50 protein-coding genes and 1 pseudogene (1 of these 51 only partly in view) are annotated in these 55,956 nt (G+C 73.6%); 29 read left to right on the plus strand and 22 right to left on the minus strand.

Annotated elements, in window-relative coordinates; all coding sequences use genetic code 11:
• Positions 1-45: 45 nt before the first annotated feature.
• Positions 46-879: a CbtA family protein gene (locus ABZ873_RS18045; protein ID WP_360872406.1), complete on the minus strand. Its 834-nt coding sequence runs from the start codon at positions 877-879 to the stop codon at positions 46-48.
• A 12-nt stretch (positions 880-891) separates the two neighbouring features.
• Positions 892-1,119, minus strand: coding sequence for a CbtB-domain containing protein (locus tag ABZ873_RS18050; RefSeq protein ID WP_360872409.1), 228 nt, complete (start codon positions 1,117-1,119; stop codon positions 892-894).
• 388 nt (positions 1,120-1,507) lie between these two features.
• Between ABZ873_RS18050 and ABZ873_RS18055 the strand changes: the two genes are divergently transcribed.
• On the plus strand, positions 1,508-2,143 hold the full coding sequence (locus tag ABZ873_RS18055; RefSeq protein ID WP_360872412.1) for an alpha-ketoglutarate-dependent dioxygenase AlkB: 636 nt from the start codon (positions 1,508-1,510) through the stop codon (positions 2,141-2,143).
• 86 nt (positions 2,144-2,229) lie between these two features.
• Positions 2,230-2,601: a VOC family protein gene (locus tag ABZ873_RS18060; RefSeq protein WP_360872415.1), complete on the plus strand. Its 372-nt coding sequence runs from the start codon at positions 2,230-2,232 to the stop codon at positions 2,599-2,601.
• An 18-nt stretch (positions 2,602-2,619) separates the two neighbouring features.
• Here ABZ873_RS18060 and ABZ873_RS18065 read toward each other — a convergent pair whose 3' ends face one another.
• Both ABZ873_RS18065 and ABZ873_RS18070 read right to left on the minus strand, forming a co-directional pair.
• Positions 2,620-2,916: a YkvA family protein gene (locus ABZ873_RS18065; RefSeq protein ID WP_360872417.1), complete on the minus strand. Its 297-nt coding sequence runs from the start codon at positions 2,914-2,916 to the stop codon at positions 2,620-2,622.
• Positions 2,917-2,971: 55 nt separating this feature from the next.
• Positions 2,972-3,439 carry a MarR family transcriptional regulator gene (locus tag ABZ873_RS18070; RefSeq protein WP_360872419.1) on the minus strand — a complete coding sequence of 156 codons (468 nt, stop codon included), beginning with the start codon at positions 3,437-3,439 and terminating at the stop codon, positions 2,972-2,974.
• A gap of 116 nt (positions 3,440-3,555) precedes the next feature.
• Here ABZ873_RS18070 and ABZ873_RS18075 point away from each other — a divergent pair, with 116 nt between their 5' ends.
• Together ABZ873_RS18075 and ABZ873_RS18080 are read left to right on the plus strand one after the other, a co-directional pair.
• Entirely contained in the window at positions 3,556-4,122 is a 567-nt protein-coding gene (locus ABZ873_RS18075; RefSeq protein ID WP_360872422.1) for a DoxX family membrane protein, read from the plus strand.
• A gap of 135 nt (positions 4,123-4,257) precedes the next feature.
• Complete coding sequence (locus ABZ873_RS18080) at positions 4,258-6,063, plus strand: glycoside hydrolase family 15 protein (protein WP_360872425.1); 1,806 nt, start codon at positions 4,258-4,260, stop codon at positions 6,061-6,063.
• 3 nt (positions 6,064-6,066) lie between these two features.
• Here ABZ873_RS18080 and ABZ873_RS18085 read toward each other — a convergent pair whose 3' ends face one another.
• Positions 6,067-8,238: a SpoIIE family protein phosphatase gene (locus ABZ873_RS18085; RefSeq protein ID WP_360872575.1), complete on the minus strand. Its 2,172-nt coding sequence runs from the start codon at positions 8,236-8,238 to the stop codon at positions 6,067-6,069.
• A 201-nt stretch (positions 8,239-8,439) separates the two neighbouring features.
• Between ABZ873_RS18085 and ABZ873_RS18090 the strand changes: the two genes are divergently transcribed.
• Complete coding sequence (locus ABZ873_RS18090; RefSeq protein ID WP_360872428.1) at positions 8,440-9,177, plus strand: class I SAM-dependent methyltransferase; 738 nt, start codon at positions 8,440-8,442, stop codon at positions 9,175-9,177.
• Positions 9,178-9,230: 53 nt separating this feature from the next.
• Here the strand turns inward: ABZ873_RS18090 and ABZ873_RS18095 are convergent, their stop codons facing one another.
• The gene (locus ABZ873_RS18095; RefSeq protein ID WP_360872431.1) at positions 9,231-10,139 is read right to left on the minus strand and encodes an alpha/beta hydrolase; all 909 of its coding nucleotides are present in this window, start codon (positions 10,137-10,139) and stop codon (positions 9,231-9,233) included.
• Positions 10,140-10,327: 188 nt separating this feature from the next.
• On the opposite strand from ABZ873_RS18095, the gene tdh reads away from it, so the two are divergent.
• From tdh to ABZ873_RS18110, 3 genes are all read left to right on the plus strand, one after another.
• Positions 10,328-11,356 (plus strand): L-threonine 3-dehydrogenase, encoded by a 1,029-nt coding sequence (tdh, locus tag ABZ873_RS18100; RefSeq protein ID WP_360872434.1) that lies wholly within the window; start codon positions 10,328-10,330, stop codon positions 11,354-11,356.
• Positions 11,357-11,474: 118 nt separating this feature from the next.
• On the plus strand, positions 11,475-12,683 hold the full coding sequence (locus ABZ873_RS18105) for a glycine C-acetyltransferase (protein ID WP_360872436.1): 1,209 nt from the start codon (positions 11,475-11,477) through the stop codon (positions 12,681-12,683).
• A 12-nt stretch (positions 12,684-12,695) separates the two neighbouring features.
• Complete coding sequence (locus tag ABZ873_RS18110; protein WP_360872439.1) at positions 12,696-13,610, plus strand: LysR family transcriptional regulator; 915 nt, start codon at positions 12,696-12,698, stop codon at positions 13,608-13,610.
• A gap of 31 nt (positions 13,611-13,641) precedes the next feature.
• Here the strand turns inward: ABZ873_RS18110 and ABZ873_RS18115 are convergent, their stop codons facing one another.
• Entirely contained in the window at positions 13,642-14,421 is a 780-nt protein-coding gene (locus ABZ873_RS18115) for a DeoR/GlpR family DNA-binding transcription regulator (protein WP_360872441.1), read from the minus strand.
• A gap of 208 nt (positions 14,422-14,629) precedes the next feature.
• Between ABZ873_RS18115 and ABZ873_RS18120 the strand changes: the two genes are divergently transcribed.
• From ABZ873_RS18120 to ABZ873_RS18145, 6 genes are all read left to right on the plus strand, one after another.
• Positions 14,630-15,532: an SIS domain-containing protein gene (locus ABZ873_RS18120; protein ID WP_360872444.1), complete on the plus strand. Its 903-nt coding sequence runs from the start codon at positions 14,630-14,632 to the stop codon at positions 15,530-15,532.
• Positions 15,529-16,365 (plus strand): class II fructose-bisphosphate aldolase, encoded by an 837-nt coding sequence (locus ABZ873_RS18125; protein WP_360872447.1) that lies wholly within the window; start codon positions 15,529-15,531, stop codon positions 16,363-16,365. The genes ABZ873_RS18120 and ABZ873_RS18125 overlap by 4 nt, the downstream gene beginning before the upstream one ends.
• A 29-nt stretch (positions 16,366-16,394) precedes the next feature.
• Positions 16,395-16,928, plus strand: coding sequence for a hypothetical protein (locus ABZ873_RS18130; RefSeq protein WP_360872450.1), 534 nt, complete (start codon positions 16,395-16,397; stop codon positions 16,926-16,928).
• Between the two features lie 108 nt (positions 16,929-17,036).
• Positions 17,037-18,227 (plus strand): acyl-CoA dehydrogenase family protein, encoded by a 1,191-nt coding sequence (locus ABZ873_RS18135; protein WP_360872453.1) that lies wholly within the window; start codon positions 17,037-17,039, stop codon positions 18,225-18,227.
• A 38-nt stretch (positions 18,228-18,265) separates the two neighbouring features.
• Entirely contained in the window at positions 18,266-21,508 is a 3,243-nt protein-coding gene (locus tag ABZ873_RS18140) for a hypothetical protein (protein WP_360872456.1), read from the plus strand.
• Positions 21,509-21,806: 298 nt separating this feature from the next.
• Positions 21,807-22,154 carry a DUF5958 family protein gene (locus tag ABZ873_RS18145; RefSeq protein WP_360872459.1) on the plus strand — a complete coding sequence of 116 codons (348 nt, stop codon included), beginning with the start codon at positions 21,807-21,809 and terminating at the stop codon, positions 22,152-22,154.
• Positions 22,155-22,196: 42 nt separating this feature from the next.
• Here ABZ873_RS18145 and ABZ873_RS18150 read toward each other — a convergent pair whose 3' ends face one another.
• The 4 genes from ABZ873_RS18150 to ABZ873_RS18165 form a co-directional block, all read right to left on the minus strand.
• Positions 22,197-22,922, minus strand: coding sequence for a methyltransferase domain-containing protein (locus tag ABZ873_RS18150; protein WP_360872462.1), 726 nt, complete (start codon positions 22,920-22,922; stop codon positions 22,197-22,199).
• A gap of 737 nt (positions 22,923-23,659) precedes the next feature.
• Positions 23,660-24,298, minus strand: a complete 639-nt coding sequence (locus ABZ873_RS18155) for a CatB-related O-acetyltransferase (protein ID WP_360872577.1) — start codon at positions 24,296-24,298, stop codon at positions 23,660-23,662.
• A gap of 2,177 nt (positions 24,299-26,475) precedes the next feature.
• Positions 26,476-27,243: an SDR family oxidoreductase gene (locus ABZ873_RS18160; RefSeq protein ID WP_360872465.1), complete on the minus strand. Its 768-nt coding sequence runs from the start codon at positions 27,241-27,243 to the stop codon at positions 26,476-26,478.
• A gap of 108 nt (positions 27,244-27,351) precedes the next feature.
• Positions 27,352-27,813 carry a DUF1398 family protein gene (locus tag ABZ873_RS18165; protein WP_360872468.1) on the minus strand — a complete coding sequence of 154 codons (462 nt, stop codon included), beginning with the start codon at positions 27,811-27,813 and terminating at the stop codon, positions 27,352-27,354.
• A 139-nt stretch (positions 27,814-27,952) separates the two neighbouring features.
• On the opposite strand from ABZ873_RS18165, the gene ABZ873_RS18170 reads away from it, so the two are divergent.
• The gene (locus ABZ873_RS18170) at positions 27,953-28,408 is read left to right on the plus strand and encodes a helix-turn-helix domain-containing protein (protein WP_360872471.1); all 456 of its coding nucleotides are present in this window, start codon (positions 27,953-27,955) and stop codon (positions 28,406-28,408) included.
• A gap of 41 nt (positions 28,409-28,449) precedes the next feature.
• Here the strand turns inward: ABZ873_RS18170 and ABZ873_RS18175 are convergent, their stop codons facing one another.
• Both ABZ873_RS18175 and ABZ873_RS18180 read right to left on the minus strand, forming a co-directional pair.
• Positions 28,450-28,914: a cyclic nucleotide-binding domain-containing protein gene (locus ABZ873_RS18175; RefSeq protein WP_360872474.1), complete on the minus strand. Its 465-nt coding sequence runs from the start codon at positions 28,912-28,914 to the stop codon at positions 28,450-28,452.
• A gap of 462 nt (positions 28,915-29,376) precedes the next feature.
• On the minus strand, positions 29,377-29,769 hold the full coding sequence (locus ABZ873_RS18180; protein ID WP_360872477.1) for a TOBE domain-containing protein: 393 nt from the start codon (positions 29,767-29,769) through the stop codon (positions 29,377-29,379).
• A 700-nt stretch (positions 29,770-30,469) separates the two neighbouring features.
• Between ABZ873_RS18180 and ABZ873_RS18185 the strand changes: the two are divergent.
• The 3 genes and pseudogenes from ABZ873_RS18185 to ABZ873_RS18195 all read left to right on the plus strand — a co-directional run.
• A pseudogene (locus ABZ873_RS18185) lies at positions 30,470-31,339 on the plus strand (oxygenase MpaB family protein); the annotation flags it as partial.
• A gap of 26 nt (positions 31,340-31,365) precedes the next feature.
• A complete protein-coding gene (locus ABZ873_RS18190; RefSeq protein ID WP_360872480.1) occupies positions 31,366-33,468 on the plus strand; it encodes a tetratricopeptide repeat protein in 2,103 nt (700 codons plus the stop codon).
• Positions 33,465-35,051, plus strand: a complete 1,587-nt coding sequence (locus ABZ873_RS18195; RefSeq protein WP_360872483.1) for an NAD(P)/FAD-dependent oxidoreductase — start codon at positions 33,465-33,467, stop codon at positions 35,049-35,051. The genes ABZ873_RS18190 and ABZ873_RS18195 overlap by 4 nt, the downstream gene beginning before the upstream one ends.
• A 69-nt stretch (positions 35,052-35,120) precedes the next feature.
• Here ABZ873_RS18195 and ABZ873_RS18200 read toward each other — a convergent pair whose 3' ends face one another.
• Positions 35,121-35,570, minus strand: a complete 450-nt coding sequence (locus tag ABZ873_RS18200) for a nitroreductase family deazaflavin-dependent oxidoreductase (protein ID WP_360872486.1) — start codon at positions 35,568-35,570, stop codon at positions 35,121-35,123.
• Between the two features lie 122 nt (positions 35,571-35,692).
• Here ABZ873_RS18200 and ABZ873_RS18205 point away from each other — a divergent pair, with 122 nt between their 5' ends.
• Positions 35,693-36,094: a VOC family protein gene (locus ABZ873_RS18205; RefSeq protein WP_360872488.1), complete on the plus strand. Its 402-nt coding sequence runs from the start codon at positions 35,693-35,695 to the stop codon at positions 36,092-36,094.
• A 22-nt stretch (positions 36,095-36,116) separates the two neighbouring features.
• On the opposite strand, the gene ABZ873_RS18210 is transcribed toward ABZ873_RS18205, so the two are convergent.
• Entirely contained in the window at positions 36,117-37,967 is a 1,851-nt protein-coding gene (locus tag ABZ873_RS18210; RefSeq protein ID WP_360872491.1) for a serine hydrolase, read from the minus strand.
• 229 nt (positions 37,968-38,196) lie between these two features.
• Here ABZ873_RS18210 and ABZ873_RS18215 point away from each other — a divergent pair, with 229 nt between their 5' ends.
• The 3 genes from ABZ873_RS18215 to ABZ873_RS18225 all read left to right on the plus strand — a co-directional run bounded on the left by ABZ873_RS18215 (position 38,197) and on the right by ABZ873_RS18225 (position 42,234).
• Positions 38,197-39,312, plus strand: a complete 1,116-nt coding sequence (locus ABZ873_RS18215; RefSeq protein WP_360872496.1) for a nitronate monooxygenase — start codon at positions 38,197-38,199, stop codon at positions 39,310-39,312.
• A 7-nt stretch (positions 39,313-39,319) separates the two neighbouring features.
• Complete coding sequence (locus ABZ873_RS18220) at positions 39,320-40,906, plus strand: acyl-CoA synthetase (protein WP_360872499.1); 1,587 nt, start codon at positions 39,320-39,322, stop codon at positions 40,904-40,906.
• A gap of 227 nt (positions 40,907-41,133) precedes the next feature.
• Positions 41,134-42,234: an ionic transporter y4hA gene (locus tag ABZ873_RS18225; protein WP_360872502.1), complete on the plus strand. Its 1,101-nt coding sequence runs from the start codon at positions 41,134-41,136 to the stop codon at positions 42,232-42,234.
• A 37-nt stretch (positions 42,235-42,271) separates the two neighbouring features.
• Here the strand turns inward: ABZ873_RS18225 and ABZ873_RS18230 are convergent, their stop codons facing one another.
• Positions 42,272-44,770: a penicillin acylase family protein gene (locus ABZ873_RS18230; RefSeq protein WP_360872505.1), complete on the minus strand. Its 2,499-nt coding sequence runs from the start codon at positions 44,768-44,770 to the stop codon at positions 42,272-42,274.
• Positions 44,771-44,923: 153 nt separating this feature from the next.
• On the opposite strand from ABZ873_RS18230, the gene ABZ873_RS18235 reads away from it, so the two are divergent.
• Together ABZ873_RS18235 and ABZ873_RS18240 are read left to right on the plus strand one after the other, a co-directional pair.
• Positions 44,924-46,465 (plus strand): fatty acyl-CoA synthetase, encoded by a 1,542-nt coding sequence (locus ABZ873_RS18235; RefSeq protein WP_360872508.1) that lies wholly within the window; start codon positions 44,924-44,926, stop codon positions 46,463-46,465.
• Positions 46,466-46,503: 38 nt separating this feature from the next.
• Positions 46,504-46,971 (plus strand): hypothetical protein, encoded by a 468-nt coding sequence (locus tag ABZ873_RS18240; RefSeq protein WP_360872511.1) that lies wholly within the window; start codon positions 46,504-46,506, stop codon positions 46,969-46,971.
• 31 nt (positions 46,972-47,002) lie between these two features.
• On the opposite strand, the gene ABZ873_RS18245 is transcribed toward ABZ873_RS18240, so the two are convergent.
• Both ABZ873_RS18245 and ABZ873_RS18250 read right to left on the minus strand, forming a co-directional pair.
• Positions 47,003-47,854: a YhjD/YihY/BrkB family envelope integrity protein gene (locus ABZ873_RS18245; RefSeq protein ID WP_360872515.1), complete on the minus strand. Its 852-nt coding sequence runs from the start codon at positions 47,852-47,854 to the stop codon at positions 47,003-47,005.
• A 137-nt stretch (positions 47,855-47,991) separates the two neighbouring features.
• Positions 47,992-48,264, minus strand: a complete 273-nt coding sequence (locus ABZ873_RS18250; RefSeq protein WP_360872517.1) for a TerD family protein — start codon at positions 48,262-48,264, stop codon at positions 47,992-47,994.
• A gap of 9 nt (positions 48,265-48,273) precedes the next feature.
• On the opposite strand from ABZ873_RS18250, the gene ABZ873_RS18255 reads away from it, so the two are divergent.
• Positions 48,274-48,405 (plus strand): hypothetical protein, encoded by a 132-nt coding sequence (locus ABZ873_RS18255; protein WP_360872520.1) that lies wholly within the window; start codon positions 48,274-48,276, stop codon positions 48,403-48,405.
• A 207-nt stretch (positions 48,406-48,612) separates the two neighbouring features.
• Here ABZ873_RS18255 and ABZ873_RS18260 read toward each other — a convergent pair whose 3' ends face one another.
• The 3 genes from ABZ873_RS18260 to paaK all read right to left on the minus strand — a co-directional run bounded on the left by ABZ873_RS18260 (position 48,613) and on the right by paaK (position 51,076).
• Entirely contained in the window at positions 48,613-49,155 is a 543-nt protein-coding gene (locus ABZ873_RS18260; RefSeq protein WP_360872522.1) for a DUF3291 domain-containing protein, read from the minus strand.
• A 188-nt stretch (positions 49,156-49,343) separates the two neighbouring features.
• Positions 49,344-49,700, minus strand: coding sequence for a hypothetical protein (locus ABZ873_RS18265; RefSeq protein WP_360872525.1), 357 nt, complete (start codon positions 49,698-49,700; stop codon positions 49,344-49,346).
• 59 nt (positions 49,701-49,759) lie between these two features.
• The gene (gene paaK, locus ABZ873_RS18270; protein WP_360872528.1) at positions 49,760-51,076 is read right to left on the minus strand and encodes a phenylacetate--CoA ligase PaaK; all 1,317 of its coding nucleotides are present in this window, start codon (positions 51,074-51,076) and stop codon (positions 49,760-49,762) included.
• Between the two features lie 115 nt (positions 51,077-51,191).
• Between paaK and ABZ873_RS18275 the strand changes: the two genes are divergently transcribed.
• Entirely contained in the window at positions 51,192-52,040 is an 849-nt protein-coding gene (locus ABZ873_RS18275; protein WP_360872531.1) for an alpha/beta hydrolase, read from the plus strand.
• A 49-nt stretch (positions 52,041-52,089) separates the two neighbouring features.
• Here the strand turns inward: ABZ873_RS18275 and ABZ873_RS18280 are convergent, their stop codons facing one another.
• Positions 52,090-53,769: an acyl-CoA synthetase gene (locus ABZ873_RS18280; RefSeq protein WP_360872533.1), complete on the minus strand. Its 1,680-nt coding sequence runs from the start codon at positions 53,767-53,769 to the stop codon at positions 52,090-52,092.
• Between the two features lie 188 nt (positions 53,770-53,957).
• Here ABZ873_RS18280 and ABZ873_RS18285 point away from each other — a divergent pair, with 188 nt between their 5' ends.
• The 3 genes from ABZ873_RS18285 to ABZ873_RS18295 all read left to right on the plus strand — a co-directional run.
• A complete protein-coding gene (locus ABZ873_RS18285; RefSeq protein ID WP_360872536.1) occupies positions 53,958-54,758 on the plus strand; it encodes a crotonase/enoyl-CoA hydratase family protein in 801 nt (266 codons plus the stop codon).
• A 150-nt stretch (positions 54,759-54,908) separates the two neighbouring features.
• On the plus strand, positions 54,909-55,877 hold the full coding sequence (locus ABZ873_RS18290) for an OB-fold domain-containing protein (RefSeq protein WP_360872539.1): 969 nt from the start codon (positions 54,909-54,911) through the stop codon (positions 55,875-55,877).
• On the plus strand, positions 55,877-55,956 hold the beginning of the coding sequence (locus ABZ873_RS18295) for a thiolase domain-containing protein (RefSeq protein WP_360872542.1). It continues 979 nt past the right edge of the window; 80 of the gene's 1,059 nt are visible here — the first part of the coding sequence; its start codon is at positions 55,877-55,879; the stop codon falls past the right edge of the window. Before ABZ873_RS18290 ends, ABZ873_RS18295 begins: the two co-directional genes overlap by 1 nt.

A 55,956-nucleotide genomic window follows, 5' to 3' on the forward strand; every position in this document is an offset into this window, starting at 1 on the left:
AAGTCCAGCTGGCGCGGGTAGGCGGACCAGCCGGCGGTCCGGCGGTCAGCCGAGCGCCGGGGACTCCTGCGCGGGCGTCGCCGCCGCGGCCGGATCCGTGCGCGTGGCCAGCAGCCGCTGCGCGAGGACGCCGAAGACGACCGCGAACACCACCCACAGCACCAGCTGTACGGCCAGCGACGCGACCCGGAACTCCCACAGCAACGCCGCGGGGAACTCCGGCTTCACCGCGTCGTCGTTCGCCGGCAGCACCGCGAACGCGAGACCCGTCGCCACGACGAAGCCGGCACCCGCCGCCAGCGTCGCGTTCCAGTTGCCCAGGCGCGGCGCGAGCCGGCGCCCGAGGATGACCGCGCCCACACCGAGCAGCACGCTGAGCAGGATCATCAGGAAGAACAGCGTGGTGCGCTGCCCGATCGTGTCCGGGTTGCCGACCGCCGGCGGGGTCGCCGGGTACTTGAGGAACGGCACCAGGTACACGGTGGCGAAGGCGCCTCCCGCGGTGAGCGCCGCCGTCGCGCGCGGGCTGAAACGGCCCACGCGGCCGAGGGCGAACGAGAACGCGAGCGAGGCGATGCCGCCCAGCGCGACCCCGTAGACGAGGACGCCCGTCGCCAGACCGGCGGTGGACTGCACCGGCCGGCTGACGAGTTCTTCCTCCTCCTCGGCCGCCGCCTCGCCCGGCGCGGCGTCGCCGTGCCCGGCGTGGCCGCTCGGCGCGGCCGCGGCGTCCTTCGCCGCCGCGGCCTCCTCCACGGCGATGGAACCCCGTACCGGCGGCTCACCCACCACGTAGGCGACGGCGAACGCGAACAGCCCTGCGATCAGGCCCGCGAGCATGCCGCGGACCAGGAGACCTCTGACAGTAGAGGCGTACATGTGCGTGGCCTCTCAGTGGCAGGGGAAGCCGAGCAGGTGACGTCCGTCGTGCACCCACTCGTGGACGCCCTCGCCGGAGAACAGGGCGGTCGCGCCCTGCTCCGCGCCGACGAAGTACAGGGCGACGAGCATCAGGAGACCGACGAACAGCGCCCAGGGCAGGACGGCGCGCACAGGCAGCGGGGCCGACGGGGAGACGGCGGGGGTGGATATGGCAGCGGAAGCGACGGCCTCGGCCATGATGGAACCTCCTCGGGGAACAACGCGTCCCATACGGTGGTGCAGGACGACGGTCCTCGGGTCTGACTCGCCTTGGCCGCCCCCGGGGAGGCGACCGCAGCACACAGTGGCGCGACCATGCCGGATTCTCACCGGACTTCCGTCTCGCCGTCGTCGCTATGTCTTTATGTCGCCGCGACCGTACCGTGCGGCGGGCTTTCGGCCAAGACCGTGAGTTGCTGATCACATGCCCGCGCCCCGGTACAAGCCCTCCCACCTGCGCCGAAAGCCTTGCGGAGTCCGGCAGTTGGACAGCTCGCACCCTCGTCCGTATCCCCGCGCGCTCGCGGGTGCCGTGGGAGCCCGCGTAAATCGCGCAGGTGTTCGGTTCTGGGGCTAGGCTGGAAGCATGTACGCGGTCCAGGCACTCCAGGGTTCCCTCTTCGACCAGGGCGACGAGATCGGCCTCGGCCCCCTCGGCGGGCTGCGCCGCACCGTGCTCGGGTCCGGCGCCTGGGTGGACCACCTGCCCGGCTGGCTGACCGGCGCCGACGCGCTCTTCGAGCGGCTGGCCGCCGAGGTGCCCTGGCGGGCCGAACGGCGCCAGATGTACGAGCGCGAGGTGGACGTCCCCCGGCTGCTCGCCTTCTACGGGGAGGGCGAGGAGCTGCCGCACCCCTCGCTGACCGCCGCCCGGGAGGCCCTGAGCGGCCACTACGCCGCCGAGCTGGGCGAGCCCTTCACCACCGCCGGCCTGTGCCTCTACCGGGACGGCCGCGACAGCGTCGCCTGGCACGGGGACCGCACCGGGCGCTCCGCGACGCAGGACACCATGGTCGCCATCGTCTCCGTGGGGGATCCGCGCGACCTCGCCCTCCGGCCCCGCGACGGCGGGCCCACCCTGCTGCGGCTGCCCCTGGGGCACGGGGACCTCGTCGTCATGGGCGGGTCCTGCCAGCGGACGATGGAGCACGCGATACCGAAGTCGGCGCGGGCCGTCGGACCGCGGATCAGCATCCAGTTCCGGCCGCACGGGGTCCGCTGATCCCGGAGCCCCGGTCCGCTCCCCGGTGCGCCCTCCGGTCCGCCGCCGATTTGCGGGCCCGGCGGCGGGCGGCCAGGCTGGTGCGCATGGATCTGGGCGCGTTCTCCGTCAGTCTGTCCGTGCGGGACATCGAGGTCTCCAGGGCCTTCTACGAGAAGCTCGGCTTCACCGCCTTCGGCGGGGACCCGGCGCAGAACTGGCTGATCCTCAAGAACGGCGATCACGTGATCGGGCTGTTCCAGGACATGTTCGAGAAGAACATGCTGACCTTCAACCCGGGCTGGGACTCCTCCGCGCAGCCCGTGGGCGAGTTCACCGACGTCCGGGAGCTCCAGCGGGAGCTGAGGGAGAGCGGGGTGACCTTCCTGATGCAGACGGACGAGGAGGGCTCGGGCCCGGGCAGCTTCCTCGTCGTGGACCCCGACGGCAATCCGGTGCTCGTCGACCAGCACGTCTGACCAGCCGCGAGACCGCCCTCAGAGCGCCGCGTCCGGCTCCTTCGGCGACCGCGCCGCCCCCGCCGCCGCGTGCAGCGAACGCAGGGCCAGCAGCAGGACGCCGATGTCGTCCAGATAGACCGGGTCCGGGATGAGGTCCACGGGCGAGACCGTGTAGATCACCGCGACCCAGAACAGCGCCTTGTCGCGCAGCGGGATACCCGCGTCGAGCAGCAGGCGGCGCGCCGCGAAGACCCGTACGAGCAGCACTGCCGCGGCGATCGCGAGCCCGACGGCGACGATCACACCCAGGGTCAGCCAGACCTTTCCGTCCATGGCGCCCCTATACCCCGAAAGGGCGGCCCGCTATCGCCGCCCGGCCGGAACGGGCTCAGCCCGCGCCCTGCTCGCGCAGCCGCCGGCCCACCTCGCCCAGCCCGTCGGCGAGCGCGTCGAGCTGCTCGGGGGTCAGGACGTCGACCAGGATCTCCCGGACCGTCGCGACATGCCCCGGAGCGGCCTCCTCCAGCTTGGCGGTCCCCGCGTCCGTGAGGACGGCGTACACCCCGCGCACGTCGGAGGGGCAGCTGCGGCGGCGGACCAGGCCCGCCTTCTCCAGCTGGGTGACCTGGTAGGTCAGGCCGCTCTTGGAATTGATCAGGCCATTCGCCAGCTCGGTCATCCGCAGCTCGCGGTCCGGCGCGGCGGCCAGCCGGACCAGGATCTCGTACTGCGGGTGCGAGAGCCCGGCCTCGTCCTTGAGCTGCTGGTCGAGGCGCCGGTTCACCAGGGCCGAGGCGGCCAGGAAGCCGCTCCAGGCCCGCATCTCGCGTTCGTCCAGCCATCTCGGTTCAGCCATGGCCCCAGCCTACACAGGTTGTTCCAATTTGAATCAATGGTTAGGGTCCTCCGGTAGCGGTTCGAATTTGAACAACTCTTTCTGCCTCCCCGGGCCGCTCGACCGGAAGGATCCCCATGACCAGCCCCTCCGTCTCCACGACGAAGCCGCAGGCCCCCGCACCGGCCGGCCAGTCCCACCCCGCCACCACCCTCTCCACCCCCGCCCACGACACCGGCCTGCTGCTCCTGCGCCTGGTCCTCGGCCTGACCATCGCCGCGCACGGCACGCAGAAGCTCTTCGGCTGGTTCGGCGGCGGGGGCATCAGCGGCACCGGCCAGTTCTTCACCGCCAGCGGCTACCCGGCGGGCGATGCCATGGCCGTCGTCGCCGGCCTGACCGAGACCCTGGGCGGGCTCGGCCTCGCCCTCGGCCTGCTCACCCCGCTCGCGGGCGCCGCCGTCGTCGGCACGATGATCAACGCCATCGCCGTCCACGGCACCGGCGCCTTCTTCGCCCCCGAGGGCATCGAGTACGAGCTCCTCCTCACCGCCGGAGCCGCGGCCCTCGCCCTCACCGGCCCCGGCCGCTACGCCGTCGACCGCCACCTGCCCGTGCTGCGCGGCCACCGCCTCGCCCACGGCGCCCTGGCCCTCGCCCTCGCCGTGGTCCTCGCCGCCCTGACCCTCCTCATCCGCGACTAGCGACCAGTGATCAGCCGCGACTAGAACCCCTTTTCCGGGTCAGGTTCCAGGAACGGCTGACGCGGAACGGCAGCGCCCGGGGGTGTCCGGGGCCCGAGCGGATTGGCCCCGGACATTCAGGGGAAGAGCGCACAAATGACACAACCCATCGAAGACTACGCACTCATCGGCGACCTCATGACCAGCGGACTGGTCGGCCGCGACGGGTCCATCGACTGGCTGTGCCTGCCGCGCTTCGACTCGGCGGCCTGCTTCGCCAAACTCCTCGGCGAGGAGGAGAACGGCCACTGGCGCCTGGCCCCCCTCGACGCCGCCGACGGCGAGCGCTGCACCCGCCGCTCCTACATCGACGGCTCCCTGGTCCTGGAGTCGTACTGGGAGACCGAGACGGGCACCGTCAAGGTCATCGACTTCATGCCCCAGCGCGACGTCGCCCCCGACGTGGTCCGCATCGTCGAGGGCGTCAGCGGCACCGTGCGGATGCTCAGCACCCTGCGCCTGCGCTTCGACTACGGACACGTCGTGCCCTGGGTGCGCCGCAGCAACGGCGAACGCGTCGCCGTCGGCGGCCCCGACTCGGCCTGGTTCCGCAGCGAACCGGCCGTCCGCACCTGGGGCGAGGCCAACAGCACCCGCTCCCAGTTCCCCGTCAGCGCCGGCCAGCGCGTGGCCTTCGTCCTCACCTGGCACCCCTCCCACGAGCCGCGCCCCGACCCCTGCGACCCCTTCGAGGCCCTGGACCAGTCCCTCGCCGACTGGCACGACTGGGCCTCCCAGTGCCGCTACGAGGGCCCCTACCAGGAAGCCGTCACCCGCTCCCTGATCACCCTCAAGGCCCTCACCTACGCCCCCACCGGCGGCATCGCCGCGGCCGCCACCACCTCCCTCCCCGAGGAACTGGGCGGCGTCCGCAACTGGGACTACCGCTACTGCTGGCTCCGCGACTCCACCCTCACCCTCGGCTCCCTCCTGAACACCGGCTTCCTCGACGAGGCCCGCGCCTGGCGCGAGTGGCTGCTGCGCGCCGTCGCCGGAGACCCCGCCGACCTCCAGATCATGTACGGCATCGCCGGCGAGCGCCGGATCCCCGAGAGCGAACTGCCCTGGCTGCGCGGCTACGCGGGCTCCGCCCCCGTACGCATCGGCAACGCGGCCGTGGACCAGCTCCAACTGGACGTCTACGGCGAGGTCATCGACTCCCTGCACCTCGCCCGCGCCGCCGGACTGCCCGCCGAGAAGCACGCCTGGCGCATCCAGCTCGCCCTCCTCGACTTCCTCGAACGCAACTGGCGGCGCCCCGACGAGGGCCTGTGGGAGGTCCGCGGCCCGCGCCGCCACTTCGTCCACTCCAAGGTCATGGCCTGGGTCGCCGCCGACCGCGCCGTCCGCACCATGGAGGCCGACCCCTCCCTCCCCGGCGAACTCGACCGCTGGCGCACCATGCGCGACGAGGTGCACCGCGACGTCTGCGAGCGGGGCTTCGACCCCGAACGGAACACCTTCACCCAGTACTACGGCTCCCAGGAGCTCGACGCGGCCACCCTGCTCATCCCCCGCGTCGGCTTCCTGCCCCCCGACGACCCCCGCGTCGTCGGCACGGTCGACGCCGTCCGCGCCGAACTCGGCCGCAGCGGGCTCGTCCGCCGCTACAGCACCGCCGACTCCACCGTCGACGGCCTGCCCGGCGACGAAGGCGCCTTCCTGGCCTGCTCGTTCTGGCTTGCCGACGCCCTGCACATGACCGGCCGCGAGAAGGAGGCCCGCGAACTCTTCGAACGCCTGCTGTCCGTACGCAACGACGTCGGACTGCTCGCCGAGGAGTACGACGCCGTCGCCGGACGCCAGCTCGGCAACTTCCCGCAGGCGTTCAGCCACGTCGGCCTGGTCAACACCGCCCTCACCCTGGCCGGCGCCGAGGCCCCCACCACCCTGACCCCCTGAGTCCTACGCCGCCCCGCCCGTGCGGGAGGCCAGCAGCAGGGCGATGTCGTCCGGCCGGTCCGCGTCCTGGCCCGCCTCCCCGACCAGCCGGTCCGCGGTCTCCGTCAGCGGCACCGGCGAGGCCGCCCCCAGGGCCCGCCGTAGCCGCTCCACCCCGACGTCGATGTCCACCCCCGGCCGCTCCACCAGCCCGTCCGTGTACAGCGCCAGCACCGCGCCCCGCTCCAGCCGCAGCTCCGTCACCGGGTACACCGCCTCCGGGTCGATGCCCAGCACCACCCCGCCCGCCAGGTCCAGCACCTCGGTCCGGCCGTCCGGATGGCGCAGCAGCGGCTGGGGGTGCCCGGCCCGGACAGCCTGCACCGCGCCCGACGCCGGGTCGAGCAGGACGTAGCAGCAGCTCGCGAACTGGCCCGGATCCAGGTCGATGAGCAGCTGGTTGGTGCCGCTCACCACCTTCTCCGGGGAGCTGCCGCTGAGCGCGAAGGCCCGTACGGCGCTGCGCAGCTGGCCCATGGTCGCGGCGGCGGCCACGCCGTGGCCCTGGACGTCCCCGATGACCAGCGCCAGCAGGCCCGAGCCGGTCTCCACCACGTCGTACCAGTCGCCGCCCACGTCCATGCCCACCGAGCCGGGCAGATAGCGGCCCACCGTGTCCACGAACGGCCGCACCGGCAGCCGGTGCGGCAGCAGCGCGGACTGCAGCCCGTGGGCGAGCGCCGCCTCGCTGTCGTAGCGCCGGGCCCGGGCCAGGGCCTGCGCGATCAGGCCGGCCAGCGCGGTCAGCACCGTACGCTCCTCCGGACTGAAACCGCGGGGCGCGTCGAAGCCGAGGATGCAGGAGCCCACCGGCCGGCCCGAGGCGATCAGCGGCAGGAAGGCCCGCGCCCCGACGTCCGCGTCGAGCGGGATGCCCGGATAGGCCGCCGCCAGATGCTGCATCGACTCGAAGAACATCGGCCGGCCCGTGGTCAGCGTCTCCACACCCGGCAGCCGTACGTCGAGCGCGACCCCGTCGAAGCGGTTCAGGAAGCCCTGCGGGAACCCCGTCTCCCAGGCCAGGTGCAGATGCCGCTCGTCGAGCAGGTAGATCGCCAGCTGGCGGCCCCCGAAGGCGGGCAGCAGCTCGTCGGTCACCACCGCCGACACCTGCCGGGCGGTGACCGCCTCCGTCAGCGCGATCGCGAGCGCGACCGGCCGGTACAGCGTCGAGGCCCGGTCGGCGGGGGAGCCCACGCCCGTGCCGCTGCCCGCGTCGGCGAGCTCGTCCCGGCCGGCGAGTGCCGGGGCCGCGTACGCGGAGGCGGCCCCGGCCGTCAGGGTCAGGGTCACGCCGTCGGGTGCGGGGTACAGGTCCACCGCGAACCACTCCCCGGGCGGATGCCGCCCCCGCCGGGCCTCGAAGCGCACCGGCTTCGCCGCCATGAACACCGCGCGGAAGTGGTCGTCGTACGCCGGATGCCCGAGCCAGGGCAGCGCCTCCCACAGCAGCCGTCCGCGCAGCTCCGCCGCACCGGCGCCGAGCAGCCGCTCGCCGGGGACGTTGACGAAGCCGATCCTGCCCTGCCGGTCCAGCGACAGCACCGCCTGCGCGAGCCGGTCCACGGCCGCCCGCGCCCCCTCCGCCCCCGCCGACGGGCCGGCGCCCGGCCCCGGCACGTCCAGCGGGTCCCCCTCCCACATCAGCGGTTCCCCGGCCGGCGCGAGCCCGGCCAGCTCCCGGGCCAGCCCGTCCGCCGCCTCCCGGAGCCGCCGCCGGTCCCCGGCCCCGACGGGGACGCCCGGGGTGGCGGGCCGCAGCACCAGCAGGACGCCGAACCGCTCGGTCCCGGCGGTCACCGGCTCGTACAGGGAGCCGAAGGGGAAGGGCAGCCCGGCCATCAGCTGCGGGAAGCGGCTCATCGCCGACTCCGCGTCGGGCAGGTGCACCGCCTGCCCCGAGCGGAACACCTCCGCCACCGGGTACGGGCGGTTCACGTGCATCCGCCACCACGGCCGGAACAGGGGCAGCGGCAGCCCGGTGAAGGTGGCCAGCAGCAGCAGCCCGGAGGTGGGGGAGCGCAGGTAGATCCCGCCCGCGAACCCCCCGACGGCCTCCACGGCACCGACGACGGCCCGCGCGAGCGCCTGGGCGGTGGCGTCCGTGGCGCGGTCGGCGCTCTCCGCTCTCGCCATCACACAGTCAGCATGCCCCCAGGGCCGCGGCCCCTGCATCCCGGCCGGGACCCGCTCCGGCCCCCGCCGACCCCGGTCCGCGCTAGGCCGACCGCTTCCCTCGTCCGGGGGACGCACGGCTGTGCGGGCCGCCGACCGCCCGTACCGCGGGGCACGATACGCACGCGTCAGCACCCCCGGCGGGCCACCGGAAGGCACAGCATGCGGTTCCACTACGACACCATCGGCGAGCGGTACGCGGAATCCAGCGGCGCCGCCGCCTACTCCGCCGCCGACACCTACACCCTGCACGGCGCCCTCGACGCCCTCGGCGGGCTGCGCGGCCTCGACGCCCTCGACCTGGCCTGCGGATACGGCTACAACACCCGCCTGCTCGCCCGCGGCGGAGCCCGCCGCACCGTCGGCGTCGACGTCTCCGAGGAGATGATCCGGCAGGCCCGCGCCCACGAGGACACCAAGGACCGCACCGACGTCGAATACCTCGTCGCGGACGCCGCCGGGCTGCCCGCCCTCGGCCCCTTCCACCTGGCCACCGCCGCCTACGTCTTCAGCTACGCGCCCGACCGCCGGACCCTGCACGCCATGTTCCGCTCCGTCCGCGCCAACCTGCGCCCCGGTGGCCGGCTGCTCGCGATCGTCCCGAACGCCGGGGCGTTCCCGCGCGTGGACTGGTCCCCGTACGGGGTGCGGATCCTCGACCGGGTCCGCGAGGGCGACGCCCCGCTGCTCAAGGCGCACTTCCTGACCGAGCCGCCCGTGCCCTTCGAATTCCGCGAATGGGCCCACTCCGACCTCGCCGAGGCGGCCGTCGAAGCGGGCTTCGTCACCGTCGGCTGGCAGCCGAACCGGACCCCGCCCGCCGACCCCGTCCGCGACGACGCCTACTGGACCGCCTACCGCGCCTGGCCCATCAGCTCACTGATGACCTGCACGGCCTGACCGGCCCGCCCGGGATGCCGCCCCTGAGCCCCGCGCCCGCCGCGCCGCCGCCCTCACAGCTGCGCCGCCGCGCGGACCAGCGCCACGATCCGCTCGCGCGCCGCACGCCCCTCCGGCAGCGGCATCAGCGGGTAGGCGTGCGGCAGCCCCGCCTCCTCGTGGAACTCCACCTCGGCCCCGTCCTCGCGCGCCCGCCGCACCAGCTCCCGGCTGTCCGTGGTCAGCAGGTCCCGGGTGCCCGTGAACACCGTCATCGGCGCCAGCCCGGCGAAGCTCCCGTGCAGCGGGCTCACCCGCGGATCCTCCGGCGCCAGGGTCCCCGCGTACAGCCGGCCCGCCTCCCGCAGCCCCGCGCGGGCCAGCATCGGATCCGCCGCTTCCAGGGCCGCCTGGTCCGGATGGCTCATCGTCACGTCCAGCCAGGGGGAGATCAGTACGATCCGCGAGGGCTGCTCCCCGTCCCGGTCCCGGAGCCGCTGCGCGGCCGCCAGCGCCAGCCCGGCCCCCGCCGAGTCCCCGATCAGCACCGTGCCGCCGTCCCCGCCGCCCGCGATCAGGCCGCTCAGCAGATCCGTCGCCACCGGAACCGTCCGGTCCGCGGTACCCCGGGGCGCCAGGATGTACGCCGGTACGACGACCCGCGCCCGCGCCCGCGTCACCAGCGTCCGGACCAGCTCCCAGTGCGGGCGCACCAGCTCGTGCACGTACCCGCCGCCGTGCACGTACAGCACCTGCGCCGCGGGCTCCGCCCCCAGCGGGCACACGTCGTACACCGGCCACGCCCCCACGAAGGTCCGCGAGACCTCCGCGACCCGCCCCAGCCGCCGCGGCGGCAGATGCGAGGCGGGCCTGCGGGCGGCCCGCGCCACGCCGTCCCGCACCGCCTCGGCGGACGCGAACCGTCTTCGCCGCCCCGCCGCCACCAGCGCCGCCGAAAGCACCCTGCTGCTCACACTCGGCACGCGCCCCACCTCCCCTTTTCCCTGCCCCGTCACCGGAGGAGCATAGGCGTGAAGCTGCACTGTCGGCCCGCTTAAGAAAGTCTCGATGGACTGATCACCATGGTGATCGGCAGATTGGTGCCCGTCACCGACGCCGGCCGGACCCACCCCGCCCCCGGCGCCCCCTTCCGCATGCCTGGAGCCACCCCATGAAGGCACTCGTCAAGCACAAGGCCGAGCCGGGCCTGTGGCTCATGGACGTCCCCGAGCCGGAGTACGGCGCCGGAGACGTGCTGATCAAGGTGCTGCGCACCGGCATCTGCGGAACCGACCTGCACATCCGCTCCTGGGACGGCTGGGCGCAGGGCGCGGTCAAGACCCCGCTGGTCCTCGGCCACGAGTTCGTCGGAGAGGTCGCCGCCGTCGGCGCGGACGTCCGTGACATCGAGCTGGGCGCGCTCGTCAGCGGCGAGGGCCACCTGGTGTGCGGCAAGTGCCGCAACTGCCTCGCCGGCCGCCGCCACCTGTGCCGCAGCACCGTCGGCCTCGGCGTGGGCCGGGACGGCGCCTTCGCGGAGTACGTGGTCCTGCCCGCGCAGAACGTGTGGGTCCACCGCACCGCCGTGGACCTGGACGTCGCCGCGATCTTCGACCCCTTCGGCAACGCCGTGCACACCGCCCTGTCCTTCCCGCTCGTCGGCGAGGACGTACTGATCACCGGCGCCGGCCCCATCGGCATCATGGCCGCCGCCGTCGCCAAGCACGCCGGCGCGCGCAACGTCGTCATCACCGACGTCAGCCCCGAGCGGCTGGAGATCGCCCGCAAGGCCGGAGCCACCCTCGCCGTGAACGTCGCGGAGTCCTCCATCGCCGCCGCGCAGACGCAGCTGGGCCTGCGCGAGGGCTTCGACATCGGCCTGGAGATGTCCGGACGCGCCGAGGCCATGCGCGACATGATCGACAACATGACCCACGGCGGCCGGATCGCCATGCTGGGCCTGCCCGCGACGGAGTTCCCCGTCGACTGGGCGAAGGTCGTCACCTCGATGATCACGATCAAGGGCATCTACGGACGCGAGATGTTCGAGACCTGGTACGCGATGACCGTGCTGCTGGAGGGCGGGCTCGACCTCAGCCCCGTCATCACCGGCCGCTACTCGCACCGCGACTTCGAGGCCGCCTTCGACGAGGCGGCGACCGCCCGCAGCGGCAAGATCATCCTGGACTGGACGGCGTAACCGCACGCCCCCTTCCCCCACGCACCATCTCCCTCCGGCCGGGCCCCGCACACCCTCCCCCCTCCGCGGGGCCCGGCCCCCCTCCGCCGCATCCGGCCGCACAAGGAGAAGACCCCGCATGTTCGAGACCGTCCGCGACGACCTCCGCAGCACCCTCGACGAGATCCGCGCCGCGGGCCTGCACAAGCCCGAGCGGGTCATCGGCACCCCGCAGAGCGCGGCCGTCGCCGTCACCGCGGGCGGCGCCGCCGGCGAGGTGCTCAACTTCTGCGCCAACAACTACCTCGGGCTGGCCGACCACCCCGAGGTCGTCGCCGCCGCGAAGGACGCCCTGGACCGCTGGGGCTACGGCATGGCCTCCGTACGCTTCATCTGCGGCACCCAGGAGGTCCACAAGGAGCTGGAGGCCCGCCTCTCGGCCTTCCTCGGCCAGGAGGACACGATCCTCTACTCCTCCTGCTTCGACGCCAACGGCGGTGTCTTCGAGACTCTGCTCGGCGCCGAGGACGCGGTGATCTCCGACGCCCTCAACCACGCCTCCATCATCGACGGCATCCGCCTGTCCAAGGCCCGCCGCTTCCGCTACGCCAACCGCGACATGGCCGAGCTGGAAGCCCGCCTCAAGGAGGCCACCGAGGGCGGCGCCCGCCGCAAGCTCGTCGTCACCGACGGCGTGTTCTCCATGGACGGCTACGTGGCCCCGCTCCAGGAGATCTGCGACCTCGCCGACCGCTACGACGCCATGGTCATGGTCGACGACTCCCACGCCGTCGGCTTCGTCGGCCCCGGCGGCCGCGGCACCCCCGAGCTGCACGGCGTCATGGACCGCGTCGACATCATCACCGGCACCCTCGGCAAGGCCCTCGGCGGCGCCTCCGGCGGCTATGTCGCCGCCCGCGCCGAGATCGTGGAGCTGCTGCGCCAGCGCTCGCGCCCGTACCTCTTCTCCAACTCCCTCGCCCCCGTCATCGCCGCCGCCTCCCTCAAGGTCCTCGACCTGCTGGAGTCCGCCGGTGACCTGCGCGAACGCCTCGCCGCGAACACCGCGCTCTTCCGCGAGCGGATGACCGAGGCCGGCTTCGAGATCCTGCCCGGCGACCACGCCATCGCCCCCGTCATGATCGGCGACGCGGCCGAGGCGGGCCGGATGGCCGAGCTGCTGCTGGAGCGCGGCGTGTACGTGATCGGCTTCTCCTACCCGGTCGTGCCGATGGGCGCCGCGCGTATCCGCGTACAGCTCTCGGCGGCCCACTCGACGGCCGACGTCGAGCGCGCCGTGGCCGCCTTCATCGACGCCCGAGCGGCGCTTTCCGCTGCTCAGGGCTGACATCATGGAGGGGTGATCGACCCCCGCCGGCTGCGCATCCTGCGGGCCGTGGCGGACCACCGTACGGTGACCGCCGCGGCCGCAGCCCTCTACCTCACCCCCTCCGCCGTCTCCCAGCAGCTCGCGGCGCTGGAACAGGAGACGGGCCACACGCTGCTCGTCCGCAGCGGGCGCGGGGTACGGCTCACCGCCGCCGGGGAGATCCTGCTCGGCCACGCCCACGAGGTGTTCGCGCAGCTGGAACGGGCCGAGGCGGAGCTCGCCGCCTACGCGGAGGGCGCGGGCGGCGAGGTCACGGTGGCCGCCTTCGCGACGGGCATCGCGGAGGTCCTGGCCCCGGCCATCGCCCGGCTCGCGCGGGAGCATCCGGGGATCCGGCTGCGGGTCCGGGACGCCGAGGGCGACCAGAGCCTGCCGCTGCTGCTGGACGGCGAGGCGGATCTCGCCCTCGCGGTGGAGTACCGGGGCGCGCCGGGGGCCGACGACGGCAGGCTCTCCGTGCTCCCGCTGTACGCGGAGCCCTTCGACGCCGTACTGCCCGCCGGGCATCCGCTGGCCGACCTGCCCGCGGTGGCCCTCGCGGACCTCGCGGACTCCGACTGGGTGGGGCAGTACCCGGGCAACCCCTGCCATGACGTGACCCTGCTGGCCTGCGAACTCGCGGGCTTCCAGCCGCGGTTCGCCCACTCCTCCGACGACTTCCGCGCCGTGACGGCCCTGGTCGGAGCCGGGGCGGGCGTGGCCCTCGTACCCCGCTCGGCCCTGCGGGGCATGGACCTCAAGGAGGTCCAGGTCCGCCCGGTGACCGGCCCGGCGGCCACCCGACGCGTCTTCGCCGCCACCCGGCGCGGCGGGGAGACCCATCCGCTGATCGCCCCGGTGCTGGCCGCCTTGGCCCGGGAAGCGGAACGGCTGCCCACGCACTGAGGGCCGGGTCCCCGGGGCGGTTCCGGCTCGCTCAGACGCGGACCACCCGCACCCCGGACCGCTCGAAGCGGCCGGCCACCTGCTGGGGCAGGTCCGTGTCCGTCACCAGGACGTCCACCTCCGACGGGGCGCAGATCCGGGCGAAGGCGCGCACGCCCAGCTTGCTGGAGTCGGCCGCCACCACCACCCGGCGGGCCCGCTCGCACAGCAGGCGGTTGACCGAAGCCTCGTCCTCGTGGCGGGTGGCCGCGCCGTCCCGGGGGTCGAAACCGTCCACGCCGAGCACCGCCGTGTCCACGGTGAGCTGCCCGAGGACCTGTTCGGCCAGCGGGCCCGTCAGCTCGTACGACTGGGGGCGGGCGACGCCACCGGTGAGCACGATCTTGAACTGCGGGCGGATCACCAGCTCCCCCGCGATGTTGAGGGCGTTCGTCACCACCGTGAGCGCCGGGGAGCCCTGCGCGAGATCCGGGCGGGCGGCCAGCGCCCGGGCCACCTCGGTGGTCGTGGTGCCGCCCGTCAGGCCGATCACCTCGCCGGGGCTGATCAGCGCGGCGACCGCCGCGCTGATACGGCCCTTCTCGGCGGCGCGCCGTGACGTCCGGTAGCGCAGGGGGAGTTCGTAGGAGACGCCGTGCGGGACCGCGCCGCCGCGGGTGCGGACCAGCAGCTGCTGCTCGGCGAGCTGGTCGAGGTCGCGGCGGATGGTCGCGGCGGAGACGCCGAGCGCCTCGGCGGCCGGTTCCACCTCCAGGCCGCCCCGCTCCACGAGCAGGTCCAGCAGCGTCTGCCAGCGCTCCTTGCGGGTCATCGGCGGCTCCTCGGGGTGTGCTGCTGGGTGTGCTGCTCGGTGTTCTGCGGCGACATTAGCCCAGGGGAAGTCTCCTGCCGCCGCTCGTGGTTGCTTGAAGTTGCGCGAAACTGCCCGCTACCGTGCAGGAAAACGCATCACGTCGCTTTGCATAGCACCGCACTGCACCGCATCGCACCGCAGAGGTCCGTCGCACGAGGGAGCCTGTATGAGTCACGTCGCGTACGAGCTGGGCACGCAGCCCGCATGCTGGGAGCGGGCCGCCGAACTGGCCCCCGGCCGGCGGGCGGTGCTCCCGCTGCCGGGGGAGCGCACCGCGATCGTCGGGTGCGGGACCTCGTACTACATGGCCCAGGCGGCCGCCGCGCTCCGCGAGGAGGCCGGACAGGGCGAGACCGACGCCTTCCCCGCCTCCGAGTTCCCGCTCCACCGCCGCTACGACCGCGTCCTCGCCCTGACCCGGTCCGGCACCACCACCGAGGTGCTGGACCTGCTGGCCGCCCTGCGGGACGTGGGCGTGCCGACGACCGCCGTGGTCGGGGACCCCGCCACCCCGGTGATGACCCTCGCGGACGAGCTCGTCGTCCTCGACTTCGCCGACGAGCGGTCCGTCGTGCAGACCCGCTTCGCCACCACCGCCCTCACCCTGCTGCGCGCCCACCTCGGGCTGCACACCCCCGCCGCGGTGGCCGACGCCCGCACCGCCCTCGACGAACCGCTGCCCGTCGGGCTGGACCAGCTCGGGCAGTTCACCTTCCTCGGGCGCGGCTGGAGCGTAGGGCTCGCCCACGAGGCGGCGTTGAAGATGCGCGAGGCGTCGCTGTCCTGGGCCGAGTCCTATCCGGCCATGGAGTACCGGCACGGGCCGATCAGCGTCTCCGGCCCCGGTACGGTCACCTGGTCGCTCGGCACCACCCCCGACGGGCTCCCCGAGCAGGTCCGCGCCACCGGCGGGCAGTGGGTGGGAGGCAGGCTCGACCCGCTCGCCGAACTGGTCCGCGTACACCGCCTCGCGCTCGCCGTCGCCGCCCACCGCGGCCTCGATCCGGACCAGCCGCGCCATCTCACGCGCTCGGTGATCCTCACCACCGGCGAGGAGGCGGTCCGATGAGCCTCATGTCCGCCGGTGAGCTGGTCCGGGAGGCGGCCGCCTCGGGCCGGGCCGTGGCCGCGTTCAACATCATCACCCTGGAGCACGCCGAGGCGGTCGTCGCCGGGGCCGAGGCCGCGGGACTGCCCGTGATCCTCCAACTGAGCGAGAACGCCGTGAAGTTCCGCGCCGGCCGGCTGCTGCCGATCTCCCGGGCGGCCGCGGCCTGCGCCGAGGCCGCCGGAGTCCCCGTCGGCCTGCACCTGGACCACGTCAAGAGCCCCGACCTGCTCCGGCAGGCGTGCGACGCCGGGTACAGCTCCGTGATGTACGACGCGGCGCAGCTCCCGTACGCCGAGAACCTGGAGGCCACCCGCTCCGCGGCCGACTGGGCGCACGCCAACGGGCTGTGGATCGAGGCCGAGCTGGGCGAGGTCGGCGGGAAGAACGGGGCCGCGCCGCTGGATCCGCACGCGCCCGGCGCCCGTACCGATCCCGACGAGGCACGGCGCTTCGTCGCGGACTCCGGGGTCGACGCGCTGGCCGTCGCCGTCGGCAGCAGCCACGCCATGACCAGCCGGACGGCGGCCCTGGACCACGCGTTGCTCGCGCGGCTGGCGAAGAGCGTGGACGTACCGCTGGTCCTGCACGGCTCCTCCGGGCTGCCGGACGCCGAGCTGGCGGCGGCCGTCGCGGGCGGTATCCGCAAGGTCAACATCGGCACCGCGCTCAACCTGGCCATGACCGAGGCCATCCGCGCCCATCTGACCCCGGCGGACCCGCGCCCGTACCTGACGGCGGCCCGTACGGCGATGACGGCGACGGCGACGGCTATGATCAGCGCCCTGAACTGACGGGCGGGCGGGGCGGAGGCGGTGCGGACGTGGAAGCGCAGCGGGGCGGGACGAACCGGCGCAGGTTCCTGCTGATCGCCGGGATCCCGCTGCTGGCCGTGGCGGGCGGCACGGCGTATGCGCTCAAGCCGTCGCCTCCGTACCGCCACCAGGTGCGCACGGACCTGGAGCCGCTGAACTCGCGGCTGCGGCCGTACCTCGGGGAGCTGGCCGAGGCGCACTGGGTGGGCTACAACATCGACGCGCCGGGCGGGGACCGCACCATCCCGGGCCCGGACGCGCGGGTCCGGCTGGTGGGGGTGGCGCGGATGGCGGCGGGGGGCGCGGACGCGATCGTACGCAACCCGGAGTACGACTTCGGGCCCGGCGCGCAGCCGTCGGACCTGCCCGAGCCTCTGGTGCCGCACGTACCCGGGGACGCGGCGTGGCAGCACAGCCCGCGGTTCGACGCGCACGCGAACCGGGCGGGGGCGGAGGGGGCGTCGCCGCACGTGTCGGGGCCGTACCTCTTCGACACGGGCCGCAACCTGGTCTGCTTCGACCTGGTCTACCTCTACATGTGAGGGCCACATGCAACGGTTCCGTGTGGCGGCTCCGTGTGACGGCCCTTCCGAATTCCTGTAACGGGTTCTACCCTGACGGCCGCCGTCAGGGAGACCCCGGGAGGGCCAGTGCACCTCGAATACACGCCTGAGCAGCAGCGGTTGCGCGCCGAACTGCGCGCCTACTTCGCCGAGCTGGTACCGGAGGACGTCTACGCCCGCTACGAGGACCCGGCCGCGCAGAAACGCTTCTACCGGGAGACCATCCGCCGGCTCGGCGCCGACGGCTGGCTCGGGGTCGGCTGGCCGGAGCGGTACGGCGGGCGCGGTATGACCCCGATGGACCAGTTCATCTTCTTCGACGAGGCCGCGCAGGCGGTGGTGCCGCTGCCGCTGATGGCGCTGAACACGGTCGGGCCGACCCTGATGCAGTTCGGCACGGAGGAGCAGAAGGCGTACTTCCTGCCCCGGATCCTCTCCGGCGAGATCGACTTCGCCATCGGCTACAGCGAGCCCGACGCGGGCACCGACCTCGCCGCCCTCAAGTGCAAGGCGGTGCGCGAGGGCGACGAGGAGACCGGCACGTACGTCGTCAACGGCCAGAAGATCTGGACCACGAACGGCGACACCGCCGACTGGGTCTGGCTCGCGGTCCGCACCGACCCGGAGGCCCCGGCGCACAAGGGCATCACGATGCTCCTGGTCCCGACCTCGGACCCCGGCTACTCGTACACCCTGATCAACACCCTCGCCTCGCACGACACCACGGCCAGCTACTACGAGGACATCCGCGTCCCGGCGAGCCGCCGCGTCGGTCAGGAGAACAAGGGCTGGCGGCTGATCACCAACCAGCTCAACCACGAGCGCGTCACCCTGGCCGCCCACGGCACGATGGCCATCCGCGCCCTCCACGACGTCCAGCGCTGGGCGTCGGCGACCCGCCTCGCGGACGGCCGCCGGGTCATCGACCTCTCGTGGGTCCGCGGCCGCCTGGCCCGTACCCATGTCCGCCTGGACGCGATGAAGCTGCTCAACTGGCAGATGGTCAACGCGGTCGAGACGGGCACCCTCACCCCGCAGGACGCCTCGGCGGTCAAGGTCTACGGCTCGGAGGCCCGCCGCGACGCGTACGCCTGGCTCATGGAGGTCGTCGGCGCGGCGGGCCCGTTGAAGGACGGCTCGGCGGGCGCGGTCCTCCACGGCGAACTGGAACGCGGCTACCGCAGCGCGGTCATCTTCACCTTCGGCGGCGGCAACAACGAAATCCAACGCGAGATCATCTCCTGGCTGGGCCTGAGCATGCCCCGGGTCCGGCGTTAGTCCTCCTTCCGCTGGGGGCTGACCCGATACTGAGGGGCATGCCTGAGAGCGATGCGCCACGTACCGTCCCCACGCAAGAAGCGGAGCCCTGGGAGCCGACCGCCTCGGACCCGGTTCTCAGCACCTCCCCGGAACCCGGCACGCCGGGGAACGTCCCGCCCGGTGATGATCTCGATCTGCACATCGGCTGGGACCGCTTCGAGAGGCTTGTACTGAGCCTGGCCCGTGGGGTGCTGGGGCTCAGGGGGGTCAAGTTCCGCCGTTATGGGGTGCAGGGCCAGCCGCAGTACGGCATCGACCTCGCCGGCCGTGAACCGGACGGCGGTTACACCGTCATCCAGTGCAAGGAATACCGGACGTTCACCGCCGGTGACCTGCGCGCGGCGGTCGAGGTCTTCGCGACGGGGCGGCGCCCGTTCGGTGCGCGCCGTCTGATCGTCGCCACCTCGGCGGACACGCAGAGCACTCAGGTCGCCGAGGAACTGAGCAGGCTCCAAGGCGTGTACGACGATCTGGAGTTGGACCTGTGGGGCTCCGAGCAGCTCAACGAGCACCTGCGTTCCCAGGGCGATGTGGTCGCCCGGTTCTGGACCCGGGAGACGGCGGAGACCTTCTGTACGGGCGCACCTCCGGCCGGGGTTCCCGTGCCGCTGCCCGACCGGCAGGAGCAGGCGGAGAGGATTCTGATCGGGCCATTGCAGACCAGCGACGTGGCGCCGATCCTGCGCACGGCGGACGCCAAGCGCTCGACAGCGCCGGAGGAGTCCGCCCGGTCGTACGGCGAACTCGCGGACCGGCTCTACGACGCCGGTTTCCGGGGGCACGCCGTTGCCGTCCGGGCCAGGCAGCTCGACGCGCTCGTGGAGGCCCGGCTCGTTGACCAGGCCATCGATCTGGCAGCGCTTCTCGCGGTCACGGCTCTTCACCTGGGGGACCGGGAAGAGCCCCGCAGGCTCCTGCACCGGATCGAAAAACTGGCCTCCGAGGTGCGGGCCTCCGGCGCGGAGCTGTCAGCAGGTGCGCAGCGGCATGCGCGGCTGGTGAGTGCGGCGGTCGGAGGTGTCGTCCACCCGCTGGGTGACTTCGAGGCATTGCGGACCGTGCTGGAGGAGCCTGCGGACGCCCCGGCCTACCAGCCGCTGCTGGTACTCCTGCTCACCGAGCATCTGCTGGCCTCCGACCCCGGCCGGCTGCAAGGGCTGGACGCACTGATCGGAACGGCCGTCGCTCACGCCGACGCAGAACCGATCGCGAGGGTCACCGAAGACGCTGCGATCCGCTTGCGTCTGGTGCGTGCCGAGTACGACCTGGCCGAGCGCGCCGCACTGAAACGGCTGGCGCGGCGGCATCTGGTGTCCGGTCGGCACGCCGCTCTGATCAGCGCGCGTGAGGGGCGAAGGTGTGCCCTGGAGGGCCGGGCCGAGGAAGCAGTGGAGAGCTGGCGCGACGGCATCTACGACGCCATCCATGCCGGGCTGACCGAGGACGCGGCGGACTGGCTCTATGCGGTGCGTGGAGTGAACGTTCAATACGGCCCGCTGACCACGGAACTCGATGACGAGCATCGGCTGGCGCAGGCGCTGCGGGCGACGGAGAGGGGCCGTCTGCTCGACCGCGTGCGCTCCTTCCGGGAACACGCTCTGTCGGCCAAGGTGGATGGGAAGCTGGTTCAGGCGGCTCTGTCCGCACGGCGCTGGCACACGGACACGGTCATCACCGGAAGCTGGGCAAGCGAGATGGAGGCCCTGGAATTCCTCGGTGACCTCTACCGCGATTCCGGCGAACCCGCGCTGGCCGCCCAGTACTACCAGCGCTCGGGCAGGGCCAAGAAGCTCCAGAAGCTCGCGAAGACGGTGGGTGATCTTCTGCTGCCCATGGAACCGATCGCAGACGCCCCCTGGTGGGTCCTGCACGCCCGTGCGGCGCAGGCCGAGGCGCAGGCGGATCTGATCGACGACGAAAGGGCCGGCATCCTCCTGAGCGAGCTGACGGCCCTGGCCGAGCGCGGCAGGTCGGGTGAGCTCGTGGAGTCCCCCTTCTACAACCTCACCCATCAGGCCACTCGCAGCGCTTGCGCCCTGGCGGCGCGAGGAACGCCGGCGCAGGCGCTGGCCCTGCTCGACCTCCTGGCCTCGGATGTGCCACGCGGCCCCAACCAGTACAGGCACTCCGACGACTGCCACGCATCCGCCTGCGTCGCCATCGCCCAGGCTCACCCGGAGGTCGCACAGGCGGCCCTGGCTCGGCTCTTCGACCTTGCGGAAGGCGGGGCGCACAGGGCACTGGAACTGGTCGTGGAGGACGAGGTGGTCGAACTGCTGGCAGCGCGGCAGGAGGACGCCGAACCAGTCGGGGGAGCGGACGGCCCGGAAGCGGTGGCTCCCGACGGCTGGGCGGAACTGCGGGCGAGGGTCGGTCGTTTGGATGACCAGGGGCTGTACTTGGCCGATGTGGCTCGCACCCTCGTCGATCCGGGGCATCCGGCTGTGCGACAGCGCGCCGAGCAGGCGAAGGACCGCATTCTGCAGCGCCCCGACCCGGAACCGGGCCACACCGCGTTCGGCACCAGGCTGGTCACCGATGCCTACCTGGTCGGGTCCCTCGACGCCGCGTCCCGTACCGCGTGCCTCGACAAGCTGGTAGCCGTCGCGACGGATGCTCGTGAAGTGGCCGCGACCAGGCGCGACGCCCTTGTCGGTGTACGGAATCTGGTGGTCGATCTGCCCGTCGACGTCCAGCGGCGGGTGTTCGAGACGGCCAAGGGTTTTGTACGCGGCGAGCAGGCGGGCAGCCATCTGGACGGCGAGGTGACCGGCACACCGCACCCGCTCAGCTCCTTCAAGATCTCGATGGGGTCGGCTTCGCTGAGGGGTGAAGGGCTGCTGCTGGCCGCCGGGTCCGCCAGCACGCCGGAGGCCCACGTGTGGGTGCGCGAGCAGGCCATCGGCCTGCTGGCGGGCGACGATGCCTCCGAACTTCACGCTGCGGCATTGGCCCTTGGGCGCTTGCCCCGCGAGGCCGCCGCCGAGGTCGACGCCAACCTCATGCTGGCGCACGGCCATATCGGCGTCCGCCAGGCCGGCGCGGTGCTGTGCCTGGGGCACCCCACCCGCTATCGGGACACCGCCGTACGCCTGGCGCAGGAGGGCGACTACCGGCTGCGGCGTACGCTGGCGCAGATCGCGGCTGGGGCCGGTCCCGAGGTGTCCGAGTTGGCGGCCGAGATCCTGGACATCCTCAGGCGGGACCCTCGCCACAGCGTCCGGGTGGAGGCTTCCTGAGTGAGACGACGAGCGGTGAGTGGGCACGGTCGGGCCGGTTGCCCCGTCCAAAAGCAGGTGCGGACGGCCGGGCTGACGGGCAGCATGCCCGCATGTCCACCGAAGTCAGCGGGATGATCGAGTGCCGGCCGGGTGCGCGCCTCTGGGGCCCCGAGGACGAGGACTCCGTATGGCAGGCGGCCATCGACTGGCTCTTCTGAGCTCCGTTTGGCGGCGGAGCGGCGCTGCTCCAAGGGGAGGTGGACGTGGCCATCGAGCGCGATGTCATGCTCAATGAACTCGCCCAGGGCTCCACCCCATGGCCCAGGGCATGGCCTGGTTCGAGGCGCTCGGCCCGGCGGAGCAGTCCGAAGTGCTGTGGTTCCTGAGGCACCACTGTGTTCAGGCACGCGTCGTTGCCGAGGACGGGCCGGAAGGCATCCGCTGTGCTGGTCTGCGGCCCACGCACACACCGGCGGTACTGATCACACGTGGCCGGATCGACCAGCAGCTGGGGAAGATCTCCTCCCTGGCTCCCCGCGACGAACGGCGGAAGGCATTTCGGCTGCTGGTCGCGGTGCTCGCGATCGCTGACGGGCGGCGCCGGGAGCGGTGCTGCTCGGACGGGTGCGGGCACTGGTGGCACCAGCTGTCTGCTGGTGACTGATCCCGGGTGGTCGGTGCTTGAGGGAGGCGTTGGCTGCCGTGCTCAGGGGGTGGCGCGGAGGAGGACCAGGGAGCCTTCGTAGGTGGGCTGGTGGCGGAGGTGGGCGAATTCGGTGTCCCAGGTGCCCGATTCGAGGTCGGCGCGGAGGGTGGTGTCGAAGTGTTCGCGGACCCGGTCATCCGCGAAGCTCCAGGCCGAGGACGGCTGGCGGGCGGCCGGGTCCAGCAGGAGTTCGGGGCGGCCGTAGTACGCCTCGTTGAAGCCGTCGGTGCAGTCCAGGGGGATCGGTACGGGCGTGACCGTGCTGGTGCCGCCGAGGGCGGAGGTCAGTTCCGCGAGGGGTGGATGGCGTAGGGCCTCGGTGTCGAGGACTTCGGGGGCGTAGCGGTACAGCCAGAAGTCGCGTACGCGGAGGGGGTCGTGGGTGAGGATCACCACCGGGCCGCGCGTCACGCGGCGCAGCTCGCGCAGGTGGGTGGGGGTGTCCGGCCACTGGTGGAGGGTGGACAGCATGAGCGCCCCGTCGAACTGTCCATTGTGGAAGGGGAGTTCGGTGGTGGGGTGCCGCTGGGTGTGGGGCGGCCGCGGTGGCGGGGGGCTGAGGGAGGTGATGGTGCGGGCGGGGGTCTCGTAGGAGAGGGCGCCGGGGCCGACGTTGAGGACGGATCTGGCGTCGCCCAGGGCCTCGGCGACGTAGCGCGCGATGCGTTCGTCGGGGCGGAGGCGGGGGGAGTGGTGCGTGTGGGGGTCCCGGGTGAGTGTCGCCATGGGTTGCCTCGCCTCGTGAGCAGGGTGGAGGGCGCGGGGATCTCGTACGCCGACCGGTTGTGCCGGGTCGGCGTCGGCCTGCGGGGCCGCCGCTTCTGGTGACATCCTGCATCTGCGGGTGATATTCGACAATCTCCTGGCAAATACTTGGTTGATCGGACGATGTGGGTGGTGGGTGAGGGGGGCTTGGTTGGAGGTAGTGACAAGGTGGGGAGGGGTGAGATCGGGTGTCGGTGGTGGCCTGATGCGCCGTGGTGGGGGCTGAGGCTGCTGGCGCCTCTAGGGCGGGGCGTGTTGTGTCGCCGCCCGTGTTGGCCGCGCGGATCACTCTGGTCGCGTACGAGGTGGGCGGGCTCGGTGGTGACGTCCGTGGCGGTTTGTGGGTCGGGTGGGCGCTTTGGCCTTGCGGCTCGTAGCGGGGTGGTGCGGTGGGTCCTGCCGTGGGTGGCTCGCGCCGTTTGCTTCGGCTGGGGGCCCGGCCCGGCCGTAGGGGTGGAGTGGGCTGGCCCGGCTTCCGATGGTTTGTCCCCGGCAGCCGGGGCCGGTGCTTCACGTTCGGCTCCGCCGATCGCCGCATGCTGCCTTGGTCGGCGGGCGTTGTGCAGGGCGCCCGGGAACCGGTTCGGTGCTCCGGTGGCCGGGTTGGCCTTGCGGTTGGGGTGCGGGGTGGGGCGCTCGGCGGTGTTTGCTACGGAATCTCGACGGCTCGACCGGTTGGGGCCCGGGATGGCCGGTAGTTACGGTGCGGCCGCTTCCAGGGTGGTTACGTTGCCCGACATGACCGTGCGGATGTGGCGGGTGAGGTGGTCCAGGGGCCAGTCCCACCAGGCGACGGCCAGGAGGCGGGCGATGTCCGCCTCCGGGTAGCGGGTGCGGAGCAGGCGGGCCGGGTTGCCGCCGACGATGCCGTAGTCCGGGACGTCCTCGACGACCACGGAGCCGGCCGCGATGATCGCGCCGTGGCCGATGCGTACGCCCGGCATGACGGTAGCGCCGTGCCCGAACCAGACGTCGTGCCCCACGACCGTGTCGCCGCGCCCCGGCAGGCCCGTGATCAGGTCGGCGTGGTCGGACCAGGAGCCGCCCATGATGGGGAACGGGAAGGTGGAGGGGCCGTCCATGCGGTGGTTGGCGCCGTTCATGATGAACCGGACGCCGGTGCCCAGGGCGCAGAAGCTGCCGATGATCAGCTTTTCCGGCCCGTAGTGGTACAGCACGTTGCGTGTCTCGAAGGCGGTCGCGTCGTCCGGGTCGTCGTAGTACGAGTACGCGCCGACCTGGATCAGCGGCGATGTCACGAGCGGCTTGAGCAGCACCACGCGCGGCTGGCCGGGGATGGGGTGGAGGACGGAGGGGTCGGGGACCCCGGCGGGCATGTTCACGGCGGTATCACTTCCGGTGGTCGGCGGATGGCACCTCCATGATCGCGCTTGCGTCGTTCGGTCGGCCGGGGTCGGTGGGCGGGGGAGGGCGTGCGTGCCCGTCGCCGGGGGAGGGGGTTCGAGGTGGCGCGTACGGGTGCGGGTAAGGGTGGATCTCGTGCCGCGTGGCGGAGCGGTGGCGATACGGACCGCTGCGCTTTCCGAGAGGGAGGCCCCGGGGGCGGCAGCGAGACCGTGGCCCCGGGGGCCAGCCGTACCTCGCGTGCTGCGGTGGCGTACGGCCCGAAGCGGCGAAGGGTTGTCCGGGGTCCGGCTGAACCCGCCCTTGGCGTTGCAGGGGCGCGGGGCCAGCCGGAGGCCCAGCCGCCGCCCTCGGCACCGGCCACCCTGCGCGCACGCGCTGGTCTGGTCGGGGGAGGGAGTGAACGGCACGGTCATGACGTCGGCCGTGCGTGCGGCCAGGGGTGTCCGCTGTGCGCGGCGCGGGGATGTGTGGCTGGGGGGTGTTGGCAGGGGTCGGGGATACGTCGACCCGTGCCTGCGCATGCGTGGTGGTCCGGTAGTGGGGATGCGGTGAGCGGCGCGGTCGTGGCGGCGGCTGTGCATGAGGCGCAGGGGCGACCCCTGGCCCTGCAAGGCGCGGCGATAGCCGGGCCCGGGGCGGGGCGGCCGGTCGCGGCGTCGGTTGTGCGTGCGGCTCGGGGGCTTCTGCACGTGGTGCGGGACGGCGTGGCGGCGTGCGTGGCCGGGTAGGGCGCGGCGGCCGGGGCACGTCGAGTCGGTCCGGTCGGGGTCGGGGGGCGGCGCGATCAAGACCTCGGTCGTACGTGTGGCCAGGGGCCTCCGTCGCGCACGACGCGCGACTGTATGGCGCGGCGGTGTGCGTGACTGCGTGGGGTGTCGGGCGGGGTCGGAGATACCTGGCCCGTGCCCCGCGCGCGTGGGGGAGCGGCGGGGTCATGACGTCGGCTGTGCGCGCGGCGGGGTGTCCGGTGCGCACGGCATGGCGGGGGACGGCGTGGTGCGTGGCTGGCTGGGGCGCGGCAGGCGGGGCCGGGTCGGTCGGGGGCGTGGGTGAGCGGCATCGTTACGACGTCGGGTGTGTTTGCGGCCAGGGGCGTCCGCTGTCTACGGCGCGGGGGAGGGCGGGGGTGGCCGGGGAGACCCCCGGCCTGTGTCTCACGCCTGCGTGGTCGTCTGAGCCGGACGGAGGCGCCGCTCGAAGGGAAAGCCCCGTGCTCGCGCGTGTGGCAGTTCGGCAGGGGCGGGGATGAGCGGAGCGGTCGTGACGTCGGTCATGCGTGCGGCCAGGGGGCTTCCGCCGGGCCCGGCGTGCCGCGGCGGTGGCCCGGGCGGGGTGATCCGGTCGGGGCGGCGGGGGAGCGGCGCGGTCGTGGCGTCCGGCGTGCGTGCGGCCTGTCTGCCGGGTACGGCGTGGTGCGGCGTCGCGGGTCACCGAACGGGCGCGCTGCGGCCGGGGAGGCCCCGTCCGGGGACCCGCTGGGCGCGGGCTCAAGGCTCCTGACCCGTCCCGGCCGGGGCCCGACCGTGCGGGCTCGGGCTCCTGGCCCACCGGGGTCACGGCGGTCGGGGTGGGTGGGGGCCGGCCGTGCGGGCTGAGGGCTCTCCTGGCCCGTCTTGGCCGAGGGCCCGACCGTGCCGGTTCGGGCTCCTGGCCCGTCGGGGCCGCGGCGGGGTCGGGGTGGGTGGGGGCTGGCTGTGCGGACTCAGGGTTCTCCTGGCTCGTCTTGCTCGTCTTGGCCGGAGGCTCGACCGTGCGGGTTCGGACTCCTGGACCCGGGGCCACAGCGGTCGGGTTGGGCGGGACCCGATCGTGCGGGCTCAGGGTTCTCCTGGCCTGTCTTGGCCAGAGGGCGACCGTGCGGGTTCGGGCTCCTGGCCTATCGGGGTCACGGCGGTCGGGGTGGGTGGGGGCCGGCTGTGCGGGGTGAGGGCTCCCCTGGCCCGTCTTGGCCGGGGTTCGACTGTGCGGGGCTCAGGGCTCTCCTGGTCCGTCCCGGCCGGGGCCCGACCGTGTGGTTCGGGTTCCTGGCCCAGCGGCGCCACGGCGGTCGGGGTGGGTGGGGGCCGGCCGTGCGGGCTCAGGGGCCTCCTCGTGGGGAGGCTCGATCAGTGCTCGTAGCCCCGGGGTGGCGCGGCGGCGGAGGGGGTCAGGATTCCTGGCCCGTGGCTGCCAGGACGATTTCGCGGATGGTTACCTCGGGGGGCTGGTGGTAGGCGTACGCGATGGCCTCGGCCACCACCTCCGGGGGCAGGGCGCCGCCCGCCGATTCCTTCCATGCCTGGTAGTCGGACTTGATCTGCTCGTCCGTGGTGTGGGAGAGGAGTTCCGTCTCCACCGCGCCCGGTGCGATCGTCACCACGCGGACGCCCGCCGGGGCGACCTCCTCGCGCAGGTTCTCCGACATCGCGTGCACCGCGAACTTCGTGCCGACGTACGCCGTGTGGTTCGGGAAGGTCTTGCGGCCCGCGACGGAGCTGACGTTGATGATCGTGCCGGCGCCGCGGGCGAGCATGCCCGGGAGTACGGCGTGGATGCCGTACAGCACCCCCTTGACGTTCACGTCGATCATCCGGTCCCACTCCTCGGGGTCCTGGTCCGCGACGCGGCTCAGGAGCATCGCCCCGGCGTTGTTGACCAGGGCGTCCGTGGGTCCGTACTCCTCCTCCGCCTCCCGGACGGCCGACGCGAACGCCTCCCGGTCGGTGACGTCGACCTTGCGGCAGAGGGACTTCGGCAGGTCCAGCGCCTCCAGCCGTTCCAGCCTGCGGGCCAGGAGCAGCAGCGGGTGGCCCTGCGACGAGAGCAGCCGGGCGGTGGCCGCGCCGATGCCGGAGGCGGCGCCGGTGATGACGATCAGGGGCGTTGAGGGCGTTGAGGGCGTCGAGGGCGGGGGCGGCTTCATGGGCTCGGACACGAGGGGCCTCTCCGGCGGGCGGCATGACATGGCTGGCAGGGGCGTGCCCCCGGGAAGCGGGAGCCCCGGGGACCAGCAGAGCACGGCACGGCCTCGCCCGCGCGCCGGTTACGGCGCGGGGAGGACGACCGCCGGGTAGTCCTCGCGGTACGAGTCGCCGGCCGCGCCGTCGGCGCCGTAGTACGTGCAGGTACGCGCCGCCGTGTCCACCTCGTACCGGACGACCCCCGCGGCCCAGCAGCTCCGTACGAACTCGGGGAAGGTGGACAGGCCCGCCTGGTCGGCGCGCAGGGCGGCCACGAGGGCGGTGCGGTCGAAGGGGGCCGCGTCGGCGAAACCGCTGATCAGCGGCTCTCCCTGGACGGCCACGTTCCCGTGCTCGGTCAGGTAGAGGAAGGCGTTGGAGGGGACGGCCATCCGGCAGTGCGTGACCCCGGCCTGGCGCAGGCTCTCGGCCAAGTACGGGAAGCCGCCGACCTGCGGGCGGAGGGCGGCGCCGCGGTCCATCGCGGCGCGGAGGCGGTCTATGGCCGTGGCCCCGGTGGTGGTCGTGTCCGTCGGGTTCGTCATGGTGGTCTCCGTAGGTTTCAGAGAGATGCGGGTGGTGCGGTCGTGCGCGGGGTCCCGGGACGGGGACGCCGCGGCGAATCTGTCACCATGATGACAAATGGACAACGTGTTGTCGAATGGGAGAGGTGGAGAACGGCGGATGGCGGAGGAACTGGCCCTGCTCGTGGCCGACGTCTTCGAGGCGGCGGGCGCGCTGCGCCGTGCCGGTGAGGCGCTCGCGGCGGCGGAGGGGCAGACGCAGGCGCGGTGGCAGCTGATGAGCGTGGTCAGCGAGGAGGCCCTGCCGGTGGCGCGGGCCGCGCGGCGGCTGGGCGTCGCCCGTCAGGGGGTGCAGCGCATCGCCAACGAGCTGGTCAAGGACGGCCTCGCGGAGCTGCGGGAGAACCCCGACCACCGCACCTCGCCGCTGCTCGGCCTGACCGGGGCGGGGAGCCGTACGCTCGCGGCGATCACGGGGCGCGCGGAGGCGGCGCACGGGGTGATGGGGGCGGGGCTGGCGGAGGCAGATGTGGCGGAGGTGCGCGCGCTGCTGCGGCGGCTCACGCGGCAGGCCGATGCGTGGACGGACTCGGCGGCGGAGCGGCCCGCCGGGTAGGGGCGGCGGGCCGGGGGCGGGTGCGGCGGGTGCGGTGGCCGTCAGAGGTAACTGCCGCTGCCGTAGGGGGCGTACAGGTCGAGGAGGCGGATGCGGGTCGCGTGGAGGCGGTGGGCGAGCACCTGTCCGACCCATTGCCCTACGGTCGTGCCGAAGCGGGGGTCCGCGTCCATCAGCGCGCGGACCCGCGCGGCCTCGAACTCGTACGCGCGCACGGGGGTCATGGCTTCGGCGCCCAGGCGCCACACGTACGGGCGGAACAGCCAGGAGCAGCCGACGAGTTGGCCGGTCGCCAGGTTCTCGACGACCGCCGCGCGGCGGCCGGGCACGTGGACGTCGAGGGTGACGGTGCCCGAGCGGATGATCCAGAAGCGGTCGGCGTGGCCGCCTTCGCGGAAGAGGCGGGTGCCTTCGGGGAGGTTGACCTCGCGGGCCGACTGCATGAGGCGGGAACGGTGTCCTACGGACAGTGCCGCGGCGATACGGGTGGGCGTGCGGGTGCTCATGGGGGCCTCCAGGTCCGAGTCCGGCCGTCTCCGGCCCCCAGTCTCGGCGCCGGCCCCCGGCCGGGGGCAGGGCCCTCCGGCCCCCTCAGGAGGGCCGACCGGCCTGCGCGTGCCGCGGCGGCGCAGGCGGCCCGGGCAGGCCGCCCGCCTGCTGCCGCGGGGCACGGTTCGGCGGCTGGCCAACTCCCCGGCCACGAGGCCGGCCCCGGGCCGTCCGGCCGTCCCTGCGGTGCGCCGGGGGCGGGCTCGCGGATCCGCGGTGCGTGGGCTGCCCCTGCGGGGGACGGCACGTAGAGACCAGCCCTGGTGGGCGACGGTGCGTGCGGACCGAGCCCTGGCTGGCGTCGGCGCGACGGGCGGAATGCCGCTGCGTGAGCTGCGCCAGCACGGCCGCACCCCCGCGATGCCTTCGCTGGACCCGACCAGCCGAACCGCACCGAACCGGACCGGAGGGGCAGCGGCTCAGTCCACGTCCACATGCACGCTCGTCGACTTCACGCGGGCCACCGCCCGGACCCCGACCGCCAGGCCCAGTTCCTCGACCGCCTCGCGCGTCAGCAGCGACACCACCCGGTGGGGGCCCGCCTGGATCTCGACCTGGGCGGCGACCTCGCCGAGCGTCACCGCCGTGACGATCCCCGGCAGGGCGTTGCGGACCGACGTGACTGGCTCGGCCTCGTCCTCCCCGGCCTCCCGGGCGAGCTCCACGCAGAACGCGGCCAGGTCCCGGCCCTCGACCATCCGCCGGGTGCCGTCCCGCCGCGTCGGGAAGCGGCCCGCGTCGGCCCAGCGGCGGGCGGTGTCGGTGCTGACGCGGAGGAGCTGGGCGGCTTCGCCGATGGTGTAGAGCTGCACGCCGCAACTCTATGCCGCCCGGTCCCGCCGCCGAAGCCCCGCCGGCCGCCCCCACCTCGGTACGCTGAACCCGCCGGGGCGTCCACGACGGGGAGGCGGCGGGATGACCGACAACACGGCCGGATCCGAGGGTCGACCCGACCTGCACGCTGCGGGCGCCGCAGGCGGGCCCGACCCGTGCGGGGCCGGGCCCGGAGGCCGGCCCCAACCGAGTACGGCGGGGTCTGTCGGTCGGCTCGACCCGCCCGCCACCGGCACCGGAACTCCGCCCGTCGTGAGCACGGCGGGTGAGGTAGACCTGGCCGATCCGAGCGCAGCGGGTATCGGAAGCGGGCCAGACCCGAGCCCCGCCGGGCTCGGAGGCAGGCCGGACCCGACCGCGTCCGGTGCTGAGGACCCGCCCGCCCCGAGCCCGGCGGCGCCCGGGGGCGCTTCCGGCCCGGATGCCTCCGGTACCGCAGAGCCGCCCCATCCGACCGCGGCCGGGCCTACAGACCCGCTCGACCCGAGCGCGGCAGCGCCTGGAGGTCGAACCGATCCGACCGCGGCCGGGCCCGCAGACCCGCTCGGCCCGAGTGCGGCAGCGTCTGGAGGCCGAGCCGATCCGAGCGCGGCCGGGGTCAAAGTCCCGCCCACCCCGGACGTCACCGCGGACCGAGGCCGACGCGGCCCCGCCCCGGCCGCGCCCGGAGGTGCGCCCGACCCCGGGCTCTACGGGCCCGACTCCGTCACCTGGCAGTGCCATGGGGATCCCATGATGTGGGTCGCCGGGGTGCGGGCGCTCTATCTGCAGGCGCTGCATCCCCGGGCCGTGCGTGGCGTCATGGAGAACTCCGACTTCCGGCGGGACGCCTGGGGGAGGTTGCTGCGGACCGCCGACTTCGTCGGGACCGTGACCTACGGGACCTCCCAGGCCGCCGAGCAGGCCGGGCGGCGCGTGCGCGGGATTCACCGGCGGCTGTCCGCCACCGACCCCGACACCGGCCAGGGGTTCGCCGTCGACGATCCCGAGCTGCTGCTGTGGATCCACTGCGCGCAGATCGACAGCTTCCTGCACGTCCTGCGCCGCTCCGGCCTGCGCCTCACCCCCGCCCAGGCCGACCGCTACGTCGACGAGAACCGCGTCAACGCCCGCCTCGTCGGCCTCGACCCCGCCACCGTGCCCGCCGACACCGCTCAGCTCGCCGCCTACTTCGACGAGGTCCGCCCCGCGCTCACCGCCGGCCCCGACGCCCGCGCCGTCGACGACTTCCTGCGCGGCCCGCCCGTCCCTGCCCTCCTCGTGCCTGGCCGAAACCTGCTGTGGCGTCCCGTGGCCGACCTCGCCTACGGAGCCCTGCCCGCGTGGGCGCACCAGCTGTACGGGCGGCCCGCCCCCGCCCCGCGCGGTGTCACCCGGCGCCTGCGCCTCACCGGGCGCGTCCTGCGCAGCATTCCCGCAGGTCTGCGCTGGAAGCTCCCGCCAGGTCACATCTTGAGAGCGATGCGCCGCATGGGCCCCGGGAGCCGCCCCTCTCCGTACACACTGCGTACATCAGCGGCCATACTGGACCGGCCGGGGAGGGCGTAGCACGACAACGGGGGCGACTTTAAGACATGGCGGAGTCCAGACTGATCCAGGGCCGGTACCGGTCGCTCGATCTGATCGGGCGCGGCGGCATGGGCGAGGTGTGGCGCGCCCGGGACGAGTCGCTGGGCCGCCAGGTCGCCGTGAAGTGCCTCAAGCCGATCGGCTCCGACCAGGACGCCCACTTCACCCAGGTGCTCCGCGAGCGGTTCCGCCGCGAGGCGCGCGTGGCCGCCTCCCTCCAGCACCGCGGGGTGACCGTCGTCCACGACTTCGGTGACGACAGCGCCGCCGGCGGCCCCCTCTACCTCGTCATGGAACTGCTCGAAGGCCGCAATCTCAGCCAGCTGATGGAGGACAACGCCACCCGCCCCCTCCCCGTGGACGTGGTCGTCGACATCGCCGAGCAGATGGCCGCCGCCCTCGGCTACACCCACGACCAGGGCGTCGTCCACCGCGACCTGAAACCGGCCAACATCATGCGGCTGACCGACGGCACCGTGAAGATCTGCGACTTCGGCATCGCCCGCCTCGCCCACGACATCGGCTTCACCGCCAAGCTCACCGGCGGTGGCATGGCCATGGGCACCCCGCACTACATGTCCCCCGAGCAGATCGCCGGCGGCGAGGTCGACCACCGCAGCGACCTCTACTCCCTCGGCTGCGTCCTGTACGAGATCGCCACCGGGGCCCCGCCCTTCGACCTCGGGGACTCCTGGTCGGTGCTGGTCGGCCACCGGGACAACGCGCCCGTGCCGCTGCGCGAGCACCGCCCCGAACTGCCCGGCTACTTCGAGCGGGTGGTCCTCGACCTGCTCGCCAAGCACCCCGAGGACCGGCCCGGCGACGCCCGCCACGTGCACCGCAGGCTGGTCGAGGCCCGGCTCGGCCCCGGCGGGCTGCCCGGGGCCCAGCCGCCGCTGCCCGCCTGGGCCCGCGGTATGACCGCCGGCCGCAAGGCCGGGCTCGACGCCCGCCCCGCCAGCGGCGAATGGGCCGTGCTCACGGGCGCGTGGACCGCCGCGCGCCCCGGCGGCGTCCCCGGCTCCGTGCCCGGCCGCCCCGCCACCCCGTCCGCCGGCGCCACCATCGCCCGCCCGCTGCCCGCCGAGGACCCCCGCCTCACCGCCGTGTACGGCGTACCGCGCCCCTCCGGCCCGCGCCAGAGCGGCCCCGAGGCGCTGGCCGCCGGGCACGCCCGCGCCTACGCGCTCAGCCGTTCGGGCCGGCCGCAGGAGGCCCTGGCCGGGTACACCGCCGTGGCCGAGGGACGCACCCGGGTGCTCGGCGCGGACCACCCCGACACCCTCGCCGCCCGTCAGGAGACCGCGTACGAACTGGGCCGCCTCGGCCGCCACCAGGAGGCGTACGACGTCTACCGGGCGGTGCTCGTCGCCCGCGAGCGGTCCACGGGCCCGCTCCACCCCGACACCCTGCGCTGCCGCCACAACCTGGCCTGCGCGCTCGGCGCCCTCGGCCGCGACGCGGAGGCCCACGCCACCGCCGCCGCGGCCGCCGCCGACCGGGCGGCCGTCCTCGGCGAGGAGCACGCGGACACCCTGCTCACCCGGTACGAGGCCGCCTACGCGCTCGGCCGCCTGGAGCGCTGGCAGGAGGCACTGGCCGCCTTCCACGAGGTCGCCCTCGTCCGGGAACGCGTCCTCGGCCGCGACCACCCCGACACCCTGGCCGCCCGCTACGAGGTCGGCATCGCGCTCGGCCGCACCGGGAACAGCGCCCAGGCCCTCGACCTGTTCCGGGTCCTGGTCCGCGACCGCACCCGCGCCTACGGGGCCACCGACCCCGAGACCCTGCGCGCCCGGCATGTCCTGGGGGTCAACCTCGGCCGCCTGGAACGCTGGGAGGAGGCCGTCGCGGAGGCCCGCCGGGTGAGCGCCGTCCGGGCCCAGGTGCTGGGCGCCGAGCACCCGGACACCTTGGTCAGCCGCCGGGAGGTCGCCGTCGGCCTGGGCCGGCTGGGCCGCTGGGAGGAGGCGCTGCCCATCTACCGGGACCTGTCGGGCATCCGCGAGCGCTCCCTCGGCGACGAGCACCCCGACACCGCGCTCGCCCACGCCGACGAGGCGCACTGTCTGGAGCGGCTCGGCCAGGTGTGCTACCAAGAGCCATGACCGCCATCAGGGGCTCCCAAGGGTTCGGGCACGACGTGTACGACGACGTGATCGTCGGCGGCGGGCACAACGGCCTGGTGGCCGCCGCCTATCTGGCCCGTGCGGGCCGCTCGGTTCTCGTCCTCGAAAGACTCGGCACCACCGGCGGCGCGGCGATCTCCAGCCGCCCCTTCACCGGGGTCGACGCCCGCCTCTCCCGCTACTCCTACCTGGTCTCCCTGCTCCCGGAGAAGATCGTCCGCGATCTCGGCCTGCGCTTCTCGGTCCGCCGGCGCACGGTCTCCTCGTACACCCCGACCGATCGCGGCGGCCGCCCCGGCGGGCTGCTCGTCGGGGGCGGGGAGCGGCGCACCCGGGAGTCCTTCGCCCGGCTGACCGGCTCGGAGCGGGAGTACGAGAGCTGGCGTGAGTTCTACGCGACCACCGGGCGGGTGGCCCGCGCGGTGTTCCCGACCCTCACCGAGCCGCTGCCCACCCGGGAGGCGCTGCGGGCCCGGATCGACGACGAGGCCGCCTGGCGGATGCTCTTCGAGGAGCCCCTGGGGCAGGCCGTGGAGCGGCGGTTCGCCGACGACCTGGTGCGCGGGGTGGTCCTCACCGACGGGCTGATCGGCACCTTCGCCGGGGCCCACGACCCCTCGCTCCTCCAGAACCGCTGCTTCCTCTACCACGTCATCGGCGGCGGAACCGGCGACTGGGACGTCCCCGTCGGCGGCATGGGCGCCCTGACGGACGCCCTCGCGGCGGCGGCACGCGACGCCGGGGCGGAGATCGCCACCGGCCACGAGGTGCTGCGGATCGACACGGACGGCACCGCTCCGGCCGAGGTGTTCTTCCGTACGGCCACCGGCGAGGGCCGCGTCGTCGGCCGCACGGTGCTGGTCAACGCCTCCCCGCAGGCGCTCACCGAACTCCTCGGCGGGAGCCCGGCCGAGGGCCCGGCCCCCGAGGGCGCCCAGCTCAAGGTCAATATGCTGCTGCGCCGGCTGCCCCGGCTGCGGGACACCGCCGTCGACCCGCGCGAGGCGTTCGGCGGCACCTTCCACATCGCGGAGGGCTACGAGGAGCTCGCCCGCGCCCACGCGGAGGCCAGTGCGGGCGAACTGCCCTCCGTACCGCCCTCGGAGATCTACTGCCACTCGCTGGCCGATCCGACGATCCTGGGGCCGGAACTGGTCGAGCAGGGCTACCAGACGCTCACCCTCTTCGGGCTGCACACCCCCGCCCGGCTGTTCCAGAAGGACAACCAGCAGGCCCGCGAGGTGCTGCTGACCGCCACCCTCGCGCAGCTCGACGCGCATCTGGCCGAACCACTCACCGACTGCCTCGCCTTCGACGCCGACGGCAGGCCCTGCATCGAGGCGAAGACCCCGCTGGACCTGGAACGCGAACTGCGGCTGCCCGGCGGGCACATCTTCCACCGGGACCTCTCCTGGCCCTACGCCGACGGCGCCGGGAGCGGCCGCTGGGGCGTGGAGACGGCCCACCGCAACGTCCTGCTGTGCGGGGCGGGCGCGGTCCGCGGCGGCGGCGTCAGCGGGGTCCCCGGCCACAACGCGGCGATGGCGGCGCTCGGCCGCTGATGCGGCGGCGTGCGGCAGCGGGGCGCAGCGCCGAGACCGGCCGCGCCCCGCCCCGCCCCGCCGGGCCGGCTACTCCGCGGGCTCGATGACCACCACCGGGATCTCCCGGTCCGTCTTGGCCTGGTACTCCTCGTACGCCGGCCAGTGCCGCACCATCACCGGCCAGTACGCGGCACGCTCCGCCGGGCTCGCCGTACGGGCCGTGCCCTGGAGCACGCGGGGCCCGACCTGGACGCGGACCTCCGGATGCTCCGTCAGGTTCCGGTACCAGAGCGGGTGGGCGTCGTCGCCACCCTTGGAGGCGACGACCAGGAAGCGGCCGTCGGCCTCCCCGTAGATCAGGGGGGTGCGCACGGGGCGGCCCGAGATCCGGCCCACCGTGGTGAGCAGCAGCGTCTGGGTGCCCTGCCAGTACTGGCCCTCGGTGCCGCCGGAGGACACGTACTGCTTCACATGGTCCAGCTGCCAGCTGCCCTCCCGGGGGTCGGTCGGGTGGTCCCAGTCGATGTCGGTCGTCATACGGTCGCGCCTGCCTTCGGGTCGAACGGTCAACACCTCATCCGCCCTGCCCAACGCCCGGGGGCCGACCACCCATTCCGGCCGGAAGAGTGAATCCCGCGAAGGCCCCCTAGGATCCCCGCATGATCGCTGAATTGCAGTGCGTGGTCCTGGACTGTCCCGCGCCGCGGCAGCTCGCCGCGTTCTACCAGTGCCTGCTGGGCGGAACCGTCGACCGGCCCGACCCGCGCTGGTCGGTGGACGAGACCTGGTCCACGCTCCACACCCCCTCGGGCACCGTCCTCGCCTTCCAGTACGCGGCCGACCACCGGCCGCCGCGCTGGCCCGACCCGGCCCGGCCGCAGCAGTTCCACCTGGACCTCGGCGTCCCCGACCTGGACCGCGCCGAGGAGCAGGTCCTCGCGGCCGGGGCGGCGCTGCTGGAGCGGGGCGAGGACGCGCGCGGCTGGCGGGTGTACGCGGACCCGGCCGGGCACCCCTTCTGCCTGGTCCGCGAGGGGGCCGCCGGGCAGCCGGCCGGCTGAACCGCAGCCTCCGCGCGGGCGGTCAGTCCGCGGACCGGGTCCAGCCGTCGGCCTCGACGCGGGCCGCGTCGGCGGGCCGGTCCTCCGCGAAGAGCAGCCGGGCCGGTTCCGCGACCCGTACGACATCCACGTACACGCCCCGGCCCACATACCGCCCGGCCGCGGAATGCCGGAAGCGGATCCGGACCTCGCGGCCCGCCGGGGCGGTGGTGAGGGGGGCTTCGAGCCGGTGCCAGATGCGCCCCGACCAGCCGCCGACCCGGCCCCGCGGCCACTCCTCGGGCGTGCCGCCGGTGGACCGCACGGTGGTGAAGGGCAGCGGCGTCCAGGCGGTCCCGTCGGCCGAGGTCTCCAGGTGCAGGGCCCCCTCGCCCGGTACGGTGTCCCACCACACGGCGCAGCGCAGCCGCGCGGAGTCCGTCGCCGGGGTGAGCGGCGGCAGGGTGAGGGTGCCCGAGGCGCCGGGGGTCATCCCGGAGAACCAGGCGGGGCCGCCGTGCCGGGTACGGACGGGCACGGCGCGGGCGAACCGGTTGCCGACGGCCACGCGCGGGGCGCTGCCGGCCCGCCAGGTCCGCACGGGGTGCACGGAGTTGCCCAGCAGGATCAGGAAGGAGTCGGTGGACGGGTCGAGCACGAGGGAGGTCCCGGTGAAGCCGGTGTGACCGGCCGAGTGCGGGGTGGCCATCGCGCCCATGTACCAGTGCTGGTAGAGCTCGAAGCCGAGGCCGTGGTCGTCGCCGGGGAAGGCGGTGTTGTAGTCCGTGAACAGCAGCTCGACGGAGGCGGGGCGCAGGATGCGGCGGCCGGCGTAGACCCCGCCGTCGAGCAGGGCGCGGGCGAGGACGGCCAGGTCCCAGGCGGTGCCGAAGACCCCGGCGTGGCCGGCGACGCCGCCGAGGGCGTAGGCGTTCTCGTCGTGGACCTCCCCCCACACCAGGCCGCGTTCCAGGCCGGACCAGGGCGGGCGCTGCACCTCGGTGGCGGCGGTGACGCGGCGCCAGGAGAGCGGCGGGTTGTAGCGGGTGCGGTGCATGCCGAGGGGAGCGGTGATCTCGTCGTGGAGCAGGGTGTCCAGGGTGCGGCCGGTGATCCGCTCCAGGAGCAGCTGCAGGGCGATGAGATTGAGGTCGGAGTAGCGGTACACCGACCCGGGAGGCTCCTGCGGGCGCACCGACCACAGCAGCCTCAACTGCCCCTCGCGGGTCGACTCCTGGTAGAAGGGCGCCCAGGAGCGCAGCCCCGAGGTGTGCGTCAGCAGCTGCCGGACGGTGATCAGCTCCTTGCCGCCGCCCGTGAACTCCGGCAGGTACCGGCGGACCGGGGCCTCCAGCTCCAGGTGCCCGCGCTCCATCTGCTGCACGGCCAGGATGGAGGTGAACAGCTTGCTCAGCGAGGCCAGGTCGAAGACGGTGTCCTCGGCCATCGGGATCCGCTCGGCCTCGGGGAACTCCCGGACCCGGTCCGTCCGCCCGTCGTACTCCGCGTACCGCACGGCGTGGCCCATGGCCCGGTGCAGGGCGATGGTGCGCCCGCGCCCGGCGAGGACCACCGCCCCGGCGTAGTAGGGGTGTTCGGGGGAGGGGCCGAGGAACCGCCGCGCCTCGTCCGCCACCGCCTCCAGATGCCGTTCCAGCAGACCGGCCTGGCGGGCGGACCCGTAGCGCAGCCGCAGCCCTTGCAGCGCCCGCCGCTCGGCCGCCCCCGAGGCCCCGGGCAGCGCGGTATGCAGCGCCAGCACCCCGCCGAGCGCGAGCAGACCCACCCCGAGCCCCCGCCGCGTCGTACCCCACCGCTGCCGGGGCGCGGCTCCGCGCTCCGCGCCGGTTCCGCCGGGGGGTTGTGCCGCCGGGGCCCCCGTGTGTTCCGCCATGTCCGGTCCTCCTGTCCGCCCGGTGCCCGTCCCTCGCCCGTGGTCGCCGCGCCGGATCGCGCCGCGCGCGGGGCGCCGCCCGCGCGCCGGATCCCGCCGACCGCGCCGCAGGCTAATGGGTATCTGCCCGCGCCTTTGCCACCCTCCGCACCGACGGGCCCGTAAAGAATCTGACGCTGCATCAGAAAACCTCTTCCCTCGCCCGCCGGGCTACGGCATCCTGCCGCCCATGGAGACGGAGCTGAGCAAGAGACTGGGTGTCGAGCACGCCATCTTCGGCTTCACGCCCTTCCCGGCGGTCGCCGCCGCCATCACCCGCGCGGGCGGATTCGGCGTGCTCGGCGCCGTCCGCTACACCGCCCCCGACGACCTCAGGCGCGACCTCGACTGGATGGAGGCGCACACCGACGGCAAGCCCTACGGCCTCGACGTGGTCATGCCCGCCAGGAAGGCCGTCGACGGCATCGGCGAGGCCGACATCGAGGCGATGATCCCCGCCGGTCACCGCGCCTTCGTCCGCGACACCCTCGCCAAGCACCACGTGCCCGAGCTGGCCGAGGGCGAGACCTCCGGCTGGCGGATCACCGGCTGGATGGAGCAGGTCGCCCGGAGCCAGCTCGACGTCGCCTTCGACTACCCCGTCACACTCCTGGCGAACGCCCTCGGTTCCCCGCCCGCCGATGTCATCGCCCGCGCCCACGCGCAGGGTGTCCTCGTCGCCGCCCTCGCCGGCAGCGCCAAGCACGCCCGCCGCCACGCCGAAGCCGGCATCGACATCGTCGTCGCCCAGGGCTACGAGGCCGGCGGGCACACCGGTGACATCGCCACCATGGTCCTCGTACCGGAGATCGCCGAGGCCGTGGCCCCGCTCCCCGTCCTCGCCGCCGGCGGCATCGGCAGCGGCGAGCAGATCGCCGCCGGGCTCGCGCTCGGCGCCCAGGGCGTCTGGCTCGGGTCCCTCTGGCTCACCACCACCGAGGCCGAACTGCACTCCCGCGCCCTCACCGAAAAACTGCTCGCCGCGGGCTCCGGGGACACCGTCCGCTCCAGGGCCCTCACCGGGAAACCGGCCCGCCAGCTGCGCACCGAGTGGACCGACGCCTGGGACGACCCGGCGGGCCCGGGGGCACTGCCCATGCCGCTCCAGGGCCTGCTGGTCGCGGAGGCCGTCTCCCGGATCCAGAAGTACGAGATCGGACCGCTGCTCGGCACCCCCGTCGGCCAGATCGTCGGCCGGATGAACAGCGAGCGCGGAGTCCAGGCGGTCTTCGACGAGCTCACCGCAGGTTTCGAGAGGGCGGTCGACCGCGTCAACCGCATCGCCGGCCGAGTCCGAGAGGCGTGATCCCACCATGACCGCCACGAACCCCACCAGCCCCACCGGCCCCACCGCCCAGCCCCCGAACGGCTTCTGGGCGCAGGCCACCGCCGACCCCGGACGCACCGTCCTCATCGCCCCCGACGGCGAGGAGTGGACCGCCGGCCGGCTGCACGCCGACGTCAACCGCCTCGTCCACGGCCTGCGTGCGGCCGGCCTGCGCACCGGCGACGCCTTCGCCGTCGTCCTGCCCAACGGCGTCGAGTTCCTCACCGCCCACCTCGCCGCCTCCCAGGCCGGCTTCTACCTCGTCCCCGTCAACCACCACCTGGTCGGCCCCGAGATCGCCTGGATCGTCTCCGACTCCGGCGCCAAGGTCCTCATCGCCCACGAGCGCTTCGCCGACGCCGCCACCGCCGCCGCCGACGAGGCGGCCCTGCCCGCGAGCCACCGCTACGCCGTCGGAGCGGTTCCGGGCTTCCGGCCGTACGGGGACCTCCTCGCGCGCCGGTCCGCCACGGCCCCCGCGGACCGCACCCTCGGCTGGGTCATGAACTACACCTCCGGCACCACCGGCCGCCCGCGCGGGATCCGCCGCCCGCTGCCGGGCCGGCTGCCGGAGGAGACGTACCTCGGCGGCTTCCTCGGCATCTTCGGCATCCGGCCCTTCGACGGCAACGTCCACCTGGTCTGCTCGCCGCTCTACCACACGGCCGTCCTGCAGTTCGCGGGCGCCGCCCTGCACATCGGGCACCCGCTGGTCCTGATGGACAGGTGGACCCCGGAGGAGATGCTGCGCCTGATCGACCGGCACGCCTGCACCCACACCCACATGGTGCCCACGCAGTTCCACCGGCTGCTCGCCCTGCCCCAGGAGACCAAGGACGCGTACGACGTCTCCTCCATGCGGCACGCCATCCACGGCGCCGCGCCCTGCCCGGACCACGTCAAACGGGCGATGATCGACTGGTGGGGCGGCTGCGTGGAGGAGTACTACGCGGCGAGCGAGGGCGGCGGCGCCTTCGCCACCGCCGAGGACTGGCTGAAGAAGCCGGGTACGGTCGGCAGGGCATGGCCGATCAGCGAGCTGGCCGTCTTCGACGACGAGGGCAACCGGCTGCCCGCGGGCGAACTCGGCACCGTCTACATGAAGATGAACACCGGCGGTTTCAGCTACCACAAGGACGAGGGCAAGACGCGGAAGAACCGCATCGGTGACTTCTTCACCGTCGGGGACCTCGGCCTGCTGGACGAGGAGGGCTACCTCTTCCTCCGCGACCGCAAGATCGACATGATCATCTCCGGCGGGGTCAACATCTACCCGGCCGAGATCGAGTCGGCCCTGCTCTCCCACCCGGCCGTGGCGGACGCGGCGGCCTTCGGCATCCCGCACGCCGACTGGGGTGAGGAGGTCAAGGCCGTCATCGAACCGGCCGAGGGCTTCGTGGCCGGTGAGGCGCTGGCCGCGGAGATCCTGCACCACTGCGAGCGGCAGCTCGCCCGCTACAAGCGGCCCAGGACCGTCGACTTCACGGAGGCCATGCCACGCGACCCGAACGGCAAGCTGTACAAGCGGCGGCTGCGCGATCCGTACTGGGAGGGGCACGACCGGGCGATGTGAGCACGGGGCGGGTGGCCGACCCGCCCGGGGCCCACCCGCCGGGACTGACCCGCCCGGGCACACCCGCTCCGGGCCGCCCGGGACCGACCCGCCCGCAGCGGCCCGGGCCGGGGCCGCCCCGGGCCGCCGTCCGCCACGCCGGATGATCGCGTGAGAAAGGCCACGTCAAGCGGCCGGTCGCGCGCCTTGCGCCGCACAGAGGGGACACTTCTGGCAAGTTTGCATATATGAGTACGGCTGCCCGCAGATCCCCCCTGACCGACTGGACCGTCGTGGTCCCCGTGGTGGCGCTGGTCGCGCTCGTCCTCAGCTGGGGGCGCGACCTACCCGGCTTCGCGGTGGCACTCGTCGCCCTCTGCCTGGCCGGCGCGGTCCTCGCCGCCGTCCACCACGCCGAGGTCGTCGCCCACCGGGTGGGCGAACCCTTCGGCTCCCTCGTGCTCGCCGTGGCGGTGACCGTCATCGAGGTGGCCCTCATCGTCACCCTGATGGTCGACGGAGGCGACAAGACCGCCTCGCTCGCCCGGGACACCGTCTTCGCCGCCGTCATGATCACCTGCAACGGCATCGTCGGCCTGTCGCTGCTCGTCGGCGCCCTGCGCAACCGCATCGCCGTCTTCAACCCCGAGGGCTCCGGCGCGGCCCTCGCCACCGTCGCCACTCTCGCCACGCTCAGCCTCGTGCTGCCCACCTTCACCACCAGCAAGCCCGGCCCCGAGTTCTCCACCGCGCAGCTCACCTTCGCCGCCGTGGCCTCCCTCGCCCTCTACGGGCTCTTCGTGGCCGTCCAGACCGTCCGCCACCGCAGCTACTTCCTGCCCGTGGACACCGGGCAGGACGGCGTGGAGGACGAGCACGCCGAACCGCCCACCGCCCGCGCCGCCCTGCTCAGCCTCGGGCTGCTGCTGGTCGCGCTGGTGGCGGTGGTCGGCGACGCCAAGGCCGTCTCCCCGACCATCGAACGGGCCGTCGCCGCCGCCGGTCTGCCGCAAGCGGTCGTGGGTGTGGTCATCGCCCTGCTCGTACTGCTGCCCGAGACCCTGGCCGCCGTCCGCGCCGCCCGCCGCGACCGCGTGCAGACCAGCCTCAACCTCGCCTACGGCTCCGCCATCGCCAGCATCGGCCTGACCATCCCGGCCATCGCCCTGGCCTCGATCTGGCTCTCCGGCCCGCTCCTGCTCGGCCTCGGCCCGACCCATATGGTCCTGCTCGCCCTCACCATCGTGGTCAGCGCCCTCACCATCGTCCCCGGCCGCGCCACGCTGCTCCAGGGCGGCGTGCACATCGTGCTGCTGGCCGCGTACCTCTTCCTGGCCGTGAGCCCCTGACGGGCCGCCCGCCGGGAGGAGGTACGCGGGGCGCGGGTCAGCGCCGCTCGTACACCGGCACCACCCGCAGCCGCGGCGAGCTGAGGATGTCCCCCTCGCAGAATCGCGCCGTCACCCACCGCTCCTGCGAGAACAGCCGCGTCTGGTCCGCCGCGTACGGCGAGCCCGCGTCCGAGGACTGGCCGTACGTCAGCAGCGTGCGGGCCACCGGACAGGGGCCGCCGTTCCAGCCCACCGCCTGGATATGGCTGGAGCCGTGCACGACCTCCGCGTAGCCGCCGGCCGCCGCGTCCCACCGCGCCTCGATCTTGTTCCACACCCCGAGCGCCTCGGTGCCGCCGCCCACCGGCAGCTTCCGGCCGCCCCGCACCACGAACTGGTGCTCGCCCAGCGGGGCGTCCAGGGCGATACCGGCCGCCCTCAGCTCCGCCACCGCCTCCGCCAGGGCCCGGCCGATGCCCGGCGCGGACCGGTTGAGCGTACGGGGCGTACGTACGGGATCGGCGGCCGAGAACGGCACCAGCCACAGGTCCTTCGCGGGCGTGGACGCGGTCAGCCGGCGCCAGAAGCGGTCGAAGAGCAGCGCGCCCCGGCTGGAGCTGTCCGTCGTACGGTCCCAGCCGGCCAGCACCCCGCACGCCGCGGAGACGTCCACCACGGAGCCGTCGCCCGCCGTGGCCCGGCCGCCGGGCAGCGCCTCGCACGCCCGCGCCGCGTCGCCCGCCGCCAGGTCACCGGCCGGGGCGCGGTTCGCGAACTGCTGCGCCTGGAGGTCGGCCACGGTCAGCCGGCCCCGCGCCGCCATCGCGGACACGTCCTCGACCGCGCCGCGCGTGCGCGCCGAGCGCGGGGTGGCGACATCGCCCCAGATCCGTTCGTACCCGGTCAGCGGCCGGTCGGCGTTGGCCAGCCAGGCGCTGTCGTTGCTGTTCTCGGCGTACGGGGCGTCGCGCAGCGCCGGTGCCCTCGCCGGGCCGAAGACGCCCGGCTGCACCGCGTCCGGGTCGGAGCCGAGCGCGCAGTCGGCGCGCGAGCCGTCCAGGACGGCCAGCCCCGAGGCCGGGTAGACGGCCCGGCCCAGCGGGGTGGAGCAGCGGGCGGCCAGCTCGTCCGTGATCCGGGGGAGTACCTGGCTCTGCGTGAAGAGGGTGCCTCCCGCGGAGTCGGCGGCCACGGTGTTCACCCAGGGCAGCCCCTGGGTACGGGCCAGCGCCTGCTGGATCCCGGCGACCGAGCGGGCCTTGCCGAGGGCGAGGGCGGTGTCCGAGCCGCGCAGGTTCGCCGCGTTGGGGTCGTTCAGCGCGTAGGCCGAACGGATGGTCCAGGGCAGCGGCAGGGAGCCGCCGAGCTGGGTGACCACGGGCCCGTACCGGGTCCACCACTGGGTCCGGCTGACGGGATCACCGCCCGCCACCGGGACGGTGACGGTCCGCCGGGTCATCCGCTCCGGGGCGCCGTCGACCAGGTAGGCGGTCGGGTCGCCGGGGACGAGGGCCAGCTCGTGCAGGTTCACGGGGGTGCCGGTGGCCACGGTGTGGCTCCAGGCGGTCTTCTCGTTGAAGCCGATGCTGACGGCGACGGTGCCCAGCAGCGAGGCGCCGGAGACGTTCAGCTCGCCCGGGATGGTCTGCTGCGACTGCCAGAAGCGGCGGCCGCCGTGCCACGGGTAGTGCGGGTTGCCGAGGAGCAGTCCGCGGCCGCTCGCCGTGGTGGAACCGGCGAAGGCCACGGCGTTGGAGCCCATGTCGTAGCGGGTGGTGTCGAAGAAGTCCCTGGCGGCCTGGGCGGCGGCGGTGGGGTCCTGCGGTGCGTCCGGCTCTGCGGCTGAGGGGGCGCCGGCCTGCGGGCCCGTGCCCGGCGCCGGCGGCTGCGCGGCCGTGATGCCGTCGACCGCGCGGCCCTGGCCGCCGAGGACCGAGACGGCGAAGGCGCGCGCCGCCACGTCCGTGGCGGTGACCGGGCGCACCCAGGCGGCGCCCTTGCAGGCCGGGTCGGTGACCTTGTTCTGGGCGAGCCAGGCGTTGTATCCGGCGGCCCAGCCGCGCATCAGCTCCTTGAGGTCCTTGCTGGGCCCGGCCGGTGCGGGCGTCGCCAGCAGCTTCTCGACGGTCCCGGACTCGCGCACCCCCTTGAAGTACAGGTCGCTCGTCAGGTTGGCGGTGGCGGAGGAGAGCGATCCGTCGGGCGCGGCGGCCGGGCCGAACCAGCGCGAGCGCTCGCCCGCGACGGTGACGAACCCGTCCGCGAGGACGCAGACCTGGTCGGCCGCCTGCGCCCAGCCGGTGCCGAAGCCGAGGCGGGCGTAGTCGCGGGCGAGGATGTGCGGGACGCCGTTCTCGGTGTACCGGATGACGGCGGACAGGCCACCGCCGGAGGGTATGCGCTCGCCGGGGGCGGAGGCCGGGGCGTCGAACGAGGCGTGGGCCGGGGCTTGGGGGAGCGCGGCCGTCGCGGCGAGCAGCGCCGCGGCGACGAGGGCCGCGCGGCGGAGCAGGGGGCGTGGGCCGGGGCGTGAGCGAGGGGTGCTGAGATGCAACGTGTCTCCAAGGGGCCTGCGGATGGGCGCGTGAGCCGTCGGACGGGCGGTGCCTCTGTGCCCTCACACTCATGCAGGCGGCCCGATCGGCTGTCAACATCCTTTTGGCGTAAGGTCATTGACCCGTTTCACCGGGGCGGCGAGGATCGCGCCATGACGGCAGCGCGAGAGGTACCCGACGCCCCCGGAGCACGGCCCGTACGGGACAACACGGTCGACGGCCTCGTACACGACAGCGCGCGGCGGGTCCCCGACCGGCCCGCCCTCCGCTACCGCGAGCGGAGCTGGACGTACGCCGCACTCGACGCGGCCGTCTCCACGGGTGCCGCCCTGCTGCGCGAGCGGTACGGGCTGGCCGAGGGCGACCGGGTCGCCACCTACGCCCACAACTCCGACGCGTACCTCCTGGCCTTCCTCTCCTGCGCCCGGGCCGGGCTGGTGCACGTACCCGTCAACCAGAACCTCACCGGCCAGGACCTCGCGCACGTCCTGGACGACTCCGGCAGCGCCCTCGTCCTCGCCGACCCGGACCTGGCCGGCCGGGTGCCCGCCGGGCGGCCCGTACGGCCCCTGCGCGATGCGCCCGGTTCCTTCCTGGACGGGCTCGCCGAGCCGCTGCCCTTCACGGCCGCACCGGATCCGGGGCGGCTGGCGCAGCTCCTGTACACCTCGGGGACCACCGCGCTGCCCAAGGGCGCGATGATGACCCACCGCGCGCTCGTGCACGAGTACGAGAGCGCCATCGCGGCCCTGGACCTGGCGGAAGGGGACCGTCCGGTGCACGCGCTGCCGCTCTACCACTCGGCGCAGATGCACGTCTTCCTGCTGCCGTACCTGGCGGTGGGCGCGCGGAACACCGTGGTGGACGGGCCCGTCGCGGCGCAGCTCTTCGACCTCGTCGAGGCGGGGGAGTCGGACAGCCTCTTCGCGCCGCCGACGGTGTGGATCGGCCTGGCCGGGCATCCGGAGTTCGCCACCCGCGACCTGGGCGGGCTGGGCAAGGCGTACTACGGGGCGTCGATCATGCCCGTGCCCGTCCTGGAACGGCTGCGCGAGCGGCTGCCGGGGCTCGCCTTCTACAACTGCTTCGGTCAGAGCGAGATCGGACCGCTGGCCACGGTGCTCGGGCCGCGGGAGCACGCGGGGCGGATGGACTCCTGCGGGCGGCCGGTACGCCACGTGGAGGCCAAGGTCGTCGACGAGCACGGCCGGGACGTGCCCGACGGGACGGCGGGCGAGGTGGTGTACCGCTCGCCGCAGCTCTGCCAGGGGTACTGGAACGACCCCGGGGCGACCGCGCGGGCCTTCCGGGACGGCTGGTTCCGCTCGGGCGATCTGGCGGTGCGCGATACGGAGGGCTACTACACCGTGGTGGACCGGGTGAAGGACGTCATCAACTCGGGCGGGGTGCTCGTCGCCTCGCGGCAGGTGGAGGACGTGCTGTACACGCACCCGGGGGTGGCGGAGGCGGCGGTGGTCGGGCTGCCCGACGAGCGGTGGATCGAGGCGGTGACGGCGGTGGTGGTCCCGCGCGGCGAGGTGACGGAGGCGGAGCTGATGGCGTACGCCCGGGACCGGCTCGCGCACTTCAAGGCCCCGAAGCGGGTGCTGTTCGTGGACGACCTCCCGCGCAACGCCAGCGGCAAGATCCTCAAGCGCGAACTGCGGGACCGCTTCGGCTCCCCGATCGGCTGAGGCCGGCCGCGGGAGCCGTCTCCGTAGACTCTGCCGACATGGACTCGTACCCGAGCGCGTCGGCGTTGATCGCATCGGCCTGGACGCGGCTGGAGGGCCCGCCCGTGGACCGGTCGTTGTGGCTGGACGCGATCGGCGACGCCCTCGATACGGGCCTGCCCCCGCAGGAGGAGGCCGAACGGGCCGTCGCCCGCCTGGCCGCGCTCGCGCTCGCGCTGCCCGAGGAGCCGCCGGTGGTGCGGGAGTCCGCGCTGCACGCGATCTGCACCGCCTCGACGCGCTACCGGTTCCCCTTCGCGCTGGTGGAGCCACTGGCGGCGGGCGCGGACCGGTTCGAGCCCGTACTGCTGGTGTACGTCCTCGGCATCCTGGCCGACACGCACGACGCGGCGGCGCTGCCGGTGGTGGAGCGGTACCTGAGCCACCCGGAGGCGGAGGTCCGGCGGGAGGCGGCGGACGCGGTGCGCGAGCTGGAGTGGGCGTGGGACCGGGACCGGGCGGTGTGACCTCTGGGCGGCCTTCCCCGGGCCGTACGGATCAGTGATGCCAGGGGAAGTGGGCGGGGCCCTCGGGCGGGAAGACGCCGCCGCGGCGGAGGCGGCGCAGGGTGAGGTGCTCGTGGACCAGGCGGCCGACGAGCGCGCCGCCGTAGACGACGAAGCCCACGCCCACCAGCCAGGACTGCACCACCAGCAGGGTCCCGAAGGGCCCGTAGGTCACCGCGTTCGACGCGATCAGCGGGGAGAACACCAGCTGCGAGAACAGCCGCAGGCCGAGCAGTCCGATGCTGGTGGCGACGGCCCCGGGGACCAGGGCGCGCCAGCGGACCCGGCCGCCGAGCAGCAGGCGCTGGGAGGCGACGAAGAACAGGCAGGTGCCGAGGAGGTCGCCGGTGGTGCCGACGATGGTGCCGAGGACCCCGTCGGAGGGCGCGGGGATCCCCACGAGCAGCCCGAGGTAGCAGACGAGCAGTGCGAGCCAGACCACATGCCGCCACATGGTGTGCCAGCGGGCCGTCGGCAGGTCCCAGACCTTCTCGTACCCGGTCTGCACGGCCGCGCCGAAGGTCAGGCCGAACACGGCGAGGGCCGCCAGCCCGAAGGCGGTGGTCCGCTCCAGCGCCAGGTCGGCGGCACCGAACACCATCTCGATCCGGACCCGCGAGGCCGCCGTCACCCCGAGCGCCTGCCCCAGCCACCGCCCGAACCCGGAACCACTGCCGGGCGCGGCGGCGGCCACGACCACCAGCAGCGGCACGAGCGTCAGGAACCCGAGCGCCGCGAAGCCCATGGCCCGGTGCATGAGCTCCATCTCCCGGCCCCGGCTCCAGGCCAGCCCGATCTGAGAGCCCTGGAGCCGGTCATGAAGCCGCCGCAGGATCGAGGTCACACAATTCCCCCTACCCCGCCCCGCTCCGCCCTTCCCGGGGACCCCCGGAAGTAGATCCAAAGGGGTCTGCTCCACCTGGACGGCGGAGCAGAGCAGGTACCGACCTGCTCGTCGGGACGGCATTCGTGCGCGACGGGCTAAGTGACATCGACTCCGTGCGCCCTGGCCAGGCCGTCGAGCCCGTCGGCCCACCCCTGTCCGACTGCTCGGAGCTTCCACACCGGACGTCCCTCGGGGGACCTGTGCCGGTACAGCTCCGCGATGACCATGGCCTTGATGGCAGGGTCCACAGGCGGCCGGAAGCTCCACGTGGCGGTGGCGCATCCGATGGCCAGTATGGACAGTTCGGCGTAGGCGAGGGAGCCGCACGTCAGCCCGGTGTCGACGTCCATGTTGATCGCGATCGTCATCCGCTGGACGTGCGCGGGCAGGGCTGCGAGGTGGACGGCGGCGCGCTCGACGGTACGGCGGACCGTGGGTGCGCGCCGGAGCGCGAGCTGCGGCTCGTACTGGTCCGGCGGCGTCCACTGCCGAGTGCGGTGGAGGCGTAGAGAGGGCCCATGCCCGAGGAGGGGGTGGTCCGGCCGCCACCTACGCTCACACGCGCCATCCGAGGCCCGACGGACGTCCGTACGCCCCTCGTCGACACGCGCACGCTCATCCCGGGCACACCAACGCGGAATCCGAAACCCATGGAGCCTCCCTCGCTGCGGCGGAGAGTCTGTCAGCCTTCGGGCACCGATGGCGGGGCTTCGCGCCTACCGCTGTGACTTCGGCATGGACTTCGTCGGAGTTCCCTCCGGAGCGAAGGAGTGGTGGAAGGTGAAGGCCGAGGGTGTGGGGGCGTGGGTGTGGAGGTGTTGGAGTGTGGAGACGCCGTCCTGCCAGGTGGGTATGGCGCCGTCGGGGACCCACCAGATGACATGACTCGGGTGGCCTGTCCGCTCGAACCAGTCGTGGCGCCGGTTCAGTGCCGCACGGTGCAAGCCGGTGTAGACGGCGTCGAAGGCGGGGTGCAGGTCGGTCCAGAGAGAGAGGGTCGCGGCGAGGGCGGTGGTGTCCGCCGTGCGGCCCTTGTCGTACCACGTCGGTACGGCGAACTCTCCCCACGCGCCCCAGTCCGCCTCGAAGAATTCGCCCTGGGTGCCGTTTGTCGTTTCGGCGTGGCCGAGGTAGCCGGGGTGCTGGCTGATCTTTCGGTAGACGGCCTCGCCGCGGGCGTAGAACTCGCGCGTGAGAGGTCCGGGATCGGCGAGAGGTGACCGCAGGACGCCGAATGTGTACAGCGCAAGATGGGGCATGGGGCTCTTCCCTGGCTGGGGGGTGGCTGAGGTAGGGGTCGGCCTATGGGCTGACGGAACTCCGTTGTGGTTGGGGGCGATTGCCCACGGACGGGTGAAGGTAGCGGCCTGCGGCGGTCATGTCGAAGTTGCGTTTTTCCTGTTCAAGTGGCCTCCTGCGCCTGCCGTTCGTCAGACCCGTGCGCTGCTCAGCCTGTGTCGACCGCGACCGGCCGGATCAGGCGGACGGGCTCGTCGCCCGGCTCCTCCCGGAGACCGTCGGCGTCATACACCGTGTACGCCCCCATGAGCCGCGTGGCGGCGGTGCCGGCCAGGTACCAGCGGCCGCCGACCAGAGCAAGGGCGTGGTACGGATCATGGGGGTCCGCATCGACGAGGGAAGGATCGGTGCCGCACAGGACGTCCACGCCGAACCGTTCCCCGATGTGCCCCGCGAAGCGCAGGTCCCGGTACTGCCCGAGGTCGCACTCGTGCAGGTGCACCCCGAGGCTGCGCGGCCATGATGGATCCTCGGTGGATTCCAGGCTTGCCCAGAGGCTTTCCACGTGGTCCGGAGCATGGCAGTCACATGAGCACGCCGGGCAGCTGCCGTCGGCCGCCGTGGCTACGCCGTAGGGGGCTCCGGGCTGTCGCGGAGGTCTATGAGGCGTTTGATTTTGCCTACGGAGCGTTCCAGGGTTTCCGGGGCCACTACCTCTACGCGGACCGAGACGCCGATGCTGTTTTTTACCGCCCGGGTTACTTCCGCTGCCGCTGCTTCGCGGGTGGGGGTGTCTGTGTCGCGGCGGGATTCCACGCGGATGGTCAGGGTGTCCAGGCGGCCCTCGCGGGTGAGGCGGAGTTGGAAGTGGGGGGCCAGGGCGGGGGTGCGGAGGAGGATTTCCTCGATCTGGGTCGGGTAGAGGTTCACGCCGCGCAGGATGATCATGTCGTCGCTGCGGCCGGTGATCTTCTCCATGCGGCGGAACGCCGGGTGGGCCGTGCCGGGGAGCAGGCGGGTCAGGTCGCGGGTGCGGTAGCGGATGAGGGGCATGGCCTCCTTGGTGAGGGAGGTGAAGACCAGTTCGCCGGGCTCGCCGTCCGGCAGGACCGCGCCTGTGAAGGGGTCGATTACTTCTGGGTAGAAGTGGTCTTCCCAGATGTGCAGGCCGTCTTTGGTTGTCGCGTTTTCCTGGGCGACTCCGGGGCCGATGATTTCCGAGAGGCCGTAGATGTCCACCGCGTCTATGGCCAGGCGCTCTTCGATTTCCCGGCGCATTTCCTCCGTCCACGGCTCGGCGCCGAAGATGCCCGTTCGCAGGGAGGTGGTGCGCGGGTCTATGCCCTGGCGTTCCATCTCGTCGAGGAGGGTCAGCATGTAGGAAGGCGTGACCATGATGACCTCCGGGCGGAAGTCCTGGATCAGGCGGACCTGGCGGTCCGTCATGCCGCCCGAGGCCGGGACGACCGTGCAGCCGAGGCGTTCCGCGCCGTAGTGGGCGCCCAGGCCGCCAGTGAACAGGCCGTACCCGTAGGCGATGTGGACGATCTGCCCCGGGCGGGCGCCGGCCGCGCGCAGGGAGCGGGCGACGACGTCGGACCAGACCGAGAGGTCGCCGTCGGTGTAGCCGACGACCGTCGGGCGGCCCGTGGTCCCGCTGGAGGCGTGCAGGCGGCGCACCTCCGGGCGCGGTACGGCGAACATCCCGAAGGGGTACTGGTCGCGCAGGTCGGCCTTGGTGGTCAGGGGGAACAGGGCGAGGTCCGCGAGGGAGCGGCAGTCGTCCGGGTGCACGCCGGCCTTGTCGAAGGCGTTCCGGTAGAAGGGCACTCTCTCGTACACCCGGTGCAGGGTGGCGCGCAGACGCCGCAGCTGCAGGGCGGCCAGCTCGTCGCGGCTCAGCCGCTCGCCCTCGTCGTGGAATTCCGCTTGCGCCGCCATGTCGTCACCTCATCGTGAGTAGCCCCGGAGAACCGACCGATCATTCGGTAGATTGCCAGGTCTCCGCAGGTGAAATCAATGACTCGAACGAGTGATCGTCTGTTGTGATGGCCCCATGCCCACCTTCACAGCCCCTGACGGGACCGAACTCGCCTACCACATCCGCGGCGAAGGCCCGCCGCTCGTAGTCCTCCCCGGCGGTCCCATGCGCGCCTCGCGCTACCTCGGTGACCTGGGAGGACTGACCGCCGCCCGCACCCTGATCCTCCTCGACCTGCGCGGAACCGGCGACTCCGAGGTGCCCGCCGACGAGTCCACCTACCGCGTCGACCACCAGGTCGCGGACGTGGAGGCGTTCCGCGACCACCTGGGCCTGGAGCGCATGGATGTCCTGGCCCACTCCGCCGCCGGCAATCTCCTCATGCTCTACGCGGCCGCCCACCCCCGCCGCCTCGGCCGCACCGTCCTGGTCACCCCCACCGCGCGGGCCCTCGACCTCGGCGGCACCCCGGAGGACCGGCTGACCGCGGCCCGGCTCCGGGCGGGCAGCGAGCCGTACGACACGGCCATCGCGGCCTACGAGCGCATCCTCGGCGGCGCCGACACCGACGAGGACTGGGACCGCGCCGCGCCCCTCTTCCACGGCCGCTGGGACGAGGCCGCCCGCGCCTTCTACGCCGCGGGCGAGCACGAGCAGAGCGAAAAGGCGGCCGCGGCCTTCACCGCCCCCGGCGCCTTCGACCCGCCCGCCACCCGCGCCGCCCTGCGCGCGCTGACCGGCGAGGTGCTGGTCCTCGCGGGCGCCTGGGACGGCAACCCGCCGCCCGCCCTCGCGGCGCGGATCGCGGACGCCTTCCCGGCCGGGCTGCTCGACGTACTGCCGGCCACCGCCCACTTCCCGTGGCTGGACGACCCGGCCGCCTTCGCGGAGCGCGTCGAGCGCTTCCTCGCCACCGGGACCTGAGCCGGGAGAGGGGAGGCCCGGAGCAGGGCCACGGGCCTCCCCGCACTCCTCAGCCCGCCGCCCCCGCGTCCGCCCCCGCCCCCGCGTCCGCCCCGGCCCCCGCCCCCGCGTCCGCCTCCGTCGCCACCGACTTCGCCCACCGGTAGTCCGCCTTGCCGCTCGGCGAGCGCTGGATCGCCGGCGCGATCACCAACTGCCGCGGGATCTTGTACCCCGCCAGCCGGCTCCGGCAGTGGCTGCGGATCTCGTCCAGCGTCGGGGCCTCGGCGCCCGCCCGGACCTGGACCACCGCCGCCACATGGCTGCCCCAGGTCGGGTCCGCGACGCCCGCCACCAGGGCGTCGTACACGTCCGGATGGGATTTCAGCGCCTGCTCGACCTCCTCCGGATACACCTTCTCGCCGCCCGTGTTGATGCACTGCGAGCCGCGCCCGAGGACCGTGACGATGCCCTGCTCGTCGACCGTCGCCATGTCCCCGAGCAGGACCCAGCGCTGCCCGTCCTTCTGGAAGAAGGTCTCGGCCGTCTTCGCCGGGTCGTTGTAGTAGCCGAGCGGCACATGGCCGCGCTGCGCGAGCCGGCCCGGTTCGCCCACCGCCACCGGCTCGTAGGTCACCGGATCCACCACCCGCGTACGGTCGTTGACCTCCAGCCGGAAGCCCTTCTCCGGGCCGGAGTCGTCCGTGGCGCGGCCGTTGGAACCGGACTCGGAGGAGCCGAAGTTGTTCAGGAGCAGGACGTTCGGCACCAGCCGCTGGAACTCCGCGCGCACCGTCTCCGACATGATCGCCCCCGACGAGGAGACGCTGAACAGCGAGGACAGGTCGGTCCCGCGCAGCGGGCCGTTCAGCGCGTCGATGAGCGGCCGCAGCATCGCGTCACCGACCAGCGACACGCTCGACACCTTCTCCTTCTCGATGGTGCGCAGCACCTCCTCGGGCGCGTACTTGCGGTGGATGACCACGCGCTGCCCGTAGTTGAAGGCGATGAAGGAGGTCAGCGTCGACGTCCCGTGCATCAGCGGGGGCGCCGGGAAGAAGGTGAGGCCCGCGCCGCGCGCCGCGGCCCGCTCGGCCAGTTCCTCCGGGCGGCGCACCGGTTCGCCCGAGGGCTCCCCGCCGAAGAGCCCGGCGAAGAAGAGGTCCTCGGCCCGCCACATGACGCCCTTGGGCATGCCGGTGGTGCCACCGGTGTAGATGATGAACAGGTCGTCGGGGCTGCGGGGCGGGAAGCCGCGCCCGGGGGACCCGGCCGCCTCGGCGGCGGCGTACGAGACCGGCGCGATCGCGGGCTCCGGCGCGCCCTCGGGGGTCGCGCCGACGCGGACCAGGTGCCGGAGCGCCGGTGTCTTGGGCAGGGCGGCGGCCACGCGCCCGGTGAACTCGCCCTCGAAGACGAGGGCGGCGAGGTCGGCGTCGTTGTAGAGGTAGACCAGCTCCTCCTCCACATAACGGTAGTTGACGTTCACCGGGACCAGGCGGGCCTTGAGGCAGGCCAGAACGGTCTGCAAGTACTCGATGCCGTTGTAGAGGTGCAGGCCCACGTGCTCGCCGGGCTTGAGGCCGCTGTCGAGCAGGTGGTGGGCGATCCGGTTGGCGGCGGAGTCCAGCTCCGCGTAGGTGAGGCGGCGTTCGGCGCCGGTGCCGGGGTGGTCCACGTACACCAGGGCCTCGCGGTCCGGGACCGCGTCCACGACCGACTCGAACAGGTCGGCAAGGTTGTACTCCACCGTTCCTCCTGACCCCGAACGTCCTGATGGATGGCCCCGTGGCGGATCTGTTCCGGCGGTCATTAGAGCGTCGCGGCCGGTAAGTGGGAAGGGTGCCGGCGAAACAATCTGACTGACTGTCAGAAAACTATTGAACTGCACCCGCCCCTACTGCAACCTGTTCTAGGTCTTGAGACGGGAGGACGGCAATGGGTGGGACGGAACACCTGAGCGTGGAACGCCGCGGCGCCACGCTGGTGCTCACGATGAACAGACCCGAGGCGAAGAACGCGCTCTCGCTGCCGCTGCTGGTGGGCCTGTACGACGGATGGCTGGAGGCGGACGCCGACGAGGGGATCCGCTCCGTGGTGCTCACCGGGGCGGGCGGGGACTTCTGCGCCGGGATGGACCTCAAGGCGCTGGCGGGCAAGGGGCTGGGCGGCGACCAGTACCGCGACCGGCTCAAGGGCGATCCCGACCTCCACTGGAAGGCGATGCTCCGCCACCACCGGCCGCGCAAGCCGGTGATCGCGGCGGTGGAGGGCTACTGCGTGGCCGGCGGTACGGAGATCCTGCAGGGTACGGACATCCGCGTGGCGGGGGAGGGGGCGACCTTCGGGCTGTTCGAGGTCCGGCGGGGACTGTTCCCCATCGGGGGCTCGACGGTACGGCTGCCACGGCAGATCCCGCGTACGCACGCACTGGAGATGCTGCTGACGGGGCGCCCGTACTCGGCCGCGGAGGCGGAGCGGATCGGCCTGATCGGGCGGGTGGTGCCGGACGGGACGGCGCTGGACGCCGCGCTGGAGATCGCCGAGGAGGTCAACGCCTGCGGGCCGCTGGCCGTGGAGGCGGTGAAGGCGTCGGTCTACGAGACCGCCGAGATGACGGAGCGGGAGGGGCTGGCCTCCGAACTGGTGCGGGGCTGGCCGGTCTTCGACACGGCCGACGCCAAGGAGGGCGCACGCGCCTTCGCCGAAAAACGGCCCCCGCACTACCGCCGCGAGTAGCCCCGGCCGCCCGGCACGAAGCCCCGCCCCGTACGAAGCCCCCGCCCCGCATACCGCCCCACCCTCAGCCCGCCCCGTCCCGCCCCACCCCGTCCCGCCTCACCCGCACGCGCCACCACCCCCGTCGTCCGGAGCAATCGAGAGGCAGTCATGACCGCAGCCGCGTCCCCGCATGGTGTGCTCCGCGCGCCGCTCGTCGTCGAGTTCCCGTTCACCCGGTCCCTCGGGCCCGTGCAGAGCGCCTTCCTCAGCGGGCTGCGTGAGCGCGTCGTCCTCGGGGTGCGGGCCCACGACGGCCGGGTGGTCGTACCGCCCGTCGAATACGACCCCGTCACCTCCGAAGAGGTACGTGAGCTGGTCCAGGTGGCCGCCACCGGCACCGTCACCACCTGGGCGTGGAACGACCACCCCCGCCCCGGCCAGCCGCTGAGCACCCCCTTCGCCTGGGTCCTGGTCCGGCTCGACGGTGCCGACACCGCCCTGCTCCACGCCCTCGACGCCCCCGGCCCCGACGCCGTCCGCACCGGCACGCGCGTCCGCGTCCGATGGGCCGGCGAACGCCTCGGAGCCATCACCGACATCGCCTGCTTCGAGCCCCACGACGGCCCCGCCGACCCCACCTCCGACCCCACGCCCCACGACGGCCTCTTCGCGGACCCCGTCACCGGCATCGTCGCCGAGGCCCGTCTCGACTACACCTACAGCCCCGGCCGCGCCCAGACCGCGTACATCAACGCCCTCTCCGAGCGCCGCACCGTCGGTGAGCGCTGCCCCTCCTGCCACAAGGTGTACGTCCCGCCCCGCGGCGCCTGCCCCACCTGCGGGGTCGCCACCACCGACCGGGTGGAGGTGGGGCCCGCCGGCACCGTCACCACCTTCTGCATCGTCAACATCAAGGCCAAGAACCTCGACATCGAAGTCCCCTACGTCTACGCCCACATCGCCCTCGACGGCGCCGGCCTGGCCCTCCACGGCCGGATCGGCGGCATCCCCTACGACCAGGTCCGCATGGGCCTGCGCGTGGAACCGGTCTGGACCGAGGGCGGCCGCTACCCCGACCACTACCGCCCCACCGGCGAGCCCGACGCCGACTACGACGCGTACAAGGAGCTCATCTGATGCCCGCGCACGCCCGCGACGTCGCCGTCGTCGCCTTCGCCCAGAGCGACCACCTGCGCCGCACCGACGAGCTCAGCGA

The sequence above is a fragment of the Streptomyces sp. NPDC047014 genome, assembly GCF_040644195.1.
Lineage (GTDB): Bacteria > Actinomycetota > Actinomycetes > Streptomycetales > Streptomycetaceae > Streptomyces.

Coding starts and splice junctions, on each gene's coding strand:
- ABZ873_RS18045 (WP_360872406.1), bottom strand. CDS start 879: ATGTACGCCTCTACTGTCAGAGGTCTCCTGGTCCGCGGCATGCTCGCG.
- ABZ873_RS18050 (WP_360872409.1), bottom strand. CDS start 1,119: ATGGCCGAGGCCGTCGCTTCCGCTGCCATATCCACCCCCGCCGTCTCC.
- ABZ873_RS18055 (WP_360872412.1), top strand. CDS start 1,508: ATGTACGCGGTCCAGGCACTCCAGGGTTCCCTCTTCGACCAGGGCGAC.
- ABZ873_RS18060 (WP_360872415.1), top strand. CDS start 2,230: ATGGATCTGGGCGCGTTCTCCGTCAGTCTGTCCGTGCGGGACATCGAG.
- ABZ873_RS18065 (WP_360872417.1), bottom strand. CDS start 2,916: ATGGACGGAAAGGTCTGGCTGACCCTGGGTGTGATCGTCGCCGTCGGG.
- ABZ873_RS18070 (WP_360872419.1), bottom strand. CDS start 3,439: ATGGCTGAACCGAGATGGCTGGACGAACGCGAGATGCGGGCCTGGAGC.
- ABZ873_RS18075 (WP_360872422.1), top strand. CDS start 3,556: ATGACCAGCCCCTCCGTCTCCACGACGAAGCCGCAGGCCCCCGCACCG.
- ABZ873_RS18080 (WP_360872425.1), top strand. CDS start 4,258: ATGACACAACCCATCGAAGACTACGCACTCATCGGCGACCTCATGACC.
- ABZ873_RS18085 (WP_360872575.1), bottom strand. CDS start 8,238: ATGGCGAGAGCGGAGAGCGCCGACCGCGCCACGGACGCCACCGCCCAG.
- ABZ873_RS18090 (WP_360872428.1), top strand. CDS start 8,440: ATGCGGTTCCACTACGACACCATCGGCGAGCGGTACGCGGAATCCAGC.
- tdh (WP_360872434.1), top strand. CDS start 10,328: ATGAAGGCACTCGTCAAGCACAAGGCCGAGCCGGGCCTGTGGCTCATG.
- ABZ873_RS18105 (WP_360872436.1), top strand. CDS start 11,475: ATGTTCGAGACCGTCCGCGACGACCTCCGCAGCACCCTCGACGAGATC.
- ABZ873_RS18115 (WP_360872441.1), bottom strand. CDS start 14,421: ATGACCCGCAAGGAGCGCTGGCAGACGCTGCTGGACCTGCTCGTGGAG.
- ABZ873_RS18120 (WP_360872444.1), top strand. CDS start 14,630: ATGAGTCACGTCGCGTACGAGCTGGGCACGCAGCCCGCATGCTGGGAG.
- ABZ873_RS18125 (WP_360872447.1), top strand. CDS start 15,529: ATGAGCCTCATGTCCGCCGGTGAGCTGGTCCGGGAGGCGGCCGCCTCG.
- ABZ873_RS18140 (WP_360872456.1), top strand. CDS start 18,266: ATGCCTGAGAGCGATGCGCCACGTACCGTCCCCACGCAAGAAGCGGAG.
- ABZ873_RS18145 (WP_360872459.1), top strand. CDS start 21,807: ATGGCCCAGGGCATGGCCTGGTTCGAGGCGCTCGGCCCGGCGGAGCAG.
- ABZ873_RS18150 (WP_360872462.1), bottom strand. CDS start 22,922: ATGGCGACACTCACCCGGGACCCCCACACGCACCACTCCCCCCGCCTC.
- ABZ873_RS18155 (WP_360872577.1), bottom strand. CDS start 24,298: ATGCCCGCCGGGGTCCCCGACCCCTCCGTCCTCCACCCCATCCCCGGC.
- ABZ873_RS18165 (WP_360872468.1), bottom strand. CDS start 27,813: ATGACGAACCCGACGGACACGACCACCACCGGGGCCACGGCCATAGAC.
- ABZ873_RS18170 (WP_360872471.1), top strand. CDS start 27,953: ATGGCGGAGGAACTGGCCCTGCTCGTGGCCGACGTCTTCGAGGCGGCG.
- ABZ873_RS18175 (WP_360872474.1), bottom strand. CDS start 28,914: ATGAGCACCCGCACGCCCACCCGTATCGCCGCGGCACTGTCCGTAGGA.
- ABZ873_RS18190 (WP_360872480.1), top strand. CDS start 31,366: ATGGCGGAGTCCAGACTGATCCAGGGCCGGTACCGGTCGCTCGATCTG.
- ABZ873_RS18195 (WP_360872483.1), top strand. CDS start 33,465: ATGACCGCCATCAGGGGCTCCCAAGGGTTCGGGCACGACGTGTACGAC.
- ABZ873_RS18200 (WP_360872486.1), bottom strand. CDS start 35,570: ATGACGACCGACATCGACTGGGACCACCCGACCGACCCCCGGGAGGGC.
- ABZ873_RS18205 (WP_360872488.1), top strand. CDS start 35,693: ATGATCGCTGAATTGCAGTGCGTGGTCCTGGACTGTCCCGCGCCGCGG.
- ABZ873_RS18210 (WP_360872491.1), bottom strand. CDS start 37,967: ATGGCGGAACACACGGGGGCCCCGGCGGCACAACCCCCCGGCGGAACC.
- ABZ873_RS18215 (WP_360872496.1), top strand. CDS start 38,197: ATGGAGACGGAGCTGAGCAAGAGACTGGGTGTCGAGCACGCCATCTTC.
- ABZ873_RS18220 (WP_360872499.1), top strand. CDS start 39,320: ATGACCGCCACGAACCCCACCAGCCCCACCGGCCCCACCGCCCAGCCC.
- ABZ873_RS18225 (WP_360872502.1), top strand. CDS start 41,134: ATGAGTACGGCTGCCCGCAGATCCCCCCTGACCGACTGGACCGTCGTG.
- ABZ873_RS18235 (WP_360872508.1), top strand. CDS start 44,924: ATGACGGCAGCGCGAGAGGTACCCGACGCCCCCGGAGCACGGCCCGTA.
- ABZ873_RS18240 (WP_360872511.1), top strand. CDS start 46,504: ATGGACTCGTACCCGAGCGCGTCGGCGTTGATCGCATCGGCCTGGACG.
- ABZ873_RS18250 (WP_360872517.1), bottom strand. CDS start 48,264: ATGACGATCGCGATCAACATGGACGTCGACACCGGGCTGACGTGCGGC.
- ABZ873_RS18260 (WP_360872522.1), bottom strand. CDS start 49,155: ATGCCCCATCTTGCGCTGTACACATTCGGCGTCCTGCGGTCACCTCTC.
- paaK (WP_360872528.1), bottom strand. CDS start 51,076: ATGGCGGCGCAAGCGGAATTCCACGACGAGGGCGAGCGGCTGAGCCGC.
- ABZ873_RS18275 (WP_360872531.1), top strand. CDS start 51,192: ATGCCCACCTTCACAGCCCCTGACGGGACCGAACTCGCCTACCACATC.
- ABZ873_RS18285 (WP_360872536.1), top strand. CDS start 53,958: ATGGGTGGGACGGAACACCTGAGCGTGGAACGCCGCGGCGCCACGCTG.
- ABZ873_RS18290 (WP_360872539.1), top strand. CDS start 54,909: ATGACCGCAGCCGCGTCCCCGCATGGTGTGCTCCGCGCGCCGCTCGTC.